The organism is Granulicella cerasi (assembly GCF_025685575.1).
Classification (GTDB): Bacteria; Acidobacteriota; Terriglobia; order Terriglobales; family Acidobacteriaceae; genus Granulicella; species Granulicella cerasi.
In genome coordinates this window covers 57,672-115,342 of sequence record NZ_JAGSYD010000004.1, presented here as the reverse complement: position 1 = coordinate 115,342, position 57,671 = coordinate 57,672, and the positions used below count along the sequence as shown (strand labels likewise).

Genomic DNA, 57,671 nt, shown 5'->3' with positions numbered 1-57,671 from the left:
ACGTGGCCGGAATTGAAGGACGCTGCGCACCGCATCGTCCTTTCGCTCGAACGCCAGAACCCTGCACTCTATCTCACCAAGATGACCAAGGCCGCGCGCGTAGGAAAGATCTACCTCGACTACCTGCGCAACGAGCGCGGCGCCACCGCCGTCGCGCCGTTCAGTCCACGTGCCCGCCTTGGCTGCGCGGTCTCGTTCCCTTTGCCATGGTCAGCGCTCAAGGAAAAGTCGCACCCACGCCGCACCGTGAAAGACTTCCCCACGTGGCGCGACGAGCTCCGCCACGATCCGTGGAAGGCTTTCGCTTCTACGCGTCAGCGCCTCGAACTCAGTAACGTCAAGGAACTCGGTTAGATACCTCACTCGATTCTCAGCGCGCTCCACAACGCAACAGGTGTCGTTTGCATCGAACCAAGAGATATAGGGAGACGTTGCCACATGGCTGCACAGAACACTACCCCCATGCCGACACCAGCTTCCCTTGAGACACCCCCGACTTTTTCGGTGGATCCCAACGCCGCGGAAGGCTTGCTTTCCGCCGCACAGCTTGGCCAGCGAATCAAGCGCCTGCGCCTGAAGCGTTCCATGGGTCTCGTCGAGCTGGGTAAGCAAACAGGACTTTCGGCAAGTTTTCTTTCGCAGCTTGAAACCGGTCGTGTTGTTCCAACGCTGCGCAACCTGGCGCGCATTTCTCTGGTCTTCGGCAAAGACCTGAGCTACTTCTTCGAGCCGACAGAACAAGCGATCTTCCGCGTGCAGCGTAAAAACAGCCGCGTCCGCCTTCCGCAGGGCGATAACCCGCTCTCACCCGATTACATCTCCGAGAGCTTTGGCATCCTGATCCCCGAAGGCGATCTGCGTCCCTGTCGAGCCGAGTTTCTCCCCGGCGACGAGCACGATGCGTTCATTCCCGAGCGCAAGCCGGGTGTGGAGATGGTCTACGTGCTGTCTGGCGAACTACGTCTGACGCGCCGCAACGAAACCTACATTCTGCAGCCAAGCGACGTGTTGTACATCTCCTCCGATACCCCGCGCAGCTATCACGCGGAAGGCAAGGAAGCCGCTCACGCTCTGCTGATCACCTTCGATCAGGAACCCTCGGAGCTTCGTCGCCCGCGGAAGCCGGCTCCGGTGCGGGCAGAATCCTAAGAGCAGGCTCGCTCAGCCTCCAAGCGGTGCTACTATAGCGTTTTCCCTTTGGAAACAGGAGAAACGTACATGGCCAGCACCGCCGCTGCACCCGCTATTACCTCAACCTCTGCCGCATCCTTGCCCGAAATCAACCACTGGGTCAGCGGCAAGAAGGTTCCCGGCACCTCCGGTCGTTTCTCCGATGTCTTCAACCCAGCCACCGGCCACGCCCAGGCACGCGTTCCCCTCGCAACTGACGCAGAAGTCGATGCGGCTATCGCATCTGCGGTAGCCGCGTTCCCGGAATGGTCGAACTGGCCGCCGCTACGCCGCGCGCGTGTCATGTTCCGCTTCCGCGAGATCTTTGAGTCGCGCATGGACGAGCTCGCCGCCGTCATCACGAGCGAGCATGGCAAAGTCTTCTCGGACGCCAAAGGCGAGTGTACGCGTGGCCTCGAAAACATCGAGTTCGCCACCGGCATCCCGCAGATGCTCAAGGGCGAATTCACTGAGCAGGTCGGCACCGGCATCGATGCCTACAGCGTGCGCCAGCCGCTTGGCGTCGTCGCTGGCATTACGCCCTTCAACTTCCCTGCCATGGTCCCCATGTGGATGGCCCCGATGGCACTGGCGTGCGGCAACTGCTTCATCCTCAAGCCGTCCGAGCGCGATCCCTCGGCAGCGCTGCTCATCGCTTCATGGCTCAAGGAAGCTGGCCTTCCTGACGGTGTCTTCAGCGTAGTACACGGCGACAAGACCTCCGTCGATCGCCTTCTCGAACATCCCGACGTCAAGGCAGTTAGCTTTGTCGGATCCACGCCCATCGCCGAGTACGTCTACGCCACCGGTACGAAGCACGGCAAGCGTGTGCAGGCCCTGGGCGGCGCGAAGAACCACATGATCGTCATGCCCGATGCCGACCTCGACCAGGCTGCAGACGCGCTTGTGGGCGCAGCGTATGGCTCTGCGGGCGAGCGCTGCATGGCCATCTCGGTCGCCGTGACAGTCGGCAAGGAGACGGCCGACAACCTCCTTGACAAGCTGAAGTCGCGCATCGCCGATCTCCGCATCGGCAACGGTGCTCCGTCCTCGGAGAAGGAGCCCGACCTCGGCCCGCTCGTTACCAGCCAGCACCTTGCGCGCGTCGAAGGCTACATCGACCTCGGCAAGACCGAAGGCGCAGAGCTGCTCGTGGATGGCCGCACCGCCGCGCTGCCCGCAGGCGACGGCTTCTTCCTCGGCGCCTGCCTCTTCGACCACGTGAAGCCCGAGATGAAGATCTACAAGGAAGAGATCTTCGGACCGGTGCTCGGCATCGTGCGCACGAATACCTTCGAAACCGCACTCGAACTCATCAACGAGCACGAGTTCGGCAATGGCACCAGCATCTTCACGCGCGACGGCGACACCGCTCGAGACTTCGCGCGCCGCGTGCAGGCTGGCATGGTCGGCATCAACGTGCCTATCCCGGTGCCGATGGCCTTCCACTCGTTCGGCGGCTGGAAGCGTTCGCTCTTCGGCGACCACTCGATCTACGGCCCCGAAGGCATGCGCTTCTACACCCGCATCAAGACCGTGACCGCACGCTGGCCCACGGGCATCCGCACTGGCGTCGACACGACTATGCCGACCCTCGGGTAAACGGCCCACAGCACCCATGAGGGGTAGAGCCGATCGGTTCTACCCTTCTTCCATTCCGTCCCCCAAGCGGTTGACGAGGCCCGAATCGTCAACAAACTCGGCATATAATTGGGCTATCCTCAGAGGCCCCTATGCTGCGTTCCCTGCTGCGCCCCGCAGCCTCGCTGTACTTGTTTTTGCTCTTCGCTGCTGCGTCCGCCGGACTGGCACAGACCTTCCGTAGCGCGGTCGTGCAGGAAGTCTCAGGCACGCCCACCAATCTGGCGACCGCAGACTTCAACAAGGATGGCCACCCGGACATCGTCTATCAGGACGCGCATACTGGCGGCAGCCTGCACGTCATGCAGAACAACGGTTCCGGCACCTTCACTGAGGTTCAGCAGATCGCAGTTCTGGCCGGCATCGGTGGCAAGATCACCGCTGCGGACGTGAACAACGACGGATTCCCCGATCTCATCGTTGCCTATGACGGATACGACACACTCACGATTCCGCCTGAGTTCAATGTCTTCCTGAACAACGGCAACGGCACCTTCGGCACCGCGATTGCCTCCACCTATCCGATAACCTCGGGACCAGATGACCCCTACTACCATCTTGCTGTCGCCGACTTCGACAAAGACGGACATATGGACTTCGTCTTCACGTCTACCGGATGCGGTGTTTGCGTGATGCGGGGCGATGGCAATGGGCACTTCCAACCGTACGTGAGCTCCGGCGCGGCGTTCGATGCCGATGTTTTCGTCGGCGACTTCAACGAAGACGGGCGGCCTGACTTCGTGGTGCGCAACCTGTTCGAAGTCGACCTCTTCCTCAATCAAGGGTCGTCCTTTCAGCAGATCAAGATCAGCCCATTCCTCTATCAGCAACAAGGCCTCTACGTAGCGGACATCAACCACGACGGCCATCTCGACATCCTCTACGGATCGAATTACTCCCTTCAAGCCGCGATGGGGCTGGGTGATGGCACCTTTGTGACGAACACAGTGGGGGCACTCGTCGCGCCTATCCTTTCAGTGGCCGACACCAACGGCGACGGACTCGCCGACATCATCTCGAGTTCTGACATTGGCCCTATCGCAATGATCCAGAACACCTCGGGGAAATTCAGCTACACCTCTCTGCAGGGCGTCGCAGGAGGAGACAAGGGGCTGCTCTCACCTGTCTACGCGGACTTCGACGGCGATGGTCTGGGCGATATCATCACCGGAGCGACCGGCGCATTGATCACCATGAAGGGTGTGGCGAACGGCACCTTTGCCGGAGCCACCTCCTTCTACACCCAGAGCGACGCGCTCGATGTACAGATTACGGACTTCAACCGGGACGGCAACCCTGACGTAGAAGTCACAGCAGGAGGCGGGAGCTACTATGGCTCCCTCTACGCTTTCACCGGCGACGGTCAGGGCAACTTCGCAGAAAGCGGCCAAATGTCCTCGGGCGGACTCACCTACTCCGGACAGTCCAGCATTGCGGACTTCAACGGTGATGGACTCCCCGATGTCTTCAACACGGGATACATCGTCTACGGCAGCGGCACTCTCGGAACGTTTGCCCAAACGCCGAAACAGATCGCCCCTTTGCCGACCGGCAATCATCCCTCCGGATACTCGACGGTCGCGGACTTCAATGAAGATGGCTATCCCGATGCCCTCTACTCCACGGCGTCTGGTGGATACGGCGGTGGCAACTATCTGGTACTCGCGGTCTCTACCGGACTCAACGCGTATAGCAGTACGATCCTCAATGTTCCAGCGACTCCACTCGCGGTAGTGGCGAAAGACATCAACCACGACGGCCATGTGGATCTCGTCGTCGCGTCTACCACGCAGGTCTTTGTCTACCTGGGCGATGGCAAAGGGAACCTGACGCTCGCGCAAACGCTCGAGCTGGGCTTCAGTACGATGCCCTCCAACGGCGCCTACGGTCCGTTTGCAGACTTGGAAGTGGCCGACGTCGACGGCGATGGCAACCTCGATCTGCTGGTGCCGATTCAGACGATGCCGCTGATTCGCATCTTCTACGGCAAAGCAGACGGAACCTTCGAAGCGCCAGTATCTCTGACCACGCAGTACCCCGTCGGCTTCGTCACCGTAGCGGATATCGACCTCGACGGCCGTCAGGACCTTGTACTCGGTGGACATGGACTGGTTCGCATCTTGCACGGGCTAGGTTCACGCACTTTCGGCGCACCGCAGTCGCTCGCGGGTAACTCGTCGCCACAAAAGATTCGTGTTGCTGACGTGAATCATGATGGCAATCCCGATCTGATCGTCCCGAACGGCGGCATCAATACTTTTCTGGATCCCGGCCAAAGCTTCACCGTCCTCGTGAACGCCACGGCCCCGGCTGCTCCAGCCTCCTCCACGACACTAACGTGCCTGCCGAGCCGCATCAACATTGGCGACACCGCTCAGCTGACAGCTTTAGTCACGGCATCCTCAGGCACGCCGACAGGGTCGATCACCTTCACGGACAACGGCGCCACACTCAGCACTCTCGCCTTGGCCAACGGTAGTGCTTCCATCGGTTACCTCGGGGCCGTCGCTGGAGTGCACAGCCTCGTAGCCAGCTTCACCCCGACAAACAACTTCTCGCCGAGCAATGCATCCTGCCAGGAAACCGTGGTCGGGCTCCCGACGACCGCCTCGCTGACAGCCACACCGACGGCCCTGCAATACGGTTCGCCCGTAACGCTGACAGCTACCGTCGCTGCGACAAACGCGCCCGGGCCATCTGTGCCGACCGGCACCGTCACGTTCTACAGCAACGGCGCGCTGCTCGGCTCCGCAACGCTGAACAATGGCGTAGCAAGCTTGGCCGCCAGCAGTCTTGGGGTAGGTGTAGACAATCTCACCTGCAGCTACGGCGGCAACGCAATTTACCTTGCGAGTAACTGCAACACCGTACCCGCGACAGTGGATGCAGCGGCCTCATCACTCACCCTGACATCGAGCAATAACCCCGCTCCTGCGCTTACGCCGGTCACCTTCACCGCTCAGCTCTCGATCAACGGACAACATGCCGCGGCGGGAACGGTCATCGCGCTCAGCATCAACGGTCAGACGATCAATCTCACCACGGACGGCACTGGTTCGGCGAAGTACACGACCACTACGCTGACGAGCGGGACGTATCCAGTAACAGCAACGACCGTCGCCACGTCTACAACGCAGAGCAGCTCGGCCGCCCTTAGCGAAGTCATCACCGCCAACGCGACCGCTACGAACCTCACCATCGTCCCCAATCCGGCTTATATGAGCCAGCTTGTGACGATGACAGCGACGGTCGCCTCCCCACAGGCAGGCGTGCCCACTCCTGTCGGCAGCATCCTCTTCACCGACGGGACGACAACGCTTTCGACCCAACCGCTGAATAGCGCAGGTGTGGCTACGTTCTCCACCTCTACACTCGCCGTCGGCACGCATCCCATCACGGCGAGCTATGTGCCTGCGATCACGAGCTATGCAAGCTCCACCTCTACGGTTGTGAACGAAGTCATCCTGCCGAGCGACTTCATGATCACGTTGTCGTCTGCAAGCATCACGCTCGCGCCCGGTTCAACGGGAACGGTCACGGTGCAACTTGCCAGCGTCGGCAACTTCGCAGGCCCGCTCACGCTCACACTGGGCGCGTTGCCAGCCTACGCAACGGCTTCCCTGAAGCCAACGAGCGTGACTCTCACTGCTGGCTCGACAGCGACCTCCACGCTCACGATCAACACCGCAATGAAGGCCGGGAATGCTCTCCCGGAAAAGCCGGGCTCGAAGGATCTGCCCCTGCTTTTCTGCGGCTTCTTCCTTCTCGGCCTGCCAGTCCTCGCGAAAAGTGCCCGGAAGCCAGTCCGTCTGCTGTTGTCACTGCTGCTGATGATGGCGCTTCAGTCCACCGTTGGTTGCACGCACTCTTACTACACGTTGACGACTGTCTCGACGGGCAGCTATCAACTGCCCGTCACCGCTACGGATGCCAACCACAACCCAAAAACTGCGATACTCACCGTGATCGTGAAATGACGCTGGCCGTTTCCTAATCGAAGATCACCGTCTTGTTTTCGTAGTGCAGGATGCGATGCTCCAGGTGCCACCGTACCGCGCGCGAAAGCACGACACGCTCTAAGTCGCGGCCCTTGCGGATCAAGTCGGGGATCGTATCTCCCTGCGTAACGCGCGTCACGTCCTGCTCGATGATCGGACCTTCATCCAGGTCAGCGGTGACGTAATGGCTCGTCGCACCGATCAGCTTTACGCCACGACGAAACGCCGCATGATACGGCTTCGAGCCGATGAACGCTGGCAGGAACGAGTGATGCACATTGATGATCTTCGTCTTCCACTGCTCGACAAACTCCGCCGAGATGATCTGCATGTATCGCGCAAGCACGACCAGATCGATGCGATGCTCTGCGAGTAGACGCATCTGCTCGGCTTCGACCTCAGCTTTGTTGCCCTTCACTGGAAGCAGAACGAATGGCACACCGTAGAACTCCGCCAGCTTCTGCCCATCGGCGTGATTGCCCACGATCAGCGGAATCTCGCACTCAAACTCACCCGCCTGATATCGCTGCAGCAAGTCCGCCAGACAGTGCAGATGCTGCGAAACAAACAGGCAGACACGCAGTTTGCGGCCCGACGGCGCAATCTGCCAGCGCATCGCATACTCCTCTGCGATCCGCTCGAATCGAGCGCCAAACTCTTGCTGCAAACTCTCATGCTCGCGAGCAAGATACTCGAACTCCACGCGCATGAAGAAACGCCCAAGCTCCGCGTCCTGATGCTGACCGGCATGAAGAATGTTTGCGTCGAATTCACTGACAAGAAACGTCATGATCGCTGCAACCAATCCCTTGCGGTCCGGGCATTCCAGCAACAACACAGCTTTTGTCATAAGAATTCTCAACCCAAGTATGACGGAACACACAGCGCTCCGCTAGGAACGACGCGGCTCAACCTATAACGTTTCCCAGCTCTGATGCGAAGACCGCAGACTCGATCTCGCCAAAAAGCATGTCGAGATCGCGTAAGGTCTCCTCCTCCGTTGGGCGACTCGCCAGCACGGTGTACGAAAACGTCACCAAGCGAAGATGATTCGGCGGCAGCTCATTCGCCACGATCCAGTAGTGAAGGATCAGCGGAACCCCTTGCTCGAACGCCATCTCACTGTAGCGGAACACTGGATGCCCATCCGCCCGCACACGCGTTTCGCATCCTGGCACGCGCCGCCTGATCGGAGCTGTCACCCGATCAAGATTATCCCTTGCGGACACCGCCCCCACAGGCTTTGGACTCTCCATGGTGATGACCTTCACGCGCAACGTACCCGAGTCAGGCGTGTCCTCGTAGAACATGCCGCCATCCACATCCGAATACTCTTCGAGCCAGGTCGCAGGGACGCGAAACGCAACTACTCCACCGCGATAAACAATCGTCTTCATGTCCATGTACGAACCAGTCTATCGCCGCCCCAAAACACAACGGCGAGCCCAAAGGCTCGCCGTCATGTTCACTTACAACTTAGAACGTACAACTCCCTACAGCAGACCACCCGCGATCGACGGAATCAGCATGATCTCATCGCCATCTGCGAACTCCAAGCCATCGCCACCGAGGAAGCGAATGTCCTCATCGTTCACATACACGTTGATGAACTTGCGCAGCTTGCCGTTCTCATCCTTCACGTTCTCAGCCAGCGCCGGAAACTTCTCGCCAAACTCCGCGATCAATCCGGGCAGGTTCTTCGCATCCGACGTAAACGCCTTCTGTCCATCCGTATGACGGGCCAACGCCGTCGGCAACACAACCTTGATGCTCACTACTTCGTACCTCCAACCAGCTCTACTTCTTCTTCCGCTACGCCCGTGATGAGCGAAGCGTCTGACTCACGCAGAAACGCGTCAAACTCCGCGAGACGCGGCTTCACCGCGCGCTCTTCTGCAAACTTGCCCACCAGCGGATCAGTCGTCTTCAGGCCGTTGCCAGTGATCACCGAAACCGTCAGCTCGTCCTTACCGATGCGGCCATCCGCATAGAGCTTCGCGGTCACCGCCGTGGTCACACCACCAGCCGTCTCCGTGAAGATGCCCTCGGTCTCCGCAAGCTCCTGAATGCCGCTGACGATCTCGACATCGCTCACATCTTCCGCATAGCCGCCGGTCGACTGAATCATCTTCGAAGCCGCAGGACCATCCGCCGGGTTACCGATCGCCAGCGAACGCGCAATCGTGTTCGGACGCTGCGGCTCAATGTCATCCCAGCCATTCTTCACCGAGTGCGAGATCGGCGAGCATCCCGTCGCCTGCGCGCCAAAGAACTTCACCGGCTTGTCTTCGACGATGCCAAGAGCCACGAGCTCCGCAAACGCCTTCTTGATCTTGCGGATCAGCGAGCCGCCGGCCATCGGGCAGACGATGTTGTCCGGCAGACGCCAGCCAAGCTGCTCGGCGATCTCATAGCCGACGGTCTTCGAACCTTCCGCGTAGTACGGGCGCAGGTTCACGTTCACGAAGCCCCACTTGTACTCATCCGCGATCAGCGTGCAGAGGCGGTTCACGTGGTCGTAGTTGCCTTCAATGCGCACGAGCTTCGCGCCGTAGACCTGGGTGTTCAAGATCTTCGCCGGCTCCAGATCGCTCGGCACCAGAATGCAGGCGCGCAGACCGAGGCGCGTCGATTGCGCAGCCACCGAGTTCGCCAGATTGCCCGTCGACGAGCAGCCCACCACATCAAAGCCAAAGTGCTGCGCGTTCGCCAACGCCACCGCGACCACGCGGTCCTTGAAGCTCAGCGTCGGGAAGCAAACAGCATCGTTCTTCACATACAGATTCGTCGCGCCGATGCGCTTGCCGAGACGGTCGGCCTTCACCAGCGGCGTGAAGCCCACCGGCAGATCAGGCTGATGGCCTTCGGGGATCGGAAGCAGTTCCTTGTAGCGCCAGATGTTCGCCGGGCCGGCCGCAACCGACTCCTTCGTGAAGCGCCCACGCACGCTGTCGAGGTCATACTGCACTTCGAGCGGCGCCAGGCAATCCGGGCAAGCCGACAACGGCACATTGCCAAAGCCCTTCTTGCACTCCGGGCACTTCAGCTCATACACGGTACACGACGATTCCGACATGAAACATCCTCCGAGCGGAGTTTGCCCGGGAACGTTGCTGAGACTAACTTTCTCTTGGAGAGGGCCGCCGCGTTCAGCCAAAGTACGAGAGTACGCGGAATGCAGTCCGTCAGGACGAGGCTGCGACACCGAATCTCATGTACCCTGCGACTTCCAGGAGAGAGGTGACACCGGTACGCATTTGTACTGTCCGGTTGTCGTGGCGTCTCAGGGCTCGTCCCTCAGCCACTCTGCATGAAATCCGCCCACTCGCGTGGGTGAATGGATTAGTTATAGCACCACGTTGACGACACTGCAAACATCATGTGGAAAACGCTTTGCGAGCACGCTCGCCCAGAGCGAAGTGGCTAGCAGGACTAGCAGTTCCCCACCTGCGGCGTGTAGGACGCCATGATCGGGGTGGAGGCTTCCTTCAGCGCGGCCTCAATCAGGCGCTCCATACGAAGGATGCCGAGGAAGATGCCGCTCTCGTTCACGATCGCGATGGGGTTGAAGCGCTCCGCTTCGGTACGCGTCAGCGCGCGCGATAGGGCCACACCCGGTAAGCTGCGCGAGGAGACCCGCATCAGCGAACGCAGCGAGCGCACGCCGATCAGCGGATGACGCTCCACCAGCATCGTCGGACGTGCCCAGTTGTCGACCACCATGATGGTGCGGTCTTCATCGCTGCCAAGCATCTGCGTGTAAGCGTCCGTCTCCGACATCGCCATCGAGCAGTACTCCGCGTACGGGCCGACTCCGACATCCAGCGCATTCGAGGCGCTGAAAGCGCGCATCAACTCTGCCTGGCCTGTACCCAGTGCGGCCATGTGCGGCGTCGGTCGACCGAGGAAGTAACCCTGCCCCAGCGGAATTCCAAGGCGCACCATCTCACGCAGTTCGCCTTCGGTTTCGATGCCTTCAGCGACAACGCAGGAGTCGAGGCGTTCGGCCGTGTTGCCGAGCAGCTCGATCATCTGGCGCTTTGTCGGATCGAGATGGCAACCGTCCACGAAGAGGCGATCAAGCTTGATGAAGTCAGGACGCAGTTCCATCACGTGCTTCAGGCTCGCGTATCCAGCACCGGTATCGTCGATCGCGATCGTGCCGCCGAGAGCGCGGATGCGCTCGATCTGGCGACGCACCGCAGCGTAGTCGTCGATGATGTGTTCTTCGGTAATTTCGATGACCGTGCGCTCGAGCGTGCCCGAGTCATACACGACCTCGCCCCATTCCGGCGAGAGCATGAAGGTCGGACTCACGTTCAGCGTGAGGAAAGTTTCATCAGGAAGCTTGTCGCGCAGGCGAAGTGCATTCAGGGCAAGGCCGCGCTCAAGTTCAGGGCGGCGACCAATCTCTTCCGCCGCGCGCAGCACGCGGTCAGGAGACATGCCCACTTCTTTGGAGAAGCGCGCCAGCGCCTCATAACCAGTGATGACGCCGCGTTGCAGATCGACGATCGGCTGCGTATGTGTCTCTACGGTCCACTCACCGTAAAGCACTCTGTCGAGCACATTGTGAAAGGCCGCAGCCGATCCATCCGACCGTTGCGAAGCTATTCCGTTTCCAAGCATGCGCCCCTCACAAGACAGTGAAATCTCAGCGAATCACTGACACGGAAGGCGCCGAAGGTCTTATCAAGAATCACACTAAGATCTTCGAGCACGTTGCAAGTCAGTAACGTCTATAGCTCGAAGATACAAAGACATGCGTCGGGCAACGATGCCTCAAAGGGGGTAACCGTTCCACGATAGCGGGAGAAGTACGCATCTTTCGTGGAATAAGTTGTAGGACGTCGGTAACCAGAACTACACGTTTGACGCAGAGGAGGTAACCACCTCTTCTGCCGCCACGGTCGGAACTACCTTCTCGTTGCGGCGGCAGAGGAGCATGATGACCGCTCCGACCACTGCGCTCCCGAGCGCTGCTACCTGCGCATTCGACATTCCCATGTACAAACGCGGATTGATGCGCTCGAACTCCACCAGGAAGCGACCAATACCCGACAGTAACAAGTACTCGCCCGTCAGTAATCCCAACGACAGCGGGCGCGAGCCGCGCTTCCAAAGCCACCAGCCCAACACCACGGCGAAAAGAAACTCGTATACCGGCGTCGGCTGCACCAATGCGCTGGTCGGCACCAGCGCATCAGGACGCATGTGCACACCCCACGGCAGCGTCGTCGGCTTGCCGTAGTCGCCATCCCCCGAGGTCAGGCAGCCGATGCGGCCCACACCATAGCCGATCGCCGCCGCCGGAGCAGCGAGATCGAGCATGCGCCAAGCGGCTTTGCCGCCACGCAGACCGTTCGGGCGGCTCATCACGCCTTGTGCGATCAGCACGACGATTGATGCGAGCAGTCCGCCAAACCAGGCGAAGCCAGCCTGAAACCAGTGAAGTGTACCGAGCAGCTTGTTGCCGCCCGCGCGAATGATCTCCCCGCGCAACTCCGGTGCGATCATCGCGGGGTTCTGCAACTCGTGCCACGCCTTGGCGCCCAGAATGCCCGCGACAACCGCGATCGCCACGATATTCAACGCATCAGCGTTCACGCCGTTGCGAACGAAGTTGCGATGCAAAACCCAGGTTGCGCAGACGGCGGCGAGCCAAAGCAGCAGGCCAAACGTCCCCATCTGAAAAGAACCGATGTGGATGTACGGAAACATATCTCTCCGAGTATAGGGGCTTTGCGCCGCCATCCGTTCGCCCGGAACGATACCCACCGTCGCGTTTACCGAACGGTGATTCCGTTTCGGCCGCATTTTCCTCTGCCACGCGCCCTCGATTTCCGCTACATTGGCCTTTATGGCTACCGCTTTGCCCGAATACGTTCAGCCCGAAACCATGGACATTCTCTTCTCGAAGGAAGAGATTGCCGCCCGCGTCAAGTCGATTGGCGAACAGATCTCCGCCGAGTACGCAGGCGAGTCGATCGTTCTCATCGGCGTGCTGAAGGGCGCAGCGATGTTCCTCGCTGACCTTGCTCGTTCGATCACCGTCGACAACACCTTCGACTTCGTTGCTGTCTCCAGCTATGGCCGCGCGCGCGTCTCCTCCGGCGCCGTCAAGCTCATCAAGGACATCGACAACCCTATCGAAGGCAAGCACGTCATCATCGTCGAAGACATCCTCGACACCGGCCTCACGTTGAGCTTCCTGCGCCAGATGATGCTGCAGCACAAGCCGGCTTCGCTGAAGATCGCTACCTGCCTCGACAAGCCCGAGCGTCGTCTCGTGCCGATCGAAGCAGATTACGTCTGCTTCTCGATTCCGAACCGCTTCGTGATCGGCTACGGCATGGACTTCGCCGAGCGCTACCGCGGTGTCGCTGACATCCGCATCATGCCGGAGAATCCTCCGGGACACTAAGTTTTTGCAGCATCGAGGGCACGGCATCGCGCCGTGCTTTTTGCTTTGCAGTGCGACGGCTTCGGCATCTTCGCTGACCGCCTCGGCTTCTCCTGGATGATCGACCACGAACTCCCGGCACCGAAGCAGCTTGCATAAAACGGCATCGCATCGCGCTTTTGTTCGCGACGTCAGCTTGTGCATTATTTTCGCCTTGCGTTCGCTTGCGACTCGGCATCCAATAAAGCTTGATGCAGCAGCTGACCGTCCAACAAAAGCTTGAGATTCTTGCCGATGCGGCCAAGTATGACGCGTCGTGCGCCTCAAGCGGCGCCAAGCGCGCCAACAACGGCAAAGGCGTTGGACACACCGACGGCACAGGCATCTGCCACAGCTACACGCCCGACGGCCGCTGCGTTTCCCTGCTGAAGATCCTGCTTACGAACTTCTGTACCTACGACTGCGTCTTCTGCGTCAATCGCGTCTCCTCCGACATTCAGCGTGCACGCTTTACGCCCGAAGAGGTCGTGAATCTCACCCTCGATTTTTATAAGCGCAACTACATCGAGGGCCTCTTCCTCTCGTCGGGCATCATTCAGTCGCCCGACTACACGATGGAGCAGCTGATTCAGGTCGCGAAGCTGCTGCGCACGGTGCATCACTTCGGCGGATACATCCACTTGAAGACGATCCCCGGCGCCGACGAGCGGCTCGTCGCGCAAGCCGGCAAGTGGGCCGATCGACTCAGCGCAAACATCGAGCTGCCCACCCAGCAGGACCTCGTGCAGCTCGCGCCGGAGAAGAAATCGACCATCATCGAAGGCACGATGGGGCAGATTCTGGCGCATTCGGATGAAGCCAAAGAAGCGAGCATTCGCTCACATTTGCCGCGACACATGCTCCCGAAGTTCGCTCCTGCGGGACAGTCCACGCAGATGGTCGTCGGTGCCACCGCGACCACCGATCGCGAAATTATCCAGCGTGCCGGCGCGCTGTACGGCAACTACAAACTGCGGCGCATCTACTACACCGGGTTCTCGCCGTATCCTGAAGCGGATGCTCGACTACCGCTAAAGGCCGCGCCGCTGATGCGCGAACACCGCTTGTATCAAGCCGATTGGCTGATGCGCTACTACGGCTTTGCACCCGATGAGATCACCAGCGAGGCCAATCCCGAGCTCTCGCTCGAAGAAGATCCGAAGACGTCGTGGGCAAAAGCTCATCCCGAGTTTTTCCCTGTCGACGTGAACGTTGCCCCGCGCGAGTCGTTGCTACGCGTACCCGGTATCGGTTATCGCAATGTCGAACGAATCCTCAACATTCGCCGTTACCATCGACTCAGCATTGAAGATCTTCGCAAGCTCAACGTGCGTGTGAAGCATGTAGCCGCATGGATTACAGCAGCAGACCATCTTCCCACGTCGCCGCTCGTTTCTGCATCGCCGCTCCCCTCACCGACTGCGCAGCTCGACCTCTTCGCCGCGGCCAGCGCACTCTCGGGAGCGCTCTAGCGCCCGATGCATACGGTCCACGTTCCACCAGACTTCAACGCATGGCGGGAACTCGCGCGCACGGCGTTGCACGATGGCTTTCGCCCCGACGAGATCACATTCTGCGACAGCACAGAGCCACGGAGCCTATCCCTCCTGCCGGAAGCCGCCTCCCCGGGCGGTCCGCCGCACGTGAAGCCGCATGTCTCGACGGCGTTCCTCGAAGCCGCAAACTTCGCCGCAACGCATCGCGACCCGCAACGCTGGAACCTTCTCTATCGGCTGCTTTGGCGCTTGCAAGAAAATCGCAATCTGCTCCGCATCGAAGTGGACGACGACGTTGCCGCGCTTTTGCGTTTGCGCTCCCAAGTCGCACGCGATCTGCATAAGATGCACGCGTTCGTACGCTTTCGCAAGCTGGAGATCGATGGCGACGAACACTTCATCGCCTGGTATGAGCCCGCGCACCGCATCGTGCGTCTCGCAGCTCCGTTTTTCGCGGAGCGCTTCAGCGTCATGCATTGGACCATCCTGACGCCCGACGAAAGTGTGAGCTGGGATCCGCACACGAAGCAGCTCACCTTCGGCCCGGGCGCAGACCGCACTCAGGCACCCGAGCAGGACGAACTCGAAACGCTCTGGAAGTGTTACTACGCATCTATTTTCAACCCGGCGCGCATCAATCCATCAGCGATGCGCAGCGAAATGCCCATGCGCTACTGGCAGAACCTACCCGAAGTGGAGATCCTGCCGCAACTCATGCGAGGAGCCGAGCAGCGCGTGGCAACGATGGTGAGACGACAGCAATCAAAGCCCACGGCAGCTCCTTACGTGCCAGAGCTCCACACCCTGACCGTCTTGCGTGAAGCGCTACCCTCCTGCAAGGGGTGCGAGCTTTACGAGCACGCAACGCAGGTCGTTCCAGGTGTTGGCGCAGCTCATGCAAAGCTGATGCTCGTCGGCGAGCAGCCCGGCGACAAGGAGGATCTCGAGGGCGCGCCCTTCGTCGGGCCTGCCGGTTCCCTCCTGCGCGGCGTGATGGAAGAGCTCGGCATCGCGCCAGAGTCGGTCTACATGACGAACGCGGTGAAGCACTTCAAGTTCGTGCAGCGCGGCAAGCTGCGGCTTCACCAGAACCCGCGCCTGCAGGAGATCAACGCTTGCCGCCCCTGGCTCGCAGCGGAACTCGACGCGGTGAAGCCGCAGGTGATCCTCTGCCTCGGCGCCTCAGCAGCAAAGAGCTTGCTCGGCAGCACCTTCGCCCTCATGAAGGACCGCGGGTCCGTGCAGGAGAGCGCGTTTGGCAAGCAAATCATTGCCACACTGCATCCTTCGGCGGTGCTTAGAGCGCGAGACGATGCGTCCCGCGAGCAGATGCGCGGCCTCCTGAAGCGCGACCTGCAATTCGCTTCGGAACTCGCCTCCGGCAAGCACCGATAAGCTCGCGATAAAATGGTGGCGATGTCTTCCTCTACAGAATCTCTCACGAAAGTCATTTCGCCCGCGCGCACGTTGCGTGGTTCGCTCGTGCTGCCCGGCGACAAGTCGATCTCGCACCGCTACGCCTTGCTCGCGGGTCTCGCGGAAGGCACGTCGAAGTTCTCAAACTTCTCAACCGGCGCAGATCCGCACAGCTCATTGAAGTGCATGGCGTCGCTGGGCGCAACCGTTTCCGTGCACAAGAACGAAGTAGAAGTCACCGGCATGGCTGGCGAGTTCCTCGTGCCGCGCCAACCGCTCGACTGCGGTAATTCCGGCTCGACCATGCGTATGCTGGCCGGTCTCGTCGCCTCCCAACCGGGCGACTTCACCTTCGTTGGCGACGAATCGCTCACGGTGCGTCCGATGGAGCGCATCCGCAAACCGCTCGAACAGATGGGCGCGAAGGTAACGCTGACCGAAGGCCACGCGCCGATGACCGTGCACGGCGCGAAGCTCAAGGCGCTCAGCTTTGAAGCTCCTATCGCGAGCGCACAGGTGAAGACCGCAGTGCTCTTCGCGGGTCTCCGCGCGGAGGGAACAACGTCTGTTGTGGAATCCGTACGCACGCGCGATCACTCCGAGCACGCGCTGCGTGCCTTCGGCGCAGAGCTGAAGCGCGACGGCGATCGCCTCTACATTGCTGGAGGCCAGAAGCTCAAGGCCATCGAAGCCACCGTTCCCGGCGACCTCTCGTCGGCAACGTTCTTCTTGTGCGCCGCACTGCTCTTTGAAGACTCGAACCTCGTTCTCGACGCCGTCGGCCTGAACCCGACGCGCGCTACGCTGCTCGATGTCATCTCCGGCATGGGCGGCCTCGTGAAGGTGCTCGACGTGCAGGAGCAGCACGGTGAGATGGTCGGCACCATCCAGGTGAACCGCCAGAAGGCCCTGCGTGGATTCGACATCACGGGCGCGTTGACCGCATCGCTGATCGATGAGATTCCTGCGCTTGCTGCAATCGCACCTTACACCGAGAACGGCATGAAGATTCGCGATGCCAAGGAACTCCGCGTAAAGGAATCTGACCGCATCGCGCTTGTGGTCAAGAACCTGCGCGCCATGGGCGCCGAGGTCGTCGAGCACGAAGACGGCATGGACATCCCCGGGGGCCAAAAGCTCAGCGGCGGCGTCATCGACAGCGGCCTCGATCACCGCATCGCAATGGCGTTCTCCATCGCTGCTCTGCGCGCTGAAGGTGAAACGACGATCCACGGTGCGGAAGCCGCAGCCGTCTCGTTCCCGGAGTTCTTCGACTACCTCGACGAACTCGCGATTCGCTAACGCACATACGTACGCAAGAAGGCCCGCCATCTCGGCGGGCCTTCTTCTTGTTCTTCACGACGACTACATCTTGTAGTCGCCGAGATCATCGTCGTTGAGTTCTTCGAGCCACTGCTTCACATCTTCAGGGGTGCGCGCGCCCAGCGCCTGCGTGGCCGCTTCGCGAGCATGCTCCAGCACGGACTTGCTGACGTAGATCGGACAATCCGCACGCAGAGCCAGCGCGATGGCATCCGAAGGACGCGCATCCAGCGCCACCGGTTCACCTTCCTGCGATACCCACACGGTCGCGTAGAACGTGTCTTCGCGCAGCGCGGCCACAACGACGCGCGTCACCTGTCCGTTCATCGCCTGCACGAGGTTGCGCATCAGGTCATGCGTCATCGGGCGCGGCATCGAGGCCTTCTCTATTTCAATCGCAATCGCATTCGCCTCGAGCAGTCCCACCCAGATCGGCAGCACCACCTCGCCGTCGAGATCATTGAGCACGACGATCGGCATCTTCGTGGATGGGTCCATCATCAGCCCACGCACCTTCACTTCCACCTCAGGATCAGCGGTGGTCGCGGGATCGGGCTCGTATTTGAAGCCAGGCAATTGCATGAACCGAGTGTACCTCGCGGTTTAGCTGAGGACGACGACGCGCGCGTTCAAAGCCTGCTGTGCAAGCAGCGCGGCCGAAGGAGCGATCGCTTCCGAAACCGCTTCTCCCACGAGCGAACTCGGGAAGACCTGCGTGATCTTTACATCGACATAGCTGCCTACCGTCGGAGTAGTCTCGCAGGTGAAGTTCACGGTCTTGTTCTGCATCGATCGACCGAGCACCTGTCCACGCGAGTTGCGTCCGCCCTCCACCATCACACGATCTACCTGATTCAGATGACGCGCATAGTGCTCGCGCTGAATCTCGCGCTGACGCGTGTTGAGGATCGCCAGGCGTTCCGCCTTCACCTCTTCTGAGATCGAGTCGTGCATGTGGATCGCCGGCGTGTTCGGACGCGGCGAATACTTGAAACCGAAGATGCTGTCGTACTTCACAGCCTCCAGCAGCGTGATCGTATCTTCGAAGTCCTGATCGGTCTCGCCCGGGAAACCGACGATGATGTCCGAGGTCAACGAGATATCTCGCTTCGCTGCATGTGTCCATGCAATGCGCTCGAGATACCACTCGCGCGTGTATTCGCGCTGCATCGCGCGCAGTACGTTCGTCGAACCTGATTGCACCGGCAGATGGACGTGATTGCAGAGCGTCGGAGTCGCGTCGATCGCATCGACGATGTCCTTCGTGAAGTCGCGCGGATGAGAGGTCGTAAAGCGTACGCGCTCGATGCCGTTGATCTCACCCACAGCAACCATCAGCTCCGCAAATGACCGCTTGCCCGACGGGTCGCGATAGCTGTTCACGTTCTGGCCAAGCAGTTGAATCTCGGTGTAACCGAGGCCTGCAATACGCTGCGCTTCGGCGAGCACAGAGGCCGAGGTGCGCGAGCGCTCCTTGCCGCGCGTGTACGGCACCACGCAGTACGCGCAAAACTTATCGCATCCTTCGATGATCGTGATGTACCCACGGTGCGGGTTCGAGCGCGAGGTGAAGTCTGTGTCGAAAGTCTCTTCCGTCTCGCGATCATCGAGTCCCGTGATGCGAGTCTCGCCAGCTTCGAGCCGTGCCAGCATGTCCGGCAGATTGCGATACGAAGCCGAGCCTGCGACCAGCGAAACATAAGGCGCGCGCTCGAAGATCTTCTGCCCTTCCTGCTGGGCCACGCAGCCGATTACGGCAAACTTCTTGCCTTCACCCTGCATGCGCTTGTATTCGTTCAAACGATGGAAGACCTTCTGCTCTGCCTTATCGCGGATCGAGCAGGTGTTGTACAAGATCAGTCCGGCCTCAGCCTCATCGACGACCTGCGTGTAGCCTTCGTGCACCAGCGTGCCCACGACTTTTTCTGAGTCGTGAGCATTCATCTGACAACCGAAGGTCTCAATGTAAAACGTCTTCATCGTGTCCCTAACTTCCGCGGCGGCGCCTCAGCGTCTATCGCCCTGGATACAGCATGTCCTTGATCGCGCGACGGCGCGCTTCATCCGCTTCGCGCTTGCCTTCAAACGAAGCCGCACCGGCTACCGCGCCGCGATCATCTTCCTCGGGCTCATTGCACTGAACGCAACGATTCGCATATCCGGCGTGGTTCGGACGCAGTTCAAACTCTTCTTCGCAGACGACGCAGATACGCTTTGGAAAGCCCATGACAAGGCTATTTTACCGCGTCGGCCAGGCTTTCTGCTGTACTTCGCACACGCCGTGTTTCGGCAGCTGAGGCAACTCACTGCCCCGAAACCACACGGTGCACCGGCAAGCGGATGACGCAACAGGCGCCGACGGACACGTCTGGATCAAAAAAGATCTCGCCGCCAGAGCGCTGGATCACCAGCTGCGCGATCGAGAGACCCAACCCGGCCCCGCTGTTTGGCGCAGTCTGCCCTGCCGGGCTCGTGTAAAACCGGCCGAAGATCGATTCCAGCTCAGAACGCTCAATCCCCGGCCCCTGGTCCTGCACGGTCAGCTGTACCTGACCCTCCGCAACGGAATGTGTGAACGTGATCGTGGAGTCATTCGGAGAGAACTTGATCGCGTTGTGCACCACGTTCATCACAGCGCTTCGGATCAAGCCACGGTCGCCGCTGAGAACGATGCCACTGGCAGCATGAATGTTCGAACTGAGCCGGATGCGGCGCTCTTCCGCAAGCACTCCAAGCACTTCTGTAACCTCGCCCAGCACCTCGACCAGCGAGTAGTTGTCGGGACCGATCGACCTCGCCGCCTCCGCTCTCGCGAGCAGGAGCAGGCCCTCGATCGTGTCCTCCAGACGCGCCGTCTCTTCGAGAATGCTCGCGAGCGCGTCCTTATCGCGCTCGCCCGTCTCCTGCTCACGTAGCGCAATCTCACCGACAGCGCGGATCGCCGCCATTGGCGCACGGAGTTCATGCGCAGCGTCGCCCGTAAAGCTGTGGAGTTGCTGAAATGCCTGCTCGAGACGGTCCAGCAGATCATTGAAGACCGCCGCCATGTGGCCTAGCTCGTCGTCAGGATTCTCAATGAGCAAGCGTTCATTCAAGTTACGCGCGGTGATCTGCTTGGCCGTAGACGCCATCTCCTCGAGCGGCTTGAGGGCCTGCCGCGCGATCTGGTATCCCGCGAATCCCGCAAAGACCAGCGCTATGGGGATCGCGATGAGCAGTATCTCGAGAAACTGCGTCATCCGCATTCGGAACGGAGCAAGGCTGTATCCCAGCCGAATCAAAACGACGCGGCCCTGCATCGTGTGCAGGTGGCTCACGAGCGAGACATGCGTGCCATCGGACAATCGTACGACTCGTTGATCGAAGCGATCATCGCCTTCATTCGGCAGCGAAGGCCCACCGAGCGACTCGCCCGCAAGGTTCGGTGTACGGTACAGCACAACGCCGGAAAGATCGTGCACCTCCATCAGGCGATCGATCAGCAGATGCGATTGTGGATGGCTGAAGTAATCCTGCTGCAGCTTGAGCGCGCCAGCGTCGTCGAAGTACAGCAGGCCTTCGACGGTGACGAGGTCCTGCACTTCATCATGAAAGATCTGGTTGCGAATGAACCTGTACTGAAACGCAAAGACGAGCACCACATACACCGCAAGGATCATCGCGAGTACCGCGATGTACCAGACAGTGAGGCGACTACGAATTTGCTTTACGAGGCACCAGTTCATCCTTCAGGCTCCCGCAAACTAAAGCCAAGACCGCGCACCGTATGGATGAGCTTCACAGAAAACGAGTCGTCTACCTTCTTGCGAAGCCGATTGATCTGCACATCGATCACATTATCCAGTGGCGTGTATCGAGAACTCTCTTTCCACACATCTCTGGCGAGCATCTCGCGCGAAACCGTGCGTCCACCGTTCTCTGCGAGATAGAGCAGCAAGTCGAACTCTCTCGCCGAGAGTTCGATCGTCTTCCCGGCACGCGAGGCCGCGCGCGTCTTCGTGTTCAAGCTGAGATCGCCGACCGTGACGCTTTCGGAAGTCGCTTGCGGCAGAATGCGCCGCAGCAACGCATCAATGCGCGCCAGAAGCTCCGGAAATGAAAACGGCTTCCCGAGATAGTCATCGGCGCCGGTGCGCAAACCATGCACACGATCTTCGACGCTGTTGTGCGAGGTGAGCATAAGGACGCGGACGTCTATCCTGTCCTCGCGAATCTGACGCAGAAGATCGAAACCATCTCTGCGCGGCAAGGTGACATCGAGCACGAGCAGGTCGGTCTTTTGCTGATGAAGCTGGTAAAAGCCTTCCTCGGCAGACGAAGCCCAGGTCACCTGATGCCCGTCGGATTCAATCCCCGCAACGAGGGCCGAAGCGAGCTTGCTGTCGTCCTCCACCACGAGAATGTGTGACCGCTGGGATGCGTTGAGCACGCGATATCTCCTCTCAAGATGATAGGCATTCGGCGCTGCCGTTCCATGGCGACGGCCACATTTGTAAGGAAAATGTAAGGATTTTGTAAGGCCGGATGATGGTTCACTGCTCCCTATGACAGGAGGAGAAAGTGCCATGGCTTTTCTTCGTATTCTTCCGCTGGTGTTGGTGGCAGCGAGCGCGCCCTCGGCACAAGGCCACGCAATGACGGGCACTGCGGCACAGCTTCCCGCCCACGCGACCTTGCCCATCACCTTCACCAGAACGGTAAGCGCAGCTCATTCTCAGCCGGGCGATAGTGTAGTTGCGCGAACGACACAGGCGGTCCGGCTGTCCGATGGTCGAGTTATTCCTGCAGGCTCCATCGTCAGCGGTCATGTACTTGCCGCGAAGGCGTTCGTCTACGACAAGACGCCCTACGCAAAGCAGGCTTCCGGTCTTCTTGCTATCCAATTCGATTCGCTCACAGCTCAGGGCCAGACGATCCCGCTGCACGTAACGCTTCGCGCGATGGCGGACCCTGTTACGAGCACGCACTCCTACGATCCGCCGCCTTCGGACATGGACTCGCTAGGAACGCGCACGCAGATCGGTGGCGATCAAGTTGTGCCGTCTCAAGATGAGATTCGCGATCGCAACGGCGACGTCGTTGGCTACCACAAAAAAGATGGCGCCTACGCGCACCTTCTCTCCAACAGTCGTGGCTCCATTACCTGCTCTGCCGGAGATACCGAGCAGCCAGTGTCGCAGTTCTCGGCCTCTGCGTGTGGCCTCTATGGCTTCGGCGGTGTCTCGTTGACGGCCCCTGACGCCACGCACATCGCGCTGGCCTCTACTCACGGCACGCCTGAGATCTGGAAGCACAGCATAGCTCTCCTCGAGTCTCTGCCGACAGACTCCAGCAAATAAGTCACTTCACGGAGATATACATGCTGCCCATCGGACCTGCGATGAAGGTCACCATCTATCTGAATCAGGACACGAGCTCAAAGCGTGGCTTTCTTCGCGACGAGATCCTGTCTTTCCTCCGCGAGAAGGGCGTCGGCGTGGGTGGCGCGACAGTGCTCCATCCGTACGCTGGCTTCGGCTCTCACGGACGCTTGCACAAATCAGACGAAGGAGATGTTGAAGGCCTACATCTCCCCGTCATGATCTGCTTCATCGAGACAATGGAGAAGACGCAATCCATCCTGCCAATTCTGCAGGAGATGGTGACCGATGGACTGATCGAGGCGCATCCCACGGAAGTGCTCAAGAGCGCCAAACAAGAGGAGAAGGTCATCTCCTAATGGCATCGTTACGAACTCTCGCACTCGCCTGCACGCTACTCACGACGCCTTGCCTGATTGCGCAATCGACAACGCCACTCACCCTGCCTCAAGCAGAGGCCATCGCGCTCACGAACCAGCCTCGTCTGCTCGCAGCGCAACAGCGCAGTCTAGCGGCGGCAGCACGTGTACGCGAAGCCCGCTCGGCCTACCTTCCCACGCTCGCCTTCAATGCCACGGGAGTCCGAGTCGCTGACACGGCCACCTCCACCGCCGCGGGAGCGTTGACTACATCGGCGATCTCCGACCGCTTCGCGTACGGTGGCCAGTTGAGCCAGCTTGTCACGGACTTCGGTCGAACCAGCGCTCTCGTGGGTAGCAGCCGCTCTAACGCGCAGGCACAGAACTCGCTCGCTACGCTCACCAAAGCCCAGGTTCGTCTGAATGTTCGTGACGCGTACTTCGAAGTGCTCGGCGCAGAGGCCGTGTTGCGAGCTGCTCAGGCGGCGCAATCGAACCGTCATCTCGTCGCGAAGCAGTTGAACGCGCTCGCCGAAAACGAGTTGCGGTCTACTGTCGACGTCAACTTCGCAGAGGTGCTTGCGAGCGAGGCCGATCTTGCAGTCGTCAAGGCACAGAGCGTTGTGGCGCAGCAGCGCGCACACCTAACCACGGCTATGGGAGCTTCGCAAACGATCAGCGCGCCACTTACAGATCCGTCCGCACCGGAGGCTCTACCACCGGATCCGGATGGCCTGCAGGCAAACGCGCAGACCCAGCGCGCAGACCTCAGTGCTGCAGAAGCACAACAACACGCAGCGCAACAGTTCGCGAAAGCCGAGAAGCGGCTGAGCTATCCGACACTGAGCATCGGCGCGGCGGGCGGTCAGGTCCCGTATCACGATCACACGCTGCAGGACAGCTACGCCGCCGCGGGTTTCAACCTCAACATTCCGATCTTCAACGGCGGCTTATACGCTGCACGTCGCACGGCGGCGCAATCTGAAGCGAACGCCCGCTCCAACGATGTGCGTGAGTTGCACCTGGAGGTGACCGAGCAGGTGCGCAGCAGTTGGCAGCGCGCCAACGAAGCCTTCCAGAGTCTCGCCGTTACCGCACACCTCGTTGCGCAAACGAAGGAAGCGTTGCGACTCGCACAGGCCAGATACGACGCAGGCCTCGGCAGCATCGTGGAACTGAACGAAGCACAGGTCAACGAGACCTCTGCAGAGATCTCAGCCGCAGACGCGAATTACACCTACCTCTCACGTCGCGCGGAACTCGACTTCGCGGCTGGACTTCTGAATTGAAAGGACCTCAAGGCATGGCCACCCAAGGACGCGCGCTGGCACTCGGTTTGATCACCGCCTCATGCGCCAGCATACTCACCTCCTGCAAATCTGCGCCTCCACCGCCTGCAGAGGTGCCGACAGTACCGGTTGCAACCGTCAGCCCTGCAACCCTGCAGAACAACGTCGTGCTCTCCGCAGAGTTCGCTCCGTTTCAAGACGTCGACGTGATGGCGAAGGTCGCTGGCTACGTGCGCGAGATTCGCGTGGACATCGGTACCCACGTTCGCAAGGGTGATGTGCTCGCGGTGCTCGAAGTCCCCGAAATTCAGGACGAGATGCAGAAGGCCAAGGCAGGGGTCGCTGCAGCGCAGGCGAACATCGTCACCGCACAGGCTGGAGTGCAGCGCGCAGTGGCGTCGGCCAACATCGCACATCTCTCCTTCCAGCGCATCAACGAAGTTGCGACGAAGAACAAAGGCCTCGTGCCGCGGCAGGATGTCGATGTCGCTCAAGCACGCGACGCGGAAGCCGTGGCGCAACTTGCCAGCGCAAAGTCCAGTCTTCAGGCCGCGCAGGAGTCCAAGTCTGCAGCGGATTCCGAGTATGCGCGAGCCTCTGCCATGATGCAGTACGCCACCATTCGCGCACCTTTCGATGGGATCGTTACGAAGCGTTATGCCAACACCGGTTCCATGATCCAGGCTGGAATCTCTTCGCAGACACAAGCGATGCCCGTCGTACGCCTCGCGCAGTACAACGTCCTCCGTCTCTCGTTGCCTGTTCCCGTCACCGATGCGGCAGAGATCAAGGACGGACAATCCGTCGACGTGAGCGTCAACAATCCGCCACGCACACTCAGCGGCAAAATCGCGCGCTTCGCGGGCTCTGTGCAGATGGACACGCGAACGATGGATACGCAGATTGATGTTCCCAACGCGAACGGCAGCTTGCTTCCCGGCATGTACGCCACGGTCCACCTGCACCTTGCGGATCGTCCTCATGTTCTTAGCGTGCCCGTGGACGCTATCGACGGAGTGGGAACAAGCGTGGAGCAAGCGTACGTTGTGCGCAACGGCATCGTTCACGTCGTGCCTGTGAAGACCGGGCTGCAAACGCCCACGCTGCTCGAAATTACCTCCGGCCTGCAGTCGGGCGATCAGGTCATCACCGGACGTCACACCGGACTCTCCGAAGGCGAAGCTGTGCAGCCGCGTGCTGCCACCTACGAGAGCGACGCGAGCCACAGCTAAACCTGTTTCGAGTAGAAAGAGCGAGGAAAGATGTCGGGATTCTCCATACGAAACCCCTATATGATCGTGGTCCTGTGCCTGGTCATGATGATCCTGGGCACAGTCAGCGCATCCGACATGCCGGTCGACATGTTTCCCGCCGTGAATATGCCGGTGGTGGCGGTGGCGACCTTCTACTCGGGTATGCCGCCCGCGCAGATTGAAACCAACATCACTTATCACCTCGAACGTCAGTTCACGCTCGCCAGCGGCATCGATCACATGGAGTCTCGCTCGCTCCCCGGCGTCAGCCTCATCAAGGTTTACTTCCGCGCAGGCACGGATGCAGACGCAGATGCTGCGACGATCTCTTCCCTTGCGATGAGCGATCTGCGCGACATGCCCCCGGGTACCTACCCGCCCATCATCCTCAAGCAGGACGCAGCGAGTATCCCCGTGAATCTGGTCACGCTCTCCGGTTCCGGGTTGGATGAGAGCAAGCTCAAGGATCTCGGGCAGAACTTCGTCCGCAACCAGCTTGCCAGCGTAGAGGGAGCTTCCGTTCCGCAGCCCTTCGGCGGCAAGTGGCGGCAGATCATGCTGTACGCCGATCCGTACAAGCTCGAGGCGCATCAACTCAGCCCCATGGATGTCGTGCGCTCGGTGAATGAAGCCAACGTCATCCTACCTGCGGGTGACGTCGAGATCGGCCGCAACGACTACGACCTCTACACGAACTCCATGCTTGGTGGCGTGAAGGACATCGGCCAGGTGCCGATCAAGATGGTGGGCCAATCCCCCGTACGCATCGGCGATGTGGCCGTAGCGCAGGACTCCTTCAGCCGTCAGTTCAACGTCGTGCGTGTGAACGGACAACGAGCTGTCTATCTGCCGATCTTCAAGGCTGGTGCCGATGCCAACACGATCTCGGTCGTCAATGGTGTCCGCGCCACGCTGAAGAAACTCTATGACGTTCCTGCCTCCTTGAAGACGGAGGTTGTGTTCGACCAGTCGAGGTTCGTGAAGACCGCCATCGAAACGCTGCTGCACGAAGGTGGCGTCGGTCTGTTCCTGACTTGCCTGATGATTCTCATCTTCCTCGGAAGCATGAGAGCAACCATCGCAGTCTTCTTCTCCATTCCGCTTTCGTTGCTCGCGACTTTCTTCGTTCTCAAGCTCACAGGAAGCTCCATCAACAGCATGGTGCTGGGCGGTCTTGCACTCGCACTTTCGCGTCTCATCGACAACTCCGTCGTCGTGCTCGAAAACATCTTCCGTCATCTCGAAGGCGGAGAACCTCCTGTGGTCGCCGCGGAAAAGGGTGGCAAGGAAGTGGCTCTGCCCGTACTCGCCGGCACGTTGACGACGGTCGTCGTGTTCTTTCCCGTGACGATGCTGTACGGCGTCAGCCGCTTCCTGTTCTCTGCACTCGCACTCGCCGTGGTCATCTCCCTCTTCGCGTCGTACTTCGTCGCGCTGACGGTAGTGCCACTCTTCTGCGCGAACTTCATCAAGAGCCCGCATGGTGATGTGGTTCACGAATCGGCAGAGGGTGAGTACGCCGTCGCCGCAGCGGCGGACTCGAAGCAGCAGAGCTTCGGAGCACGCTTCAATGCGGCGTTCACGCGTGGCTTCGATAAGATGCTGCATCGCTATGATTCGCTCGTGAACAAGGTGCTCGAAGCGCCGAAGTTGGTACTCGGCGTCTTCGCTGCGGTGTTTCTTCTGAGCCTCTGCCTTTTCCCTCTGCTGGGACTTTCGTTCTTCCCACGTACAGACGCGGGTCAGTTCGTCATCAACTTCAAAGCGCCTTCGGGTACGAAGCTCACCGCTACCGAAGCAGAAGCAGCAAAGATCGAAGGCATCGTTCGCGGTATCGTTTCGAAGCACGACCTCGCATTGACGGTTAGCAACCTCGGCGTTGATCCCGGCTTCTCTGCACTGTTCACGCAGAACGCGGCGATGCATACCGGCTTCACGCAGGTTGCGCTCTCCGAAGATCACAAGGTCAGCAGCTACACCTACATCGACGAAGTGAAGAAGGCGCTGGCGCAGCAGATGCCGGAACTACAGACCTTCTTCTCCAGCGGCAGTCTTGTAGACGGCGTGCTGAACATGGGCGCTCCCGCTCCCATCGATATTCGCGTCGCCGGCAACGATATGACCGGCGACTACAACACCGCGCAGAAGATCGCCGCTCAGGTGCGCAAGATCGACGGTGTTGCTGACGTGTACATCCCGCAGGACATTGATTATCCGTCGCTGCGCATCTCCGTCGACCGTACGCGCGCCGACGAGCTCGGCCTGACCGAAAAGGAGATCGTCTCCAACATCATCACCGCGCTCACCTCTAACCAGATGATCGCGCCAAGCATCTGGATCGATCCGAAGAGTGGCAACAACTACTTCCTCACCGTGCAGTACAAAGAAGGTCAGATCAAGTCGCTCGAAGATCTGAAAGCCATTCCGTTGCACGGCGCAAACATCAAGTCGCCGACGCGCCTCGATATGGTGGCGAACATCGAGCAGTTCAAAGCCCCAACCGAGTTGGACCACACACAGATTCGTCGCTTCGTGGACATCTACGTGCGCCCGCAGAACGAGGCGCTGAACCGCATCACTACCGAGATCAACAAGATCGTCGCCTCCGCACACCCGCCTCAAGGCACCGACGTCACGTTGACCGGCAGCGTGAACTCGATGAACCAGTCCTTCAAGAGCTTCGCGATCGGCCTTACGCTTTCCGTCCTGCTGCTCTTCCTCATCCTGGTTGCGCAGTTCCGCTCATTCATCGATCCCTTCATCATTCTGCTGGCGCTGCCCCCAGGCATCACTGGCGTCATCGTCACACTGCTGCTCTGGGGAACGACGCTGAACGTGATGTCGCTGATGGGCGTCGTCATGCTGGCCGGCATCGCGCTCTCGAACAGCATCCTCATCGTGGAGTTCGCTCACCACCTGCTGAAGGAGGGCATGAGCGTCCGTGAAGCGATTACGACCTCGTGCCGAGTACGTCTTCGTCCGATTCTGATGACATCACTCGCGACGCTCATCGGTTTGCTGCCGATGGCCCTCAAGCTCGGCGAGGGTAGCGAAGCCTACGCCCCGCTCGCGCAGGCGCTCATCGGAGGACTCACGGTCTCGGTCATCCTCACCGTCTTCCTGGTTCCCGCAGGGTTCTTCCTGGTGTACAAGGATAAGAACTTCGCCGAACATGATGCGGAGCCACATCACGCTTAGCTGTGGAGCGCAGATGAATCTTTTTCACTCTGACGGTCAAGGTCTGAAGCAGCTCGCAGAACTTGGCGCAGCGTTTGTGCTCTCTGCCGCCATCGGGTTAGAGCGCGAGCTGCGCCACAAGAGTGCGGGTTTGCGCACCTACACGGTCGTCGGCACCACTGCGGCTCTGTTTCTGCTCGTCTCCAAGTATGGATTTATGGATGTCCTCTCCGAAGGCCGGATCGTCCTCGATCCCTCGCGCGTCGCCGCGCAGATCGTCACTGGAATCGGCTTCATTGGCGCGGGGCTGATCTTCGTCAAAGGTGACTGGGTAAAAGGCGTGACCACCGCCGCCACGCTCTGGCTCGTCACGGGTATTGGCATGGCCTGCGGCGCGGGCCTTCTGCTCCTTGCTCTTGTCACGACCATCGCGTACTTCATCATCGCCCTGGTCTTCCCGCTGCTCCTGCGCCAGTTGCCCGGAACGCCCGTGCCCACGGAGGAAAGCCGCAACACTGAACACGACTGAACCATCTTCACGAAGCTGAGTCCCCTACCCGCAGGTCCGGTATCTTCTGATTCCTCGTAGCGCGTTGATTGGAAGACCGCTATCCTGAACGTACGCTACAAGGGACCAGCTACAGGATGGCAAATCGAGCCCCGGCCTCGGAACGATGGGTGCCAACAACACAAGACGACAGAACCGCCGCTCTGGCACAGCTCGGTGTGCTGCTGGAGAACGATCTCTTTCGTCGCAGTTCGCGATACTCTGCGCTCCTGCGCTACATCGTTGAGAAGGCTCTGGAAGGCGACTATGGCTCGCTCAAAGAGCGGACCATTGGCATCGAAGTCTTCAAGCGCGACATCGATTACGACACCAATGCGGACCCCGTCGTCCGCTTCTGTGCCGCCGAAATCCGCAAACGCCTCGCGCAGTATTACCAGAACACCCCCACCGACAGCATCGAAATCGCCCTGCCCGTAGGTTCCTACGTGCCGACGTTCTCGCACCGGTTAGCCGAGCCCGACACGGTATCGGCTCCGGTCGAACTCAGCGAATCGCGAACGACGCTCTATATACCGCTGCCTTCAGAGCCGTCTCCCGCCATCGCAGCCCCCAGGCGCCGCTGGGGCCTGGGGGCATTGCTCGCCGTCGCCGCAGCCTTGGTCGCGACTATCGTCATTTATCGATCCTTTGGACAGAAGCCGGACGCGGTGGAGGCGTTCTGGGGTCCGCTGCTGCGCGACTCCGCTCTCGTCAAGATCTGTACAGGAACGCCACCCGAAACCAGCCTGAATAACGCCGGTAACCAGAGCATCGAGGCAGCTTATCTGCAGGGTGGCCACCGCGTAACGCTCGAAACTGCGTCGGCGATCGCGAACGTAGCCGCCTTTCTGCAGGCCCATCGCGAACCGTACAAAATCAGCGAAGCCGATGCCGAAACGCTCGACAGCTTCCACCGCCAACCGATCGTGCTGATCAACGCCAACAATAATCAGTGGACCCTGCTGCTCGCCAAGCCGCTGCGCTTCCACTTTGAGACCGAGGGAGCGACAGGTTACATCGCTGATGCGACGCGGCCCCAGTTTCGCGGCTGGTCGGTCGACTTCTCCCAACCGAGAACGCGGCAGACTACCGACTACGCCCTGGTGGCTCGCTTCTTCGACCCGACCACGCAATCTCCTGTCATGCTCCTCGCCGGAGTCGGGACGATCGGAACACGTGCCGCCGGGGAGTTCAGCGTATCTGCCTCGGAACTGCGCGAACTCGAAAAGCAGCTTCCCCAGGGGTTGAGCAACACGAACTTCGAAGCTGTCCTCAAGACCGAGGTCGTCCACGGTCAACTCGGATCGACGCAGATCGTCGCGACTCACACCTGGTAGCGGACGCCGGCGATGGCCAACCATAAAAACCAGCCTCCATGCACTTGTTACAACCTGTTACAACGGCTCTACGCTGTTGAAAATAAAGGATCGTCCAGCATAAGGCAGGATGACGCCGTATGACACCTATTCAGCGCATTCATCGGATTGTTACCAATGGCGCAGTTTCCTCAGAAATTGCTTCGTCGGAGTTCCTCCATGAAATGGCAGGTGTTTCCCTCTCGTTGGGCGGCCGCATTCTTTGCAATCGGTCTGTCTGGAACCGCTGTTCTCACCAGCGGCTGCGCAAACGTAGCCCTGTCGGGCTCCACAGAAAGCCTGTCCGGCTCCCAGGGCACGCTCAGCGGTAAGCTGCATGGTGGCAATCAACCTGTCGTCGGCGCTCTCGTGAGGCTGTACGCAGCCGGTACGAGCGGATATGGTTCTGCTGGAACGCTCTATGCGACGACTACCTCGTCGGCTCCCGATGGCGGTTTCCAGTTCTCGAAGTCGGCCACGAACACGGGTGTGACGAACTCCAGCGGATCCTCCTGGGGCTGCCCTTCGTCGGGCGATCCGCAGATGTACCTCATCTCGACCGGCGGAATTACCCAAGGCACAGGTACTGCCACTAACTCCGCCGCGGCATTCGCCATCGCTCTGGGCCGCTGCAGCCAGATCACCTCTGCGACCTTTGTGGACCTGAACGAGGTAACCACTGTCGCCACGATGGCCGCCCTGCAGCAATACTTCAATCCCAATACTGAGAGCTTCGGCGCGCCCGCATCCACGCAGGCGCAGACGGGTTTCCAGAATGGCGTGGCGACGATCAGCAACATGGTCGACAAAGCCGCCGGAGCGGCCTACAGCTCGAACACCGTCAGCGCCACGCCCGCTGGGCACTCCGCGTCTGTCACCGTGACGATCACTCCGGAGACGAAGAAGATCAACGCCATCGCCAACGTGTTGGCCGCTTGCGTGAATCAAACCTCCTCCAGTGCGGCGCAGTGCTCGACGCTCTTCGCAAGCGTTCCAGCGCCATCGCCCGCCGTTACCAGCCAGCCCGGCATCACCTTCTCCGCCCCGACGGACGTGCTGCAGGCGGCCTACTTCATGCTCAGCAACCCTGCAAGCGGCAGCGCGGCCAACATCAACGCAGCCTTCGGCCTCATCAGCGCAGACGCACCGTTCCAGCCGTCGCTCACCACTGCGCCAACCGACTGGAGTGTGGCGATCCGCTACGACAGTGCCAGCGCGTGCACTGCAGGGACCTTCCTTGGCGGTGCCTATGATCTCGCCGTCGATGGCGCAGGAAATCTATGGGCCGCAGGCGACTCCGCCAACGGCAACCTGATGGCGCTGACACCCGCGGGCGCGCCTATGGTCTGTGATCTGGGTACCAATGTGGCGACCTCGAAGGCGTTGACGATCGACACCGCCGGCTACATCTGGATCGCCAGCAACAGCGCAGCCAACGTATATCGCTACGATCCGAATGCGAGTAGCTATACGACCTGGCCGACGCTCCATGTTCCCTACGCCATCGCCGCGGATGGCGTAGGAAATGTCTTCTACACCTCGGTCTCCGGCACAGAGGTCGACGAGTTCGCCAACGCTGCCACGGCCGTCACTCCAGCTACGGCCAGGAAGGTCGGTGCAGTGGGTAGCGGCCCGTTCTATCTCTCGGCCGATACCGCGGGCAACGTCTGGGTACTGCAGACCGCCTCAAGCGGATCCCTGTACCAGGTGTACCCAAGCACGACGACGACTGCCGGCAACTATTACAACGGCTTCCAGAGCAGCATCGTCGCCAGCACCTCTGCATCCGGGGACACGGGACACATCACAAACCCCTACGGCATAGCCGCAGGATTGAACAGGAAAATGGCTCTTATCAACGGATCAAACACTGCGAGCTCGGTCTCCAATACGTTGTCGCTCGTGACCCCGGCATCCACCGCAGGACAAGCTGTCACGATCACCGATAGCGCGCAGTATGCTGCGGGCAATAGTTGGGGGCGTGGACTCGCGGCGGACGGCGCGGGAAATCTCTGGACTGTGAGCTCCTCAAGCTCTGGCGGAAACTACGTCACCGGAGCCACCAGCCCCGCGCAATACATGATCAACGAATTCTCCGCTACCGGAGCGGCGATCTCACCCACTGGCACGCTGACGTCCAGCAACAAGCCAACCGGCGGCTACCAGAAAGACTCCACCATCTTCCCCACCGCGAAGTATCCTAACGGCCCTCGTAGCGTGGCCATCGATCCAACTGGCAACGTGTGGATTGGCAATAACTCGACGGACGGCTCAGGCACAGGCGTTGTCGAGCTGGTCGGTTCCGCGGCTCCCGTAATCACACCAATCGCAGCGGCATTGGCCGCAGGCGCGAGCACCGGCAACGGCTCCTCCATGCCATAACGACTCGGTACGTTGCTTGAGCCACAACACAGAATTTGCCTCACTCTTAGGTCTCACAGAATGGAGTTTATGCGTCGCGTTTATTCAACTCTCCTGATGGTCTGTCTCTTCTGTATCAGCATGGCCTCCTCCTATGCGCAGGTGACAACAGCCACGATCGTAGGCCATGTGACTGACTCGTCCGGTGGCGCTGTACCCAAGGCCAGCGTCATCACCACGAACCTGGACACGGGCGACGCTCGCACGGCCGTCGCCAATAGCAGCGGCGAGTTCCGCGCGGAGTTTCTACCTGCCGGAAATTACAGCGTCCAGATCAGTGCATCGGGTTACAAGACCTACGTGCAAACGGGCATCACGCTCTCTGTGGGACAGATCGCCACCACGAACGTTGCGCTCACCGTGGGTGAAACCACCGAGTCGGTGACCGTGACCAATGATCTTCCACTGGTGAACACCAGCAACGGTGAGATCGCCAGCACCATCAGCGAGCGAGAGATCGTCGATCTTCCGCTCGTGGACCGCAATCCCTACACCCTGCTGGATATCGTGCCTGGCGTACAGTCCAACCAGAACTCGATCGTGCTTGGCTACCCCGAGCAGCGCACCATCATCAATGGCGGCTCGGACGCCGGCACGGGCTCGGTCAACTACTTCCTCGATGGCGCACCGAACCTCACGGGTCTGCGCAACACCGGCAACATTCTGCCGAACCCCGATGCACTCGCCGAATTCCGTGTGCAGACCAACGGTTACAGCGCAGAGTTTGGGCGCTTTCCCAATGGCATCGTGAACGCAGTCACCCGTTCAGGAACGAACAAGTTTCACGGAAGCCTCTTCGAGTTCTATCGCAATGATGCCCTGGCCGCGAAGCAATGGGGTTCCTCGGGTCTTGCGACCGCACCGCTCAATCGTCACCAGTTCGGCGGCGCCATCGGCGGGCCCATCCGCAAAGATCGCACCTTCTTCTTCGGCTCCTACGCGGGTCTGCGCCAAACCACGAGCACGCTGATGAACACCGCCGTCGTGCCGACAGAAGCAGAGCGCGCTGGCGACTTCTCGGCGGATCCCGCGGCCTCACAGCCCGTTGATCCGCTCACGAAGCAAGTCTTCGTCTGCAATGGTCGCACCGGCGTCATCTGCGCCAACCGTATCGATCAGGTCGCCAGCACCATCATCAACCGCTACATTCCGACGCTTCCAGCAGGACAGACCGTCTGGAAGGGCTTCGTCTCCGTTCCTTATGTCTCCGACGAGTTCCTCGCCAAGGTCGACGAGCAGCTCACTCCGATGCAGCGGCTCAGCGTGATGTACTTCAACACGAGCGGCCACAGCGCTGCCGTCGCGAATGCCTCGGCCACGAACCTTCCGTGGTCGCAGACCGCTTATATCTGGCGTCAACAGAACGCCATCATCAATCACACGTGGACCATCACACCCACGCTGGTGAACCAGGCATGGGTGAGCTATACCCGCAACCTGGGCGCACGCGTCAATACGCCGCAGACCTCGCTCGGCGACCTAGGTTCTACCTTTGCGATCCAAGGTCCAAAGGCGCTGCCGCAGATTACCGTGACGAACTTCTTCACACTCGGCAATGCGGTGGCCGGCCCCAAGGCAGGTACGAACTTCTATGCCCTTCGCGACCTGGTGAGCTTCACCCACGGCAAGCATTCGCTGCGTTTCGGCGGCGAACTCTCGCTGGACAAAGACGAGCAAGCGGTCACGCAGGCGAACTACGGGACCTTCAGCTTCGGTGGCACGGTCACCAGTGCGACCATCGCCGGCGTGAAGCACTCGAACGCTTTCGCCGATTTCCTCATCGGCATCCCCAGTTCCGTGGCGCAGGCCTCTCCAGTAACAGGCTCTACCAATAGCTGGAACGCGTCGCTCTTCCTCCAGGACGACTGGCGCGTTCTGCCGCGACTCACGCTGAACCTTGGCCTCCGCTGGGACGTTCAAACGCCGCCTACTGATCCGGAGAACAAGGAGACGACGTACGTCGCCGGCCGCCAGTCCTCTGTCTACACCGCAGCACCTGTCGGCCAGCTCTTCCCCGGAGACGCTGGCGTGACACGCGGCATCATCCCCGTGCGCATCGGACATCTCTCGCCGCGCTTCGGCTTTGCCTTCGATCCTACCGGCAAAGGCACCACCGCCATCCGCGCCGCCGCAGGCATCTTCTGGGGAAGCATGTCAGGCAATGAGTGGAACACGATGGAGAACTTCCAGCCGTACTCCCTCAACTTCACCTTCACCAACGCGGCCACGACGACGGGAGCCACGCTCTCTGATCCGTATCGCAATCTGACCGGTGGCAACCCCTTCCCGTTCTCGCGTGGATGGGTCACCGGAGCTTCTATGACCGGCGTTGCTCTGGGCTACAACGCGCCGTACACCATCGCGCTGAATGCCTCGGTGCAGCAGCAGATGACGAAGACGCTCGGCCTTCAGGTCGCCTACGTCGGTTCACTCGGTCATGACCTTCCCTTCGCGACCGACGTAAACTACCCCGTACCTTCGGCAACAGCGACGAACGCTTCAGCGAACGTGCTGGCACGCCGACCCAACCCGAAGTTCGGGCAGATCGCTCTGATCAATTCCGATCAGCGTTCGAACTACCACAGCCTGCAGGCCTCGGTGAATCAACGCCTTGCGTTCGGCCTGCAGTTCTCCGGTTATTACATCTGGTCGAAGTCCATCTCCAGCGTCGATCTGCAGCAGGCGGTGGCGAACTCCGGCGCGCAGGACTACTCGAAGCTTTCGGCAGAGCGTGGCCTCACGTCGAATGACACACGCAACTCTGTCGCGATTTCGCTCATCTGGGATCCGCACGTCCGTGCAGCCGATCGTTTCGTGCGCGCAACCGTCAACGGCTGGCGGGTCTCCGCCATCACCAAGTTGCGCAGCGGACAGCCGTTCACCATCCTGAACGGCGTCGATGCCAACCTCGATGGCTCGTCCAGCTACGATCGCGCACAGCTCGTCGGCGACCCGCATGTCGATCGTCCGCTCCCTTCGCGTTGGTTCAACACAGCCGCGTTCGCACAGAACGCAGTCACCACCGGCAAGCCTGTCGATGGGAGCTCGCCCCGTAACTTCCTCGAAGGTCCCGCGTTCCGCGACGTAGATATGTCGCTGGTGAGGAGCTTCCCTCTCCTGCGGAAGACGCGCCTGGAAGTGCGCGGCGACGCGACGAACATTCTCAACATCGCCAGCTACAGCACCCCCTCGCAGAACGGCCGCACCGTCAGCTCATCGCTCTTCGGACAGATCAGCACAGCGAACACGGTACGCACCCTGCAGGTCGGCGCAAAACTGCTCTTCTAACGAGCCCAAAAGAAAAGGACCAGCTCGATGGATCGTCGTACATTCCTCGTTGGCGTGCCAGCGACACTTGCCCTGCTGCGCGGTAATCTTCTCGCGGAAACCACCAAGCCCGCGAGCATCCTCACCGTGCATCCGGACGACGTGATCGCCTCCATGCCGCATGACTTCATGGGCCTCAGCTACGAATCAACTCAGCTCGGCGAACCGGAGTTCTTTTCGCCGCAAAACACCGGCCTGATCCGCTTGTTCCGCACGCTCTCCCCTAGCGGCAATCTGCGGCTCGGCGGAAACACAAGCGAGTTCTCGTACTTCAAGGCGGCGCCTTCTACGCCGCCACCGGCCTACACGCCGCTGCCCACACAACCCGCCACGCTCACGCCCATTACGCCTCAGGCTCTGCGCAACCTGCGGGGCTTTCTCGATGCCACGGGCTGGAACTGCATCTACGGTTTGAATCTCGGCACAGCGACGCCCGAGCGCGTTGCCGAAGAGGCCGCAGAAGTAGCGCAAATCCTCGGCACCAAGCTGAAGTACTTTCAGATTGGCAATGAGCCGAACAACTACATCCGCTACAAGCTGCGCCCCACAACCTGGAACGCCAGCGCCTACATCGACGAGTGGCTACCCTTCGCGCAAGCCGTGTTGAAGCGCGTCCCGCACTCTCGCGTCTCCGGCCCGGACATGGGCGCTGAGCGGGAGTGGATGGAGCTCTTCGCGCAGCGAGTCCCTCCGATCCTCGGCGACCGGCTCGCTGAGATCACGGATCATTTTTACGCTGAAGGTCCGCCCACAAGCCCCGCGTCCACGATCGAAGCGCTGCTACACAACAAGAAAATCCTTCCTGAGATTGCGGTGATGCAGAGCGCGGGTAAGCTGGCGCACCTCCCCTACCGCATGACGGAGGTCAACTCCTGCTATCTCGGCGGTAAGCCTGGAGTTTCGAACACCATGGCTTCGGCACTCTGGGCGGGTGAGCTTACGCTGCGCCTTCTTGCCGCTGGATTTTCGGGCATCAACTTCCACGGCGGCAGCGCGCGACAGATCAAGGCTTCACTCGGCGGCACCCTTCCTGGAGACGATGTCGCGAAGGCCAGCGCGGCAGACTCGTACTACACACCAATCGCCGGATCGCAGCAAGAAGGCTTCCACGCGCGCCCCATCTTCTACGGCATGATGCTGGCCGCGAAGATGGCCAACGGCAAGCTGGTTCGAGTGAGCGGAAGCGATGGAGACAACCTCATCGCGTATGCGTCGCTCGGCGGCTCCGGCTTACGCATGGCCCTCTTCAATATGACGGCGGCTCATCATGCCGTCGCCATCGATGCTTCCGCGCGTTACGATGAGGTCGTTTGCCAGACTCTATCAGCGCCCGCCGTCGACGCAACCACCGGCATCCAGTTTGGAGCGGCTGAGGTAGACGCTCGAGGAGATTTCACGGCTACGCAATCGGCGCAAAAGCTCCGCGAAGGAAGAAACTTCGAATACCAGCTTGCTCCCTTCTCCGCCGTCATGATCTCGTTCCAGCATTCCTCATCCTCCCGGTAAGACAAGGAGTTTTCCTCGATGCATCGCTACTTACGTTTCGTGATCTCGTCCATACTGCTTCTCACCGGTTGCGGAGCGAACCACGCGCTGGCCTCTGATGGCACGACCGGCACGACACCCTCTGCCACTCCTGTGCACCGTAACAACGGCGCATTCCTCGGGCACGCTTACGTCACCACGGCATCGTTCATCAGCGCAAACTTCAACACGATGGCGACGAACATGCAGTTCAGCTACGGCACCAACCGGCTCTTCGTCATCTGCGGCAACATCGGCAGCACGGGTACGCTCACGAACGGGTCCGCGGCAGCGCCTCAAGTCACCGCATTCCTCAACGCTGTCTCCGCGTGGGAAGCAGCGAATCCCGGATACAAATTTCAGGTCTTCGCATATCTCAGCGGCAGTCTTCTCAGCGGGTCTTCGTTCGTTGACGTCAGCAGCTCCTCGGTGCGCAGCAACATCGCTACCGAAGCCGGACGTTTCACCAGCGCAACGGCCTCCGGCAGTTATGTAAGCAGCGCCAATCGCACCTTCGACGGCGTCTTCATGGACTTCGAGCCAGCAGGCGGCACGAGCACTGCAGCAACCACGCAGTTCAACAACCTCAAGCTGTTGATGGACGGAGTACGCACCTCTGTCGGCACAAGCAAGCTGACCGCATTCGCAGCGCCGCAATACAGCACCACCACCGCGAGCACCTACTTCTGGACGCCGACCTACTACTACTACATGGCCGGGCACGTAGACCTCATCGTAGCGATGGAATACGACACCAAGCTTCAATCCGGCAGTGACTATCAGGCATGGATACAAGCGCAGACAGTCAGTATTCTTCAAGCTGTGTCCGGAGAATATTGGACTGACGGAAGCCACACCGCGCCTACGAACGGCGTGAAGGTCTTGTTCGCGATGCCCGCGTATCCGAACAATCCTCCGAACCACTACGCGGTTGCAGAGAACACGGCCTATGCGGCTCCGGGTGTCACCGCAGGCCTTGCGAACGTAGACGCCGCGGCGTCGAGTTATCTCGGAGGCGCCATCGTTTATCTCACCACCGACGGAACCGGCAGCGATGGATACGCGAGCTACAGCACAGATTGGGCGAACTTTGCAGCGCATTGGTAGATCCATCCGCAGCCTCCTCTTCTTTACGGTCTTTGCAGTGGGCCTGCATGCGCAAACGCCGCAAGCGCTTATGCCTCTGCCTGCGGCGATGCATCTGAACGCTGAGCATCTCGCCATCACTCCCGGGTTCGCGACCAAGGTTGAAGGTTACGACGAGCCTCGGCTTCATCGCGCTACGGAGCGATTCCTCCGCGTGCTCTCGAGACGCACCGGTATCACGGTGTGGGACGCCGCTCACCCCAACGCGACGCTGCTCTTGAAGATCTCAGGACCGAGCGCTCCCGCTCAAACCGCAACGGAGGATGAGTCCTATCGGCTGGAAATCACCGGCGCAAACATCACGATCACGGCGGCGAACCCGCTCGGCGCGATGCATGGTCTGCAGACGTTGTTGCAACTCGTGCAACTGGATGCGCATGGCTTCTACATCCCAGCCGGTACGATCGAAGACCATCCCCGCTTCGCTTGGCGCGGACTGATGCTCGACACAAGCCGTCACTTCATGCCGATCGAAGTGATCGAACGCAACCTCGACGGCATGGAAGCCGTAAAGCTCAACGTCTTTCACTGGCATCTCTCCGACGATCAAGGCTTCCGAGCTGAGAGCCACGTCCTGCCGCATCTCACAGAGGCCGCGTCAGACGGGCTGTTCTACACGCAGCAGCAGATGCGCGAGGTCGTTGAATACGCTCGTGACCGAGGCATTCGTGTCATTCCTGAGTTCGACATGCCGGGTCACACCAGCGCAGTCCTCGCCGCGTATCCTGAGCTTGGCAGCAGCGATGGGCCGTATCGTATCGAACGGAAATGGGGCATCTTCGACCCCGCTCTCGATCCAACGCGAGAAGAAACCTTCCGCTTCATCGACAAACTGGTGGCGGAGATGGCCGCGATCTTTCCCGACGCGTACTTCCACATCGGCGGCGATGAATGTAACGGCAAGGAGTGGAATGCGAATCCGCGTATTCGCGAGTTCATGCGCGAGCATCACCTTACGGACGATCGCGCGTTGCAGGGCTACTTCTCCAGCCGTGTGCAAACGATCGTCGCCGCGCACGGCAAAACGGCCGTTGGCTGGGAAGAGATACTTCAGCCCCAGACCGCATCGGACGTCGTGATCCAGTCCTGGCACGGAGCAAAATCACTGGCGACCGCTGCTGGCAGCAACCACGCCGCGATCCTCTCCAAAGGCTATTACCTCGACCTCAACCTTTCGGCGAGCAGCCATCACGCAATCGATCCTCTCGCCGGTGAGGTCAAGCAGCTAACACCGTCAGAGCAGGCTCACATCATTGGTGGAGAAGCCGCTATGTGGACGGAATACATCTCCAGCGAGACCGTCGACAGTCGAATCTGGCCGCGCGGCGCCGCTGTAGCCGAGAGGCTTTGGTCGCCGCCAGCGTTGCTCGACGACGACATCGACTTCTATCGCAGGCTCGCGTCACTCTCGACTCTGCTGGAACTCTACGGTCTACACCACCGCTCGTCTTACAACGAGATGCTCGCTCGCATAGCGAATGGTCAGGACGTAGCACCCCTCCGCGTTCTCGGCGACGTGGAGGAGCCGCCGAAACAACACGATCGCGCTCATCTCGGGCAATACACTTCCTTCACGCCGCTGAACCGCATGGTCGACGCCATCAGCCCTGAGAGCGATACGGGACGACAGTTCACCGCTCTCTGCCGGCGCATCCTCGAAGGGAAGGCAACCGCCGACGAGATCGCGCAAGCCGAAGCGCTCCTGCACCTGTGGCAGCAGAACGACAGCAGACTCCGCCCGCTGCTCGCAGCCTCCGCCCTGTCCGACGACCTCGCAGCATCATCGTCCGCGCTGTCGGACGCAGCTTCCATCGGCGTCGAAGCCCTGCATGCGGTAACGAGAAAGCTTCCCACCACCAATGCGTGGCGGGCCCAGTCGTTGCAGTCGCTCGAAGCCGATGCCAAGCCACATGGCGCGATGCTCCTCTCCAACGTCGAAGCCATCAGAACTCTCGTGCTCGCCTCGTCCGGCAGCGACAAGCTTCTACCCACGCCTGCCCGCTGACGACGATCCCCGCGCAATCACTCCAACGACGTCGGGGCGCTTTACTGTTTTGCCTTGCGGGTGGTAACGTTTCCAGCAACCGCCGCTTCCACCGCGGTTCGTGTTCCTATGACGCACATTCATCGCCGAGACTTCCTATCGCTCTCCCTGCTCGCGGTCCTCGACGCGGCCATCGCGCAACCTTCGCTCGCGCAGCCCGCGCCCGCCGCCACCAACCACGCGGCCTTCAAAGAGCTTCCGGCAAACGCTATCACCGCGGACGGCTGGCTGAAGCTCTACTTGAACCGGCAGGCCGACACCCTCGGCTACGCGCTCGCAGACACCTCCTGGCCCTTCGACGCGCCTTACTGGCAGGGCGAGGAGCAATGCCCTTCCTGGTGGCCCTGGGAGCAGGTCGCCTACTGGGTTGATGGCGCCGTGCGTTGCGCACTCACTACCGGCGACGCCAAACTGCTCGACCGCGCCCTGCAGCGCATCCGCTACACGCTCTCACATGCCAACGGTAGCTACCTCGGCCCGCAGTACATGCGCGACGGAGCGCAGGACTACAACCGCTGGCCGCACGCTATTTTCTTCCGCGCCCTCACGGTGCTCTCTGACAATGGCACCCTGCAGAACATCCCGGAGATTCTCTCGTCCTTCTATCTCTCCGCGCAGGATGGCTATGACATCGCCGCGCGCAATACCGTCAACGTGGAGACGATGCTCTGGTGCTACGAGCGTACCGGCAACCCCGCGCTGCTCGCCATGGCCGAACCCGCGTGGCACGGATACGTCACCGGCAAGCCGCACGACGCAGCCGACCTGAATCATGAAGCCGTCTACGGCGGCGGCCCCATCAAGGCGCACGGAGTCACCTACGCCGAAATGGCGAAGCTGCCCGCGATCCTCTACGCGCACACCGGTAATCCCGAGTACCTGAAGTTCGCCCTGGCCGCGCAGCAGCGCATCTTTACGCATCACATGCTCGTCGACGGCATTCCCTCCACCACCGAGCACTTCGGCGCCACCACCTCGCTCGATTCGCACGAGACCTGCGACATCACCGACCACACCTGGACCTGGGGCTACCTGCTTGAGGCCACCGGCGACGGCCTGTGGGCCGACCGCATCGAGCGCGCCTGCTTCAACGCCGGCATGGGCGCCATCCGCAAGGACTGGAAGGGCCTGCAATACTTCTCATGTCCTAATCAGGTCGTCGCCAGCGAAACCTCGAACCACAACAAGCTGAAGCACGGCAATTACTGGATGGCTTACCAACCCAACCCCGGCCGCGGCACCGCCTGCTGCGGCGGCAACGTGCATCGCCTCTTTCCCAACTACGCCCTGCGCATGTGGATGACCACAACCGATGGCGGACTCGTCGCCACCCTCTATGGCGCCAACTCCGTCACCACGCGCCTTGGCGAAGCGAAGACCCGCGTCACCGTGCAGCAGCGCACGCGCTACCCCTTTGCCGACACGATCGAGTTTCTCATCCATCCGGAGAAGCCGACGACCTTTGGGCTGAAGCTTCGCATCCCCGCATGGTGCGATGCGCCACAACTCAGCCTCAACGGCCACGACCTCGCCATGCCTGCCATCGAGCACGGCTTCATCACGCTGCATCGCCGCTTCACCGCAGGCACCCTCGTGCGCCTGCGTCTGCCGATGAAGACCCGTCAGCTCACCACCATCGACGGCGGCGTGGCCTACGAGTGCGGCCCGCTTGTGTACTCGTTGCCGATCGACGCGCAGTGGTCCAGCCACGTCGTGGAGAAATGGACCACGGCCGCCTATCCCTCGTGGGACGCGCACGCCCGCTCCGCGTGGAACTACGCGCTCGACGAGCAGCCCGCGCCGCAGCTAGAACGCACCGCTGACGTCGACGATCCGTGGATGCATCCCCCCTGCTCGCTCACCGTGCAGGCCACCGCGCTTCCTCACTGGACCACGGCAGATCCTGCGGACGCCACGGGCGATCGGCTTACGCCTCCGCTGCCTCCCCGCGACGCTGCGAACGCCCAAAACGCAAAGGCGAAGTTGCGGCTTGTGCCTCTCGGCTCCACCGAACTTCGCCTCACCGTCTTCCCGAAGGTCTAGGCCGAGCGCCTAGACCTTGCCGCCGGACATGTTCCAGTAATACTTGCGCAGCAGGTACGCCGGGCCGCAGCTCCACGCATGGCAGAAGCTGTTGATGTGCACATCACCATATGGCGAGGCCTTGGAGTTCTTCGGGTCGTAAACCTCCCAGAAGGTGTCCGCGCCGACCCGCACCATCCCGCCCCAGTAGCTGTCCATCATCTTCAGCGCGGCGTCCTTCTCGCCCCCCAGAATCATCGCCTCGGTCACGTAGTGATACAGGTACGGCGCTGCCGGAGGGATCGCATCCGGCGACTGCGTGGCCGTCAACAGAGCATGTGCGCCATCCTCTTTCGACACCACCTCGGCGAGCCCCAGCCACGCCTGCGTCGCCCACGAAACCTGCCGCTTCGGCCCTGAGACAAACACGCGCTGCTCCTTGTCCCAGAAGTTCTTCACCGCCGCGTCAGTCATCAGCCGGATGCGTTCCTCATAGCCCGCGATATCTTCGTGATGCCCTGTCAGCTTCGCCAGCTCAATCGCCTTGCGGTAGCTGTAGATCATCACGCCCTGCACGCAACCTGTCTTGTCCAGGTCCTTGCGCCAGTCGATGAAGATCCAGATGTTCTTCGGGTCTACGAACAGTCCCTCGGCGTTCACATTCTTGCTCAGCAACTCGAGCTGCAGCTTGGCCACGGGATAGAGGTCCTTCGCCGTCGCCACGTCGCCCGACGCATGCGCATACTCCAGCAGCGTCGGCACAAACAACGCGGCATAGTCGAGGATCGTGTTGTTGGAGCGATGCGGTTCCGGCTTCTCAAACACACACGCGCGCAGCAGGCCGCTGTCCTCCGGAAACGCCGCAAGCAGATAGATCGAACGCTTCACCAGCTCATAGTTCTGGAACGAAACGTAGTTCACCAGCGCCTGCACCCGCAGGTCACCCAGCCACAGACGCTGATCGCGACGCGGGCCATCTTCGAACACTGTCAACATGCAATCGCGCAGCGTAGCCAGACTCACCTCGTCGATGCGACGGAGCATCTCCGGCGCGCTTGCGGGCGCAGGCGGCGGCGTCTTCTTCGCCGCAGTGATCGCCTTCGCGCGGAAGTTCTTCAACCGCACCTTGTATGCATTCGAGTTCGACACCACCTTGATCTGCACCCAGCGAAACGCGTGGCGGCGCTCGATCTTATGCGTCTGCGGAAGGTTCTCAATGTCCACCGAATCGATGGGCAGCCACGACTCCGAAAGCGAACCGTGGTACGGGTAGAAGGGCTCGGCAATGTCGCCCGGAACCTCACCGAAGCGCAGCTCCAGGCGTGCCGGGGAATCGATGTTCAGCCCGACGCCTTCGATATCGAAGCTGAAGTAGCCCGTCATGTGACGGCCAAAGTCCAGCGTTACCGCATCGCCATGCTGCATCAGGCGCGCTTCGGCGTCGGCCACCGTGCCCGACACCGGCATGCGCCACCGCTGATACTCCTTTTCGTCGGCCACCGGCTCCACCATGGCCACCGGCTTCAGGATCGCCTCGTTGAGCTGCGGGATCAGCGCCTGCGCCTTTGCCAGGAACGCCGCATGACGCGCGTCCATCGGCGGCTTGGCGGCAGCAGGAGTTGCAGCCGTCTGCAGGGCTGCGGCCAGCGCGTTCGGGGTCAGGCTTCCAAGCACCAGGCTGCCGGCAACTCCCTGCAGCGCTTCACGTCGGTTCAAGCGTTTCACAAACTTCTCCTTTTCAACTCTGCCGGACGGCAATGGAAACGATACTATGCGGGACTTCGAGCTGTCTCTTCCAGAGAAGAGAGACGTGCGCGACACGGTTTCCGCTCGCGGAGCAACGTTACCGCCCGTGGCCTCGTGAACCGCCGTGACAAGAGCATTTCGAGCTCCGCAACGGCTCCGATCGAAGGACGCAACAATTGCCGTTGCCAAAAATGAGCGCGCTGCTATACATTGATCGCCGCGTTGCGGAAACGTTTCCATGTTACCGCAGAAATTCACCGCCTGCGTCCCTTCCATGGGCCTTGTTGCAGGCACCCGAAGCGCTGCTTCGCCGGGGAGGAACCACATGTTGTTGGCAACACATTCTATCGGTCGCGCTCTACGTCACGTCAGCTTTTTCTGCACCCTTCTTTTGCTCTCCGTATTCCTCGGCACAGGCGCCTTCGCGCAGACCAGTCAGGGCTCGATCAACGGTGAAGTGAAGGACGCGACCGGCGCCCTCGTCCCCGGCGCACTCGTCACCGCGACCAACACCGACACCCACGTCAAGCTGCATGTAAAGTCCAACTCCAGCGGCCTCTACACCTTCACCTCGCTGGTCCCCGGCCCCTACGAGATCGAGGCCACCGCGCAGGGCTTCTCGCGCATCGTTGTCACGAACATCACGGTCAGCGCCGCGCAGTCGGTCACGACCAACGTGCAACTCGCCACCGGCAGCGACACCTTCCAGGTCACCGTGGAGTCGGCCGACTCGCTGCTCTCGAAGGACGTCTCAGACGTCAGCACCACCGTTGACCACGCGCTGATCGAGTCGCTGCCCTATCCCGAGCAGTCTGCGCTCGAGGCCGCGTTGCTCGTGCCTGGCGTCACCGGCGATCCGCTGAACCCAGGCGGCATCGCCACGGAGAACCCCTCGGCCTTCACCAGCTACGTGCTGCCCGGCGCGAACATCACCGTCGGCGGTTCGCAACCCGGCCAGACGGCGCTGCTCATCGACGGCTCCGACGTGATGCAGGCCAGCTATCCGCGCTCAGGCTTGAACCTTTCCGGCCGCAACGTCGGCGAGATGACGGTCGTCACCAGCGGCATGTCGGCCAAGTACGGTCGCACCTCCAGCGGTGCCATCGTCATGTCCTCCGCCGCCGGCACCAGCAAATATCACGGCTCGGTCACCTGGCGTCATACCGATCCCTGGTGGAACGCGTACCCGCTCGGCGGCACGCTGAAGAACAACATCCACGAGAACTACTACGGCTTCTATCTCAACGGCCCGCTTTACATCCCCAGGCTTTATCCGCACAAGGACAAGACCTTCTTCGAGGTCAGCTTCGAGCCTGCGCGCCTGCGCAACCGCACCGGTCAGCGCACTACCTACTTCACGCCCGCTGAACTGCAAGGCAAGTTCAACGACTCGCTCATCTTCGTCAACCAGACCACGCTGAAGACGCAGGGCTGGGACGCCGCCCGCGCCGCGCCGCACATCGCCAACTCGGGCCTTTACAACCATGCCTCTGGCTACGACGCCAACGGCTTCCCTGCCGGGACCTCACTGAATACCTACACCCCTGTGCCCGGTGGGCCCATCACCGACTGCAGCGATATCTGGCGCAGCGCCAACCCCGGTGCCACCACCTGCCCCAACGACATCTCGAACCTCCTCGCGCACAATGCCTTCGCGCAGTTCGTCATCGGCAACCTGCCCACACCCTCCAACCCCGGCCCCAACGCCACCTTCGACCGTGCCGATGGCGGATACCAGACTGACGGCACCAACGGCACCTACGCCCGCGGCGTCTACAACATCGACAACCGCTATAACGTGCGCATCGACCACGTCTTCAACAACTCCAACCAGATCTATGTCCGCTTCACGAGCATTCCGGTCTCCGCGCTGCGCTACTTCGCCACGGACGTGAACAACCCGCTGAACCAGACGCCGACCGACGCGGCCCATACCTACGACGTCGCCATCGGCTACACGCGCGTGCTCACCAACACGCTCGTCAGCAACTTCCACTACTCGTGGTTGCGCGTCAACCAGCCGCGCAAAGCCCCACCGAGCTCGACCAACGCGGACTATGCTGCCAAATACGGTCTTACGCCCGCGGTGGTTGGTTACGGCCTCCCCTCACTCGGCAACTTCGCACAAAACGGTTACAGCTACACCCCGCAAATCGGTGTCGGCAACTCACAGATCAACATCGACCAGAACTTCATCGTCGGCGACGACATCACCTGGACCTGGCACCGTCACCAGTTTCAATTCGGCGGCGACATGCGCTGGTACCAGTCCAATCAGTACGACCTGAGCGGTCTCACTGGCGGCAAGTACTCCTTCGCCGCCGGGGAGACCGGCAACGGCACCACCAACAGCGGAAGCACACTCGCCAGCTTCATTCAGGGCACGATCACCAGCTTCACCAACACGCCCATCTCCGTGCCCGGCTACTATCGCTGGCGCTACTACGCCGGCTACTTCCAGGACGACTGGCGCGCCCTGCCCAGCCTCACCATCAACATCGGCGTGCGCTATGAAGTGGAAACACCGCGCATGGAAAAGAACAACAACCAGGCCTTCATGAACCCCAGCTATCAGGGCACGGTTAACAGCATGGCCTCTCAGGGCGCCTTCTGCTTCTCGGGCGCCTGCGGCACCGGCCAGTCGCTTTGGCCCACCAACCACTGGGGCCTTGAGCCGCGCGTCGGCATCTCCTGGGCGCCTACGCGCAAGTCCACCATCCGCGCTTCTTACACCATCGGACGTCCCCCGCTCAGCGGGCAGGAGAACATTCCCGACCCCAACCTCAACGTTGGCGCTTCCAGCGTCGGCGGCGTGAACGGCGGTACCACCCCGGGCTGGATCGTGAACTACATCACCAACCCGATCCCCGCGAACTCGCTCAAGTCCGCCTACACCGCGTTGAACGGACAGCGTGGCCCCTTCAACTTCTCCACCGGCATCTCGCCCGTCTTCGTCGACCAGTCCAACGCGGTGCCCTACGTGCAGACCTGGGGACTCACGCTGCAGTACCAGCCACTGGCGCGCACGGTCGTGCAGGTCAGCTACCAGGGCGTGAAGGGTACACACCTCTACGGTGGCTTCAACTATCCGCGCAACACGCCTGCACTCGGCGTCATCGTTGCCGCCGTGCAGGCGGGCAAGAACCTCGCCGCGCAGAGCAACAACACCTACAACATCCGCAACAACAACAACGACCCCACCGCTGCCATCCTGCAGGAAACAGCGCTGCAGAAGCTTTACCCCTACCAGAACTTCTTCAACCAGACCCTGCCGGAGATCTATCCGCGCCGCGGCACCATGCACTACAACGCCATCTACGTCAGCGTGAACCAGCGCCTGACCAAGGACCTCACCTTCCTCAGCAACTGGTCATGGTCCAAGAGCCTCGACAACGTAGCGGCCAACGCGGGCTTTGCCGGCGGCTTTGGCACCGCACCTCCGCAGAACCCTTTCGATACGCGCGCCGAACTCTCGCTCTCGTCCTTCGATCAGCCGAGCCGCTTCCGCGCCGGCTACAGCTACTCGCTGCCCTTCGGCTTCAACCGCCGCTTCAAGACCGGCGTCCGCGTCATCGATCAGATCATCGGCGGCTTCACCACCTCGGGCATCGCCTCCATGATGTCCGGCTTCCCCAACTACGTCGCGCTCGGCAACCCCGGCTACTACCAGTCGGTCACGCCGAAGGGCGTCGATCAGTGCAACCCCGGCGGCACCGCGCAGTACTGCGTCTTCTCCGCACTGCCCGCGGGATACACGCTGCGCCCCAACCGCGTTCCCGGCGTTCCGGTCATCAATCCCAACTGGAAGAAGAACCCCTTCAACTCACTCAGCACCGTGACGCCGTATCTCAATCCTGCGGCGTTCTCCATCCCCGGGGCACCCGGCGCACCTGCGCTCGGCAACGTGCCGCGCACCATGGGCGATGCCCGCTCCCCGCGCGAGTTCTTCTTTGACATGCGCGTTGCCAAGGACTTCAAGGTCTACAAGAAATATCGCGTGCAGGTGAACGCCAACTTCTCCAACGTCTTCAACCACCCGGTCTACTTCGGCGTGAACGGACGCACGCTCCTCAGCTCCTTCTCCCCCGACACCACGACCGGCAAGTTCCCCACCGTTCCCAACAACAACATCAGCCAATACAGCGGCACCAACGTCAGCTTCGGCACCCTCGCCGCCGTAAACACGCAAGGCATCTCTCGCGTCGTACGCTTTGGCGCCGAATTCAACTTCTAACCCCACTACCGCAGACCGGGCGGCCGTCCGGTCTGCGGTTTCTCCATTGCATTCACTTTCGCGGAGCATCGCTTGGCTTTCACTCGTCGTACGTTTCTGCAATCCACCGCCCTCGCGGCCGCGCATGTCGGCGCAGCGCGGGGCTTTGGTCTTCATGCGCTCAGCGAAAGCGCCGCCGTACGCTTTGACGCGCGCTCGCTGATCGTCCACGGTAAGCGTGTGCTGCTGCTCTGCGGCGAGCTGCACTACTCCCGCTCCACGCCGGAGATGTGGCCCGCACTCCTGGACCACTGCGTCGCGCTCGGGCTCAATGCCATCTCCACCTACTGCTTCTGGAACATCCACGAACCGCAGCCCGGCCACTTCCACTTCACCGAAGACGCCGACCTGCGCCTCTTCCTGCGCCTCTGCGCCGAACGCAAGCTCTTCGTCTTCCTCCGCGTCGGCCCCTACTGCTGCGCCGAGTGGAACTTCGGCGGCTTTCCGGTGTGGCTCCGCGATGTACCGGGCATCACCTTCCGCACGCTGAACGCGCCGTATCAGCAGCGCGTCGCCAGCTATCTCACGCGGCTTACAGAAGAGGTGCGGCCCTTCCTCGCCAGCAACGGCGGCCCCATCGTGCTCGTGCAGGTGGAGAACGAGTATAGCCACATCAGCAAGCGCTACGGCGCTGAAGGCCAGCAATACCTGCGCTGGATGGTGGAGCTCGCCGAACGCATCGGCCTCGGCAAGGTTCCGTTGACGCAATGCGAAGGCAGCGCGCAAGGTGCGCTCGCCACCGCCAACAGCGACACCGTAACGCCCGAGCACGTGGACGAGATGCACGTCGCTGCGCCCAACGCGCCCGCGCTCTGGTCCGAGCTCTATCCGAGCTGGTACGCCCTTTGGGGCCAGCCACACCCCACGCCACGACAACCGCAAACCCTCGCCACCGCCATCCTGAACTTCCTCTCTGCCGGCGGCGCAGGCTTCAACTATTACATGTGGCACGGTGGCACGAACTTCGGTCGCACCGCCATGTATCTGCAGACCACCAGCTACGACTTCGACGCTCCGCTTGAAGAGTACGGCTCACCCAGCGCGCTTGGCCTCGAGCTGGGTCGCTTGCATAGCGCGCTGCACACCGCGCAGCCCTTGCTGCTCGAGGGCGCACGCGAGCGCAAGGCCCTCTCCGCCACGCAGACCGAGGCCACATGGACGCACGCCGGCGATACCCTCACCCTCGCGCTGGACACCGCCGGCGGCGGCACCGCCGAACTCCGCCTGAACGGTCGCACGCTCTACAAGACCTCCGCCGCCGCGCCGCCGAAGCCGCAAAACTGGACCACCGTCGCCACGAACTTCTCCTGGCAACACGCCGCCGAGCCGCTACCCCGCGCCGCGCATCCCCACACCTCCGCCGAAGAACCGGTCGAGCAGCTCCTGCTCACCCACGACACCACCGATTACTGCTGGTACTCCACCACCATCGAAGGCCCGATACGCTCCGGCGCGGAGCTTGCTATCCCCTACGGCGGAGACCTCTTCTACCTCTACCTCAACAGCCAGCTCGTCGAGCGCAACCTCGGCTCGCTCTACGAAAATCGCGGCCCCATCGTCCCGCATAGCGACCGCTATCCGTTCATCGTCGCGAATCATCACGACAACGAACACGATGACGGATATCGCTTCGTCTTCAAACTGCCCGCGATGCCGCCCGGCCACCATCGCATCGATCTGCTCTCTGTGGCCATCGGCCTCATCAAGGGCGACTGGCAGATCGGCTACCCCATGAACATGGAGCGCAAAGGCATCTGGCAAGGCGTGCAGCTTGACGGCAAGCCCTTGCACGGCTGGACCATGACACCCGGCCTGCGCGGCCCGCAAGCCGAAACCGCCCACGCCGCCGACGGCCTTACCTGGTACACGACATCGTTCTCGCTTCCTCTGGCCAGCCAATCGCACGAAGATGTCTACCGCCTCGACGCCACTGGCCTCACGAAGGGCTCGCTCGAGCTGAACGGCCACGCGCTCGGACGCCACTGGCTCCTCTCACCCGCCGGCAGCGACCAACCCTCACAGCGTTACTATCACGTGCCACGAGCGTGGTTGAAGGAGCACAATACATTGCGCATTTTCGACGAGCAGGGCGGCACTCCAACACTGCTTTCCCTGCAACGGCGCCGCGGCGGCTGAGCCTTCCATCCGCGCAATCGTTTCACCGACCCCGCGAGGCAAACTAAGTATCACGGCCTCTAGGATTTAGCACCGCTTCATGTAGCATGACTCTGGAGACGCCTTGCCCGGCAAAAGTAAATCGACGAATCCCGCTCCCACCCTGGTTGATGTGGCCCGTTTAGCCGACGTTGGCCTGGGTACAGCCTCGCGTGCCCTGTCGGGCCAGAACCTCGTCAGCGAAGAGACACGCAAGCGCGTCGAACGCGCCGCCGAGCGGCTCGGCTACCAGCGGAATGAGCTAGCCCGCGGACTCCGCGTCAAGCGCTCCGGCGCCGTCGGCATCGTCGTGCCCAACATCGGCGGCCCCTTCATGGCGCAGTGTATTCGCGGTGCGCAGAAGGTCCTGCGCCAGGCGCACTACACCTCCATCATCGCCTTCACCGACGGCGACGGCCGCATCGAGAACGAGGAGATCGACTACCTCATCCGCCACCAGATCGACGGCATCCTCATTGTGCCCTCCGATGGCGAAGACTCCGTGCTGCACACCACGCGCGTCTCCAAGCTGCCCGTCGTCGCCTTTGATCAACCCATCTCGGCAAGCACCTTTGACTCCGTGCTGGTGAAAAACAAGCAGGCCGCCAAGGTCGCCGTGCAGCATCTCATCGGCCACGGCCACAAGCGCATCGGCTGCATCGGCATCCATCGCCATCTCTACACCATTCAGCAGCGTATCGATGGCTATCGCTCAGCGATCAAGGACGCGGGACTTCCGCCTATGCTCGAGATCGTCTCGCCCGACGACGGCAGCGTCGCCCGACAGATCGACATCTGGCGCGCGATGAAGCAGCCGCCCACCGCTATCTTCAGCATCAACGAGCTCACCACCCTGCAGGTCATCGAAGCCTTCGCCAGCCGCAGCATCAAGGTGCCCGAGGAACTTGCGCTCGTGGCCTTCGACGACGTGCAGCTTGGCCCCTTCCTGCATCCACCGCTGACCGCTATGGTGCAGCCCGCCTCGCGCATCGGAGAAAGCGCGGCCACGCAACTGCTCGCGCGCATCAACGGCAACGCCGACGAGCCCGCCAAGCGCCTGCAGCTTGACCTCGACTTCGTCATCCGCGGCTCCTGCGGTTGCACGCCGACGGCTTAGCTACTTCTCCGCGCCGAACTCCAGCTCGTTGGCCCAGTGCGTCTGCCAAGGGTCATGAAACGTCGGCGGGTTGTCCTTGGAAACCGAGCGCTCCGTCGCCAGCTCGCGCGACTTGCCCTTGTTGTCATTCACGCGGCAGGAGAACTTCACCGTCTTGCCGGCGAGGATGCGCTCATGCACCGCCGGCATCTCCGTCCACGGAATCGATGCTTCCACGATGCGCAGGTTGCCATCGTGGCGCACCACAAGCTGCGCTCCGCTCACCGGCCCCTGGTCGATGGCCGCCTTCGGCTGACGCGGGAAGTACGACTTCACCGGCACGCCCGGCGCCAGCAGACGCCACACCTCAGCGCCGCCGCCAAACTGCTTCGCCACCGGATTCAGCGCATACTCGTAGTCCGTGTCCCAGTACGAGATGAAGTGCGGCATCGTGCCTGCGGGGTACGGCAGCCACGGCTTCTTCTCCAGCACATTGAAGGCGATCTGCACATTGTCATGCCCGCCCGATCCGCTGGGCACATCGAAGTGCTTGCGATAGCTGTAGCGCGGCACGTTGTTCGGCCACGGCAACGTGTTGCCGTCTGCGGTCTTCACCAGCTCGGGATAGTAGTAGCTGTCATCGTCGCGCTTCTCAAAGCGGATCATCCCTTCATCCTGCGTCGAGTCCGGGATGCGCGCGGCGAAGTAGAAGTTTTGATCGTCATACGCGGTCCACACAGTGGGCGCGGCGTCCTTCGCGTCGGCCGCATCGTTGGTCGGCATGAACGGCAGATACGCCTTCTCCGTCAGGTTCGCGCCGATGCCCTCGCTGGCCAGCACCTGCGGCAACACGCCGTCCCACTCCTTCAGGTCGCCGTCCACATGAATCGTCCGCTTCGCAATCCAGTTCACATGCAGCATCTCGTCATGCTCGGCGGCGCCGTCTGCACCCGCGTCAAAGCGCGCATGCAGCGCATAGGCGTTGCTCGGTACCGCCTTGCCATGCACCGGCAGCGAAACGATCTTCGTCTCATCCGCGGCCAGGTCCACACCGACGGAACCCGCCCCCATCTCCCCGCCGGCGACCGTTGCCGACAGCGTTCCATGCACCGGGCGATTCAACACATTCGTCAACTCGATGCGCACCGCAGGCGCGCTCGCGATCGGCGCCGTGAAGTCATGCACCTTGAACTCCACCGGCTCCACGCCCCGCATCGTGGCCTTGCGCAGCGCCGCCACGACGCGCGCAAACGAACCCGCAGAGCCATCGCTACGCAGGAAGAACCCATGCCCGTCGAGCGGAATCGTATACGCGCCGTCCTTCGCCTCCACCGGGTTGCCGTAGAAGTCATAGAGCTTCGTCGCCGCGTTCGCAGCCAGCGTCAGCGAAGCGTTCTCACTCAGCTTCACACTGCGAAAGAGCACGCGGTCGCGCGGATAGATCTTCGTCAGATCGCCCACGACCACCAGCGTTCCATCCTCCTGCCGCCCCTCGCGATCGCCAAACACAAACACCCATGGCAGACCGTTGCGGAAGAGGATCTCGCGAAACGGCCGCTGCCCGATGAACTTCTGCGCCGCCGCAATCGCCGCCGCAGTCGGGTACGCCTGCACCACGGGGAAGACCTCACCGCCGACCTTCACATTGCGGCTCTCGTACACGTTGCCCGCATACACGCCCGCCGTGCGGCTCTGCCCCTGCGCCCGCATAGACGCCAGCACGCCCGCAACGCGGTCCTCAGAGTTCGCGATCCAGCTCTCGGTGTCCCACACACGCACCGGCCCGGTGGCACCCTTGCGATGCACCCACTCGGGCTGCAGACTGGGGTCCGCCGCCAACCCCTGGTAGTGGATACTCACAAAGTCAAAGACCGGCAGAAACGTGTCCTTGCCATCGGCAAAAAGCTTGTCGCGCGCATTCGATGATGACGACGTTCCACCGATCAAGACCTGCGCGCCAGCCTTCCTGCGCGCCGCGAGCACGCCTTCGGCCATGTGCGCATACATCGTTCGATAGCGCGGAATGTCCGAGCCCCAGCCCGAGATAGAGATGCTCTCCCATGGTTCGTTCCACACCTCCACCGCGTTCAGGTTGCCCTTCGGCCAGCCATATTGCGTGGCAAGCTCTTCGGTCCACTGCTGGAACTGCCCATCAAACTGCGGCATCCACGCGAGATCGGCCTTCGACTTCAGCATCGTGCCATCCGGCGTCAGCCATGGCCTGCCCATGCCCAGCGGTTGTATCGGCGAGTGCAGGTCTCCCACGCCGAGCGTCAGCATCACCGTCACATCATGCTTCTTCGCCCATCCGAGTTCACGCTCCAGCCGTGCCTGCTCCGACTTGTACGCCGCATCACTCGGCAGATTGAAGCCCGCGCCCGTGCGCACGCCCTTGATGCCCAGCTTCTGCATCACCACGTAAACGCCTTCGTTCATGTTCTGCGGCCAGTCCGTGTCCAGCGCGTACGTCGGGAACTGCACACGTCCCGCGTCCGGCTCAATGACCCGCGCTACCGTCGCAGCGAACACCCGCCCACGCTCGGGCACGTCGAGCACCAGCGCGTAGCCGCCGTAGGCCGCGGGGATCTTCGGCTCAACGGTGACACGTTGCTCACCGCCGGCGCGCAGATGAAGCTCCACCGCTACGCCGGGGTCTTCCTCCAGGCGATACACCGTCGGCTTCCACACATCCCCGGCAGGCACTGAGGTGCGATAGTGCACGATGCGCAGGTGCGCTTCGCCGTCGAAGCCGCGGCCGGTCGCGTGCACGAGGAACGTCAGCGTCGGCTGCTCGCCGCCCTCCAGCACATTGGCCATCGTTCCCGACGGCGTGGTCACCGTCAGTTCCTGCACGGTGAAGCCGCTGTCCTTGCTCAACGCGAAGGCGTCAGCGTACCCGGGCATGCGTGCGCCGGTGACCATCTGGGCTGAAATCGGCAACGTGCACACAAAGGCGCAAAAAAGCTTTCGAAGGATCACTGGAAACCTTTCCATCATCGCTGGAACTATACTTGCTCCGCCGGGTAACTGACAACGATTTCTGCCACCCATGACTGCTCCTGCCCCCTCGAACTCGCTCTCGCTTCGCGCCTCCGTCGTGCTCGTCACCTCACTGTTCTTCACCTGGGGCTTCCTCGTCTCCCTGAACGATGTTCTCGTCAGCGCTTTTCGGCAGGTCTTTCATCTCAGCTACAGTGAATCCACCGCTGTTCAACTCACCTTCTACCTCACCTGCTTTGCGGTCTCCTACCCCGCAAGCCGGATGGTCTCACGCCTCGGGTATCGTCACGCGTTGACGGTGAGCCTTGCGGTGATGGCCTGCGCCACGCTCGTCTTTGCGCGCGCCTCCAGCCACGCGTCGTTCCAACTTTTTCTCGCCGCCCTCAGCCTTATGGCAGCGGGCATCGCCGCGTTGCAGACCGCGGCCTCGCCCTACGTCTCGCTGCTTGGAGATGCGTCCAACGCGCCCAGCCGCTACAGCCTTGCACTCGCCGTCAACTCACTTGGCTCCATGCTTGCACCGAGCTTCGGCGCATGGGCGATCCTGCCGCGCCTCACGGCTTCCCATGCAGGCTCGGCTGGATTTCGCACGCCGTATCTGGCGATCGGCGCGGGGCTGTTCGCTCTCGTCATCGTCGTCGCCGTGGCCAGGCTTCCTGATCTGCGCCCCGCACAGGCCTCACGCCAGGACGTAAGCTATCGCGCACTCTTCCAGCAACGTCGCCTGCTCTTTGGCGTCGGCGCCATGTTCTTCTATGTCGGCGCGGAGATCGCGATCGGCGGTCTATTGATCAACTATCTCTGCCTCGGCTCCACGCTCGGAGCGACGCGAGAACATGCGGCGTTCCTCGCCTCGCTGTACAACGGCGGGGCCATGATCGGCCGCTTCGTGGGATTCCCGTTGCTACGCCGCGCTAACCCACAGCGCATCCTCGCCGTTCTCGCCACCACGGCTACGCTCTGCGTCCTGCTGTCGGTAAGCTCCACGGGCGTCACGGCCGCAGCGTTGATGCTCGCCGTCGGCCTTTGCAACTCGCTTATGGTGCCGATCCTCGTCACCAGCGCGCTCGACGGCCTCGGTCCGCTGATCGACGCCGGCTCTGGCCTGTTCGTCGCGGCGCTCGTCGGCGGTGCTTTGCTGCCGTCCGTGCAAGGCCACATCGCCGATGCAGCAGGACTGCGCTTCTCGTTCCTTCTGCCCGCACTCTGCTATCTGCCGTCGATCTTCTTCGGCCTGAAGTACAAAGGCCGCCCGCAGCCTCTCGCTGCGAGCGGCCCCGTGCTCGAGGGTTAGTTCTTCGCAGCAGCCACCAGCGCTGCACGCGCGCGCTTCAGGCGAACCTGGTTCGCAGCCTGCTTGCGATGCTGTGCTGCGGCATCTTCGTCATCCTTTGGCTTCGGCGCGACCTTCCAGTCCTTGTCTTCGCGCACCGCGAACTCCTCCACACCTCGCTGTGCGCTGGTGATGAGACCCGGCAAGGCCTTCACCTCCTGTAGCGCCTGCTCCGGTCGATAGCCGATGCGGTCCCCCGTCTGCGAGGCCGCGACCAGATCATTCACCGGCCAGATATCGTTCATCTGCGCATAGGCTCGGCGCAGGTCGACCATCTTTCCCGCAAAGCCATCGAGCAGCGAAGACTGCGCGACGAGCTTCGGATCGCGCTCCACACGGATCGTCACGTCGTGCGCGGTCGAGAAGGAATCGGTGAGCACGATCGTCGTCAGCGTGTTGCCTTCGAAACGCCAGCCACTGGCCTTCGGATCGCGTACGAGCTCCTGGCGCTTGCCGTTGACGCTCACCGCAGTCGGCGGCCAGTCGCCCGGCAGCTCGAGCTGGATCGCACGCGAGCGCACCATGCCAACATAGCTCCCCTTCGCCGCATGAACGACGAGCGTAGTGACCGCACCCTCGCGCGAGGCAGACAACTCTGTGCGTGTATAGGCGGCGTCTTCGTAGCCGCGGCCCTCGCTCGAATCCTCATAGAGTGAGTAGCTGCTCTGCTGCTTGTCGTCGAGCGCGGCCACGCGGACAATCAGCGGGTCCACGGCCTTCTCGCCCACGTGCAGCATCGGCGGCTGCATGGGCACGATC

At 61.3% G+C, this 57,671-nt stretch carries 39 protein-coding genes and 1 riboswitch (2 of these 40 cut by a window edge); of the genes, 25 read left to right on the top strand and 14 right to left on the bottom strand.

Going from position 1 to position 57,671, the window contains the following annotated elements; translation table 11 throughout:
• From ligD to OHL11_RS14050, 4 genes are all read left to right on the top strand, one after another.
• Nucleotides 1-354 carry the end of a DNA ligase D gene (gene ligD / locus OHL11_RS14065; RefSeq protein WP_263372162.1) on the top strand. The gene continues 2,439 nt to the left of window position 1, outside the view, so only the last 354 of its 2,793 coding nucleotides appear in the window; its start codon lies off the left edge, out of view; it ends in the stop codon at nucleotides 352-354.
• Between the two features lie 84 nt (nucleotides 355-438).
• Nucleotides 439-1,149, top strand: a complete 711-nt coding sequence (locus OHL11_RS14060; protein WP_263372161.1) for a helix-turn-helix domain-containing protein — start codon at nucleotides 439-441, stop codon at nucleotides 1,147-1,149.
• Nucleotides 1,150-1,218: 69 nt separating this feature from the next.
• Nucleotides 1,219-2,772, top strand: coding sequence for a CoA-acylating methylmalonate-semialdehyde dehydrogenase (locus OHL11_RS14055; RefSeq protein WP_263372160.1), 1,554 nt, complete (start codon nucleotides 1,219-1,221; stop codon nucleotides 2,770-2,772).
• Nucleotides 2,773-2,903: 131 nt separating this feature from the next.
• Nucleotides 2,904-6,788 carry an FG-GAP-like repeat-containing protein gene (locus OHL11_RS14050; RefSeq protein WP_263372159.1) on the top strand — a complete coding sequence of 1,295 codons (3,885 nt, stop codon included), beginning with the start codon at nucleotides 2,904-2,906 and terminating at the stop codon, nucleotides 6,786-6,788.
• Between the two features lie 13 nt (nucleotides 6,789-6,801).
• Here the strand turns inward: OHL11_RS14050 and purU are convergent, their stop codons facing one another.
• From purU to OHL11_RS14020, 6 genes are all read right to left on the bottom strand, one after another.
• On the bottom strand, nucleotides 6,802-7,659 hold the full coding sequence (gene purU / locus OHL11_RS14045; protein WP_263372158.1) for a formyltetrahydrofolate deformylase: 858 nt from the start codon (nucleotides 7,657-7,659) through the stop codon (nucleotides 6,802-6,804).
• Nucleotides 7,660-7,717: 58 nt separating this feature from the next.
• Complete coding sequence (locus OHL11_RS14040) at nucleotides 7,718-8,206, bottom strand: hypothetical protein (RefSeq protein WP_263372157.1); 489 nt, start codon at nucleotides 8,204-8,206, stop codon at nucleotides 7,718-7,720.
• A 96-nt stretch (nucleotides 8,207-8,302) separates the two neighbouring features.
• A complete protein-coding gene (locus OHL11_RS14035; protein ID WP_263372156.1) occupies nucleotides 8,303-8,584 on the bottom strand; it encodes a MoaD/ThiS family protein in 282 nt (93 codons plus the stop codon).
• Complete coding sequence (gene thrC / locus OHL11_RS14030; RefSeq protein ID WP_263372155.1) at nucleotides 8,584-9,885, bottom strand: threonine synthase; 1,302 nt, start codon at nucleotides 9,883-9,885, stop codon at nucleotides 8,584-8,586. Before thrC ends, OHL11_RS14035 begins: the two co-directional genes overlap by 1 nt.
• A 132-nt stretch (nucleotides 9,886-10,017) precedes the next feature.
• A riboswitch (SAM riboswitch) is annotated at nucleotides 10,018-10,126 on the bottom strand.
• A 115-nt stretch (nucleotides 10,127-10,241) separates the two neighbouring features.
• A complete protein-coding gene (locus OHL11_RS14025) occupies nucleotides 10,242-11,438 on the bottom strand; it encodes an EAL domain-containing protein (RefSeq protein WP_263372154.1) in 1,197 nt (398 codons plus the stop codon).
• Nucleotides 11,439-11,672: 234 nt separating this feature from the next.
• The gene (locus OHL11_RS14020; protein ID WP_263372153.1) at nucleotides 11,673-12,530 is read right to left on the bottom strand and encodes a prolipoprotein diacylglyceryl transferase; all 858 of its coding nucleotides are present in this window, start codon (nucleotides 12,528-12,530) and stop codon (nucleotides 11,673-11,675) included.
• Nucleotides 12,531-12,669: 139 nt separating this feature from the next.
• Between OHL11_RS14020 and hpt the strand changes: the two genes are divergently transcribed.
• The 4 genes from hpt (at nucleotide 12,670) to aroA (ending at nucleotide 17,465) form a co-directional block, all read left to right on the top strand.
• A complete protein-coding gene (gene hpt, locus OHL11_RS14015; protein ID WP_263372152.1) occupies nucleotides 12,670-13,233 on the top strand; it encodes a hypoxanthine phosphoribosyltransferase in 564 nt (187 codons plus the stop codon).
• 230 nt (nucleotides 13,234-13,463) lie between these two features.
• Complete coding sequence (locus OHL11_RS14010; protein ID WP_263372151.1) at nucleotides 13,464-14,723, top strand: putative DNA modification/repair radical SAM protein; 1,260 nt, start codon at nucleotides 13,464-13,466, stop codon at nucleotides 14,721-14,723.
• A 6-nt stretch (nucleotides 14,724-14,729) separates the two neighbouring features.
• Nucleotides 14,730-16,142 (top strand): UdgX family uracil-DNA binding protein, encoded by a 1,413-nt coding sequence (locus OHL11_RS14005; RefSeq protein WP_263372150.1) that lies wholly within the window; start codon nucleotides 14,730-14,732, stop codon nucleotides 16,140-16,142.
• Between the two features lie 21 nt (nucleotides 16,143-16,163).
• Nucleotides 16,164-17,465 (top strand): 3-phosphoshikimate 1-carboxyvinyltransferase, encoded by a 1,302-nt coding sequence (aroA, locus tag OHL11_RS14000; RefSeq protein WP_263372149.1) that lies wholly within the window; start codon nucleotides 16,164-16,166, stop codon nucleotides 17,463-17,465.
• A gap of 63 nt (nucleotides 17,466-17,528) precedes the next feature.
• Here the strand turns inward: aroA and OHL11_RS13995 are convergent, their stop codons facing one another.
• The 5 genes from OHL11_RS13995 to OHL11_RS13975 form a co-directional block, all read right to left on the bottom strand.
• The gene (locus OHL11_RS13995) at nucleotides 17,529-18,068 is read right to left on the bottom strand and encodes a bifunctional nuclease family protein (RefSeq protein ID WP_263372148.1); all 540 of its coding nucleotides are present in this window, start codon (nucleotides 18,066-18,068) and stop codon (nucleotides 17,529-17,531) included.
• A 21-nt stretch (nucleotides 18,069-18,089) separates the two neighbouring features.
• Entirely contained in the window at nucleotides 18,090-19,466 is a 1,377-nt protein-coding gene (miaB, locus tag OHL11_RS13990; RefSeq protein WP_263372147.1) for a tRNA (N6-isopentenyl adenosine(37)-C2)-methylthiotransferase MiaB, read from the bottom strand.
• Between the two features lie 34 nt (nucleotides 19,467-19,500).
• Complete coding sequence (locus OHL11_RS13985; protein ID WP_263372146.1) at nucleotides 19,501-19,713, bottom strand: hypothetical protein; 213 nt, start codon at nucleotides 19,711-19,713, stop codon at nucleotides 19,501-19,503.
• 76 nt (nucleotides 19,714-19,789) lie between these two features.
• Nucleotides 19,790-21,211: a HAMP domain-containing histidine kinase gene (locus tag OHL11_RS13980; protein WP_263372145.1), complete on the bottom strand. Its 1,422-nt coding sequence runs from the start codon at nucleotides 21,209-21,211 to the stop codon at nucleotides 19,790-19,792.
• Nucleotides 21,208-21,915, bottom strand: a complete 708-nt coding sequence (locus tag OHL11_RS13975; RefSeq protein WP_263372144.1) for a response regulator transcription factor — start codon at nucleotides 21,913-21,915, stop codon at nucleotides 21,208-21,210. The genes OHL11_RS13980 and OHL11_RS13975 overlap by 4 nt, the downstream gene beginning before the upstream one ends.
• A 136-nt stretch (nucleotides 21,916-22,051) precedes the next feature.
• On the opposite strand from OHL11_RS13975, the gene OHL11_RS13970 reads away from it, so the two are divergent.
• The 13 genes from OHL11_RS13970 (at nucleotide 22,052) to OHL11_RS13910 (ending at nucleotide 43,331) form a co-directional block, all read left to right on the top strand.
• Entirely contained in the window at nucleotides 22,052-22,825 is a 774-nt protein-coding gene (locus OHL11_RS13970; RefSeq protein ID WP_263372143.1) for a hypothetical protein, read from the top strand.
• 20 nt (nucleotides 22,826-22,845) lie between these two features.
• Complete coding sequence (locus OHL11_RS13965; RefSeq protein ID WP_263372142.1) at nucleotides 22,846-23,205, top strand: DUF190 domain-containing protein; 360 nt, start codon at nucleotides 22,846-22,848, stop codon at nucleotides 23,203-23,205.
• Entirely contained in the window at nucleotides 23,205-24,494 is a 1,290-nt protein-coding gene (locus OHL11_RS13960; protein WP_263372141.1) for a TolC family protein, read from the top strand. Before OHL11_RS13965 ends, OHL11_RS13960 begins: the two co-directional genes overlap by 1 nt.
• Nucleotides 24,495-24,508: 14 nt before the next feature.
• Nucleotides 24,509-25,726 carry an efflux RND transporter periplasmic adaptor subunit gene (locus tag OHL11_RS13955; RefSeq protein WP_263372140.1) on the top strand — a complete coding sequence of 406 codons (1,218 nt, stop codon included), beginning with the start codon at nucleotides 24,509-24,511 and terminating at the stop codon, nucleotides 25,724-25,726.
• Between the two features lie 30 nt (nucleotides 25,727-25,756).
• Complete coding sequence (locus OHL11_RS13950) at nucleotides 25,757-28,945, top strand: efflux RND transporter permease subunit (protein ID WP_263372139.1); 3,189 nt, start codon at nucleotides 25,757-25,759, stop codon at nucleotides 28,943-28,945.
• A 13-nt stretch (nucleotides 28,946-28,958) separates the two neighbouring features.
• The gene (locus OHL11_RS13945; RefSeq protein WP_263372138.1) at nucleotides 28,959-29,453 is read left to right on the top strand and encodes an MgtC/SapB family protein; all 495 of its coding nucleotides are present in this window, start codon (nucleotides 28,959-28,961) and stop codon (nucleotides 29,451-29,453) included.
• A 149-nt stretch (nucleotides 29,454-29,602) separates the two neighbouring features.
• On the top strand, nucleotides 29,603-30,808 hold the full coding sequence (locus OHL11_RS13940; RefSeq protein ID WP_263372137.1) for a hypothetical protein: 1,206 nt from the start codon (nucleotides 29,603-29,605) through the stop codon (nucleotides 30,806-30,808).
• A 210-nt stretch (nucleotides 30,809-31,018) separates the two neighbouring features.
• Complete coding sequence (locus tag OHL11_RS13935) at nucleotides 31,019-33,208, top strand: NHL repeat-containing protein (RefSeq protein ID WP_263372136.1); 2,190 nt, start codon at nucleotides 31,019-31,021, stop codon at nucleotides 33,206-33,208.
• Nucleotides 33,209-33,277: 69 nt separating this feature from the next.
• Nucleotides 33,278-36,535 (top strand): TonB-dependent receptor, encoded by a 3,258-nt coding sequence (locus OHL11_RS13930; RefSeq protein WP_263372135.1) that lies wholly within the window; start codon nucleotides 33,278-33,280, stop codon nucleotides 36,533-36,535.
• Nucleotides 36,536-36,562: 27 nt separating this feature from the next.
• Complete coding sequence (locus OHL11_RS13925) at nucleotides 36,563-38,080, top strand: hypothetical protein (RefSeq protein ID WP_263372134.1); 1,518 nt, start codon at nucleotides 36,563-36,565, stop codon at nucleotides 38,078-38,080.
• Between the two features lie 18 nt (nucleotides 38,081-38,098).
• Complete coding sequence (locus tag OHL11_RS13920) at nucleotides 38,099-39,205, top strand: hypothetical protein (RefSeq protein WP_263372133.1); 1,107 nt, start codon at nucleotides 38,099-38,101, stop codon at nucleotides 39,203-39,205.
• Nucleotides 39,153-41,249: a beta-N-acetylhexosaminidase gene (locus tag OHL11_RS13915; protein WP_263372132.1), complete on the top strand. Its 2,097-nt coding sequence runs from the start codon at nucleotides 39,153-39,155 to the stop codon at nucleotides 41,247-41,249. The genes OHL11_RS13920 and OHL11_RS13915 overlap by 53 nt, the downstream gene beginning before the upstream one ends.
• Nucleotides 41,250-41,357: 108 nt before the next feature.
• Complete coding sequence (locus OHL11_RS13910) at nucleotides 41,358-43,331, top strand: glycoside hydrolase family 127 protein (RefSeq protein ID WP_263372131.1); 1,974 nt, start codon at nucleotides 41,358-41,360, stop codon at nucleotides 43,329-43,331.
• A 9-nt stretch (nucleotides 43,332-43,340) separates the two neighbouring features.
• Here the strand turns inward: OHL11_RS13910 and OHL11_RS13905 are convergent, their stop codons facing one another.
• Nucleotides 43,341-45,035 carry an alpha-L-rhamnosidase-related protein gene (locus OHL11_RS13905; RefSeq protein ID WP_263372130.1) on the bottom strand — a complete coding sequence of 565 codons (1,695 nt, stop codon included), beginning with the start codon at nucleotides 45,033-45,035 and terminating at the stop codon, nucleotides 43,341-43,343.
• Between the two features lie 352 nt (nucleotides 45,036-45,387).
• Between OHL11_RS13905 and OHL11_RS13900 the strand changes: the two genes are divergently transcribed.
• The 3 genes from OHL11_RS13900 (at nucleotide 45,388) to OHL11_RS13890 (ending at nucleotide 52,600) form a co-directional block, all read left to right on the top strand.
• Nucleotides 45,388-49,290 carry a carboxypeptidase regulatory-like domain-containing protein gene (locus OHL11_RS13900; RefSeq protein WP_263372129.1) on the top strand — a complete coding sequence of 1,301 codons (3,903 nt, stop codon included), beginning with the start codon at nucleotides 45,388-45,390 and terminating at the stop codon, nucleotides 49,288-49,290.
• Nucleotides 49,291-49,362: 72 nt separating this feature from the next.
• Complete coding sequence (locus OHL11_RS13895; protein ID WP_263372128.1) at nucleotides 49,363-51,465, top strand: beta-galactosidase; 2,103 nt, start codon at nucleotides 49,363-49,365, stop codon at nucleotides 51,463-51,465.
• 103 nt (nucleotides 51,466-51,568) lie between these two features.
• The gene (locus OHL11_RS13890) at nucleotides 51,569-52,600 is read left to right on the top strand and encodes a LacI family DNA-binding transcriptional regulator (protein WP_263372127.1); all 1,032 of its coding nucleotides are present in this window, start codon (nucleotides 51,569-51,571) and stop codon (nucleotides 52,598-52,600) included.
• On the opposite strand, the gene OHL11_RS13885 is transcribed toward OHL11_RS13890, so the two are convergent.
• Complete coding sequence (locus OHL11_RS13885; RefSeq protein WP_263372126.1) at nucleotides 52,601-55,519, bottom strand: DOMON domain-containing protein; 2,919 nt, start codon at nucleotides 55,517-55,519, stop codon at nucleotides 52,601-52,603.
• 109 nt (nucleotides 55,520-55,628) lie between these two features.
• On the opposite strand from OHL11_RS13885, the gene gluP reads away from it, so the two are divergent.
• Nucleotides 55,629-56,873 carry a glucose/galactose MFS transporter gene (gluP, locus tag OHL11_RS13880; protein ID WP_263372125.1) on the top strand — a complete coding sequence of 415 codons (1,245 nt, stop codon included), beginning with the start codon at nucleotides 55,629-55,631 and terminating at the stop codon, nucleotides 56,871-56,873.
• Here the strand turns inward: gluP and OHL11_RS13875 are convergent.
• Nucleotides 56,870-57,671 carry the 3' portion of a glycoside hydrolase family 31 protein gene (locus tag OHL11_RS13875; RefSeq protein ID WP_263372124.1) on the bottom strand. Its footprint extends 1,925 nt past the window's final position, so 802 of the gene's 2,727 nt are visible here — the last part of the coding sequence; its start codon lies beyond the right edge, outside the window — the gene reads right to left on this strand; it ends in the stop codon at nucleotides 56,870-56,872. The genes gluP and OHL11_RS13875 overlap by 4 nt on opposite strands.

Bases quoted from the DNA above. Each gene is read 5' to 3' on its own strand.
- OHL11_RS13945 (WP_263372138.1), top strand. From the start codon at position 28,959: ATGAATCTTTTTCACTCTGACGGTCAAGGTCTGAAGCAGCTCGCAGAA.
- OHL11_RS13910 (WP_263372131.1), top strand. From the start codon at position 41,358: ATGACGCACATTCATCGCCGAGACTTCCTATCGCTCTCCCTGCTCGCG.
- OHL11_RS14025 (WP_263372154.1), bottom strand. From the start codon at position 11,438: ATGCTTGGAAACGGAATAGCTTCGCAACGGTCGGATGGATCGGCTGCG.
- OHL11_RS14020 (WP_263372153.1), bottom strand. From the start codon at position 12,530: ATGTTTCCGTACATCCACATCGGTTCTTTTCAGATGGGGACGTTTGGC.
- OHL11_RS14010 (WP_263372151.1), top strand. From the start codon at position 13,464: ATGCAGCAGCTGACCGTCCAACAAAAGCTTGAGATTCTTGCCGATGCG.
- OHL11_RS14055 (WP_263372160.1), top strand. From the start codon at position 1,219: ATGGCCAGCACCGCCGCTGCACCCGCTATTACCTCAACCTCTGCCGCA.
- OHL11_RS13925 (WP_263372134.1), top strand. From the start codon at position 36,563: ATGGATCGTCGTACATTCCTCGTTGGCGTGCCAGCGACACTTGCCCTG.
- OHL11_RS14040 (WP_263372157.1), bottom strand. From the start codon at position 8,206: ATGAAGACGATTGTTTATCGCGGTGGAGTAGTTGCGTTTCGCGTCCCT.
- OHL11_RS13960 (WP_263372141.1), top strand. From the start codon at position 23,205: ATGGCATCGTTACGAACTCTCGCACTCGCCTGCACGCTACTCACGACG.
- OHL11_RS13995 (WP_263372148.1), bottom strand. From the start codon at position 18,068: ATGCAATTGCCTGGCTTCAAATACGAGCCCGATCCCGCGACCACCGCT.
- OHL11_RS13950 (WP_263372139.1), top strand. From the start codon at position 25,757: ATGTCGGGATTCTCCATACGAAACCCCTATATGATCGTGGTCCTGTGC.
- OHL11_RS13980 (WP_263372145.1), bottom strand. From the start codon at position 21,211: ATGAACTGGTGCCTCGTAAAGCAAATTCGTAGTCGCCTCACTGTCTGG.
- hpt (WP_263372152.1), top strand. From the start codon at position 12,670: ATGGCTACCGCTTTGCCCGAATACGTTCAGCCCGAAACCATGGACATT.
- OHL11_RS14050 (WP_263372159.1), top strand. From the start codon at position 2,904: ATGCTGCGTTCCCTGCTGCGCCCCGCAGCCTCGCTGTACTTGTTTTTG.
- OHL11_RS13955 (WP_263372140.1), top strand. From the start codon at position 24,509: ATGGCCACCCAAGGACGCGCGCTGGCACTCGGTTTGATCACCGCCTCA.
- OHL11_RS13965 (WP_263372142.1), top strand. From the start codon at position 22,846: ATGCTGCCCATCGGACCTGCGATGAAGGTCACCATCTATCTGAATCAG.
- OHL11_RS14060 (WP_263372161.1), top strand. From the start codon at position 439: ATGGCTGCACAGAACACTACCCCCATGCCGACACCAGCTTCCCTTGAG.
- OHL11_RS13970 (WP_263372143.1), top strand. From the start codon at position 22,052: ATGGCTTTTCTTCGTATTCTTCCGCTGGTGTTGGTGGCAGCGAGCGCG.
- OHL11_RS14005 (WP_263372150.1), top strand. From the start codon at position 14,730: ATGCATACGGTCCACGTTCCACCAGACTTCAACGCATGGCGGGAACTC.
- thrC (WP_263372155.1), bottom strand. From the start codon at position 9,885: ATGTCGGAATCGTCGTGTACCGTGTATGAGCTGAAGTGCCCGGAGTGC.
- OHL11_RS13915 (WP_263372132.1), top strand. From the start codon at position 39,153: ATGGATACGCGAGCTACAGCACAGATTGGGCGAACTTTGCAGCGCATT.
- miaB (WP_263372147.1), bottom strand. From the start codon at position 19,466: ATGAAGACGTTTTACATTGAGACCTTCGGTTGTCAGATGAATGCTCAC.
- OHL11_RS13985 (WP_263372146.1), bottom strand. From the start codon at position 19,713: ATGGGCTTTCCAAAGCGTATCTGCGTCGTCTGCGAAGAAGAGTTTGAA.
- gluP (WP_263372125.1), top strand. From the start codon at position 55,629: ATGACTGCTCCTGCCCCCTCGAACTCGCTCTCGCTTCGCGCCTCCGTC.
- OHL11_RS13920 (WP_263372133.1), top strand. From the start codon at position 38,099: ATGCATCGCTACTTACGTTTCGTGATCTCGTCCATACTGCTTCTCACC.
- purU (WP_263372158.1), bottom strand. From the start codon at position 7,659: ATGACAAAAGCTGTGTTGTTGCTGGAATGCCCGGACCGCAAGGGATTG.
- OHL11_RS13930 (WP_263372135.1), top strand. From the start codon at position 33,278: ATGCGTCGCGTTTATTCAACTCTCCTGATGGTCTGTCTCTTCTGTATC.
- aroA (WP_263372149.1), top strand. From the start codon at position 16,164: ATGTCTTCCTCTACAGAATCTCTCACGAAAGTCATTTCGCCCGCGCGC.